This is a genomic window from Flavobacterium sp. (genome assembly GCF_044341265.1).
Taxonomy (GTDB): domain Bacteria; phylum Bacteroidota; class Bacteroidia; order Flavobacteriales; family Flavobacteriaceae; genus Flavobacterium.
Genome location: NZ_JBIISA010000013.1, coordinates 1 through 57,671, shown reverse-complemented (window position 1 = coordinate 57,671; position 57,671 = coordinate 1). Strand labels below are relative to the sequence as shown.

The 57,671-nt window shown below is 32.0% G+C and carries 56 protein-coding genes (1 of these 56 running past the window's edge); 23 read left to right on the top strand and 33 right to left on the bottom strand.

The genetic code is table 11. The features are described from left to right. From ACIQ06_RS08400 to ACIQ06_RS08380, 5 genes are all read right to left on the bottom strand, one after another. Positions 1-31, bottom strand: the 5' portion of a protein-coding gene (locus ACIQ06_RS08400) for a sensor histidine kinase (protein WP_396145419.1). The gene continues 1,385 nt to the left of window position 1, outside the view; only the first 31 of its 1,416 coding nucleotides appear in the window; its start codon is at positions 29-31; the stop codon falls past the left edge of the window. Positions 32-150: 119 nt separating this feature from the next. Next, positions 151-690: a CopD family protein gene (locus ACIQ06_RS08395; RefSeq protein ID WP_396145382.1), complete on the bottom strand. Its 540-nt coding sequence runs from the start codon at positions 688-690 to the stop codon at positions 151-153. Further along, positions 690-1,364 carry a hypothetical protein gene (locus ACIQ06_RS08390; protein WP_396145380.1) on the bottom strand — a complete coding sequence of 225 codons (675 nt, stop codon included), beginning with the start codon at positions 1,362-1,364 and terminating at the stop codon, positions 690-692. The genes ACIQ06_RS08395 and ACIQ06_RS08390 overlap by 1 nt, the downstream gene beginning before the upstream one ends. Before the next feature lie 7 nt (positions 1,365-1,371). Next, positions 1,372-2,388 carry a ferrochelatase gene (gene hemH / locus ACIQ06_RS08385; protein WP_396145378.1) on the bottom strand — a complete coding sequence of 339 codons (1,017 nt, stop codon included), beginning with the start codon at positions 2,386-2,388 and terminating at the stop codon, positions 1,372-1,374. A gap of 98 nt (positions 2,389-2,486) precedes the next feature. Further along, positions 2,487-3,359: a helix-turn-helix transcriptional regulator gene (locus tag ACIQ06_RS08380; protein WP_396145376.1), complete on the bottom strand. Its 873-nt coding sequence runs from the start codon at positions 3,357-3,359 to the stop codon at positions 2,487-2,489. A 228-nt stretch (positions 3,360-3,587) separates the two neighbouring features. Here ACIQ06_RS08380 and hemA point away from each other — a divergent pair, with 228 nt between their 5' ends. The 11 genes from hemA to ACIQ06_RS08325 all read left to right on the top strand — a co-directional run bounded on the left by hemA (position 3,588) and on the right by ACIQ06_RS08325 (position 12,525). Continuing rightward, positions 3,588-4,847, top strand: coding sequence for a glutamyl-tRNA reductase (gene hemA, locus ACIQ06_RS08375; protein WP_396145374.1), 1,260 nt, complete (start codon positions 3,588-3,590; stop codon positions 4,845-4,847). 65 nt (positions 4,848-4,912) lie between these two features. Further along, a complete protein-coding gene (hemC, locus tag ACIQ06_RS08370) occupies positions 4,913-5,839 on the top strand; it encodes a hydroxymethylbilane synthase (protein ID WP_396145372.1) in 927 nt (308 codons plus the stop codon). Positions 5,840-5,876: 37 nt separating this feature from the next. Then, positions 5,877-6,548 carry a uroporphyrinogen-III synthase gene (locus tag ACIQ06_RS08365; RefSeq protein ID WP_396145370.1) on the top strand — a complete coding sequence of 224 codons (672 nt, stop codon included), beginning with the start codon at positions 5,877-5,879 and terminating at the stop codon, positions 6,546-6,548. Positions 6,549-6,600: 52 nt separating this feature from the next. Beyond that, positions 6,601-7,626 carry a uroporphyrinogen decarboxylase gene (gene hemE, locus ACIQ06_RS08360; RefSeq protein WP_396145368.1) on the top strand — a complete coding sequence of 342 codons (1,026 nt, stop codon included), beginning with the start codon at positions 6,601-6,603 and terminating at the stop codon, positions 7,624-7,626. Positions 7,627-7,737: 111 nt separating this feature from the next. Continuing rightward, positions 7,738-8,190 carry a GNAT family N-acetyltransferase gene (locus ACIQ06_RS08355; RefSeq protein ID WP_396145366.1) on the top strand — a complete coding sequence of 151 codons (453 nt, stop codon included), beginning with the start codon at positions 7,738-7,740 and terminating at the stop codon, positions 8,188-8,190. A 33-nt stretch (positions 8,191-8,223) separates the two neighbouring features. After that, positions 8,224-9,126, top strand: a complete 903-nt coding sequence (hemF, locus tag ACIQ06_RS08350) for an oxygen-dependent coproporphyrinogen oxidase (protein WP_396145364.1) — start codon at positions 8,224-8,226, stop codon at positions 9,124-9,126. 57 nt (positions 9,127-9,183) lie between these two features. After that, entirely contained in the window at positions 9,184-10,179 is a 996-nt protein-coding gene (gene hemB, locus ACIQ06_RS08345; RefSeq protein ID WP_396145363.1) for a porphobilinogen synthase, read from the top strand. Positions 10,180-10,365: 186 nt separating this feature from the next. Next, on the top strand, positions 10,366-10,791 hold the full coding sequence (locus tag ACIQ06_RS08340; protein WP_396145361.1) for a c-type cytochrome: 426 nt from the start codon (positions 10,366-10,368) through the stop codon (positions 10,789-10,791). Between the two features lie 53 nt (positions 10,792-10,844). After that, complete coding sequence (locus ACIQ06_RS08335) at positions 10,845-11,216, top strand: hypothetical protein (protein WP_396145359.1); 372 nt, start codon at positions 10,845-10,847, stop codon at positions 11,214-11,216. Between the two features lies 1 nt (position 11,217). Continuing rightward, positions 11,218-11,688: a methylated-DNA--[protein]-cysteine S-methyltransferase gene (locus ACIQ06_RS08330; protein WP_396145357.1), complete on the top strand. Its 471-nt coding sequence runs from the start codon at positions 11,218-11,220 to the stop codon at positions 11,686-11,688. Positions 11,689-11,811: 123 nt separating this feature from the next. Continuing rightward, entirely contained in the window at positions 11,812-12,525 is a 714-nt protein-coding gene (locus ACIQ06_RS08325) for a 3'-5' exonuclease (protein ID WP_396145355.1), read from the top strand. A gap of 84 nt (positions 12,526-12,609) precedes the next feature. Here the strand turns inward: ACIQ06_RS08325 and ACIQ06_RS08320 are convergent, their stop codons facing one another. Then, positions 12,610-15,519: a S8 family serine peptidase gene (locus ACIQ06_RS08320; RefSeq protein ID WP_396145353.1), complete on the bottom strand. Its 2,910-nt coding sequence runs from the start codon at positions 15,517-15,519 to the stop codon at positions 12,610-12,612. Positions 15,520-15,695: 176 nt separating this feature from the next. Between ACIQ06_RS08320 and ACIQ06_RS08315 the strand changes: the two genes are divergently transcribed. From ACIQ06_RS08315 to ACIQ06_RS08305, 3 genes are all read left to right on the top strand, one after another. Next, on the top strand, positions 15,696-17,141 hold the full coding sequence (locus tag ACIQ06_RS08315; RefSeq protein WP_396145351.1) for a nucleoside recognition domain-containing protein: 1,446 nt from the start codon (positions 15,696-15,698) through the stop codon (positions 17,139-17,141). 222 nt (positions 17,142-17,363) lie between these two features. Continuing rightward, the gene (locus ACIQ06_RS08310) at positions 17,364-18,965 is read left to right on the top strand and encodes a fumarate hydratase (protein ID WP_396145349.1); all 1,602 of its coding nucleotides are present in this window, start codon (positions 17,364-17,366) and stop codon (positions 18,963-18,965) included. A 62-nt stretch (positions 18,966-19,027) separates the two neighbouring features. Beyond that, positions 19,028-19,423: a hypothetical protein gene (locus tag ACIQ06_RS08305; protein WP_396145347.1), complete on the top strand. Its 396-nt coding sequence runs from the start codon at positions 19,028-19,030 to the stop codon at positions 19,421-19,423. A gap of 77 nt (positions 19,424-19,500) precedes the next feature. On the opposite strand, the gene ACIQ06_RS08300 is transcribed toward ACIQ06_RS08305, so the two are convergent. The 13 genes from ACIQ06_RS08300 to ACIQ06_RS08240 form a co-directional block, all read right to left on the bottom strand. After that, on the bottom strand, positions 19,501-20,160 hold the full coding sequence (locus ACIQ06_RS08300) for a CoA transferase subunit B (RefSeq protein ID WP_396145345.1): 660 nt from the start codon (positions 20,158-20,160) through the stop codon (positions 19,501-19,503). Between the two features lie 2 nt (positions 20,161-20,162). After that, a complete protein-coding gene (locus ACIQ06_RS08295; RefSeq protein WP_345093230.1) occupies positions 20,163-20,864 on the bottom strand; it encodes a CoA transferase subunit A in 702 nt (233 codons plus the stop codon). A gap of 31 nt (positions 20,865-20,895) precedes the next feature. After that, positions 20,896-23,214, bottom strand: coding sequence for a penicillin-binding protein 1A (locus tag ACIQ06_RS08290; protein ID WP_396145343.1), 2,319 nt, complete (start codon positions 23,212-23,214; stop codon positions 20,896-20,898). A 5-nt stretch (positions 23,215-23,219) separates the two neighbouring features. Further along, the gene (locus ACIQ06_RS08285) at positions 23,220-23,705 is read right to left on the bottom strand and encodes a gliding motility lipoprotein GldH (RefSeq protein WP_396145341.1); all 486 of its coding nucleotides are present in this window, start codon (positions 23,703-23,705) and stop codon (positions 23,220-23,222) included. Beyond that, positions 23,689-24,987, bottom strand: a complete 1,299-nt coding sequence (locus tag ACIQ06_RS08280; RefSeq protein ID WP_396145339.1) for a stage 0 sporulation family protein — start codon at positions 24,985-24,987, stop codon at positions 23,689-23,691. Before ACIQ06_RS08280 ends, ACIQ06_RS08285 begins: the two co-directional genes overlap by 17 nt. 162 nt (positions 24,988-25,149) lie before the next feature. Continuing rightward, entirely contained in the window at positions 25,150-26,508 is a 1,359-nt protein-coding gene (locus ACIQ06_RS08275; RefSeq protein ID WP_396145337.1) for a rhodanese-related sulfurtransferase, read from the bottom strand. A 218-nt stretch (positions 26,509-26,726) separates the two neighbouring features. Beyond that, on the bottom strand, positions 26,727-27,137 hold the full coding sequence (locus ACIQ06_RS08270; protein ID WP_396145335.1) for a BrxA/BrxB family bacilliredoxin: 411 nt from the start codon (positions 27,135-27,137) through the stop codon (positions 26,727-26,729). 125 nt (positions 27,138-27,262) lie between these two features. Then, positions 27,263-28,060, bottom strand: a complete 798-nt coding sequence (locus ACIQ06_RS08265; RefSeq protein WP_396145333.1) for a tetratricopeptide repeat protein — start codon at positions 28,058-28,060, stop codon at positions 27,263-27,265. 70 nt (positions 28,061-28,130) lie between these two features. Next, positions 28,131-28,655: a type II CAAX prenyl endopeptidase Rce1 family protein gene (locus ACIQ06_RS08260; protein WP_396145417.1), complete on the bottom strand. Its 525-nt coding sequence runs from the start codon at positions 28,653-28,655 to the stop codon at positions 28,131-28,133. Positions 28,656-28,777: 122 nt separating this feature from the next. Next, a complete protein-coding gene (locus ACIQ06_RS08255; protein WP_396145332.1) occupies positions 28,778-29,944 on the bottom strand; it encodes a hypothetical protein in 1,167 nt (388 codons plus the stop codon). A gap of 45 nt (positions 29,945-29,989) precedes the next feature. Then, positions 29,990-30,802, bottom strand: coding sequence for an AraC family transcriptional regulator (locus ACIQ06_RS08250; protein ID WP_396145330.1), 813 nt, complete (start codon positions 30,800-30,802; stop codon positions 29,990-29,992). Positions 30,803-30,849: 47 nt separating this feature from the next. After that, entirely contained in the window at positions 30,850-32,013 is a 1,164-nt protein-coding gene (locus ACIQ06_RS08245; RefSeq protein WP_396145328.1) for a lycopene cyclase family protein, read from the bottom strand. Between the two features lie 46 nt (positions 32,014-32,059). Further along, positions 32,060-34,102, bottom strand: a complete 2,043-nt coding sequence (locus tag ACIQ06_RS08240; protein WP_396145326.1) for a TonB-dependent receptor plug domain-containing protein — start codon at positions 34,100-34,102, stop codon at positions 32,060-32,062. A gap of 90 nt (positions 34,103-34,192) precedes the next feature. Here ACIQ06_RS08240 and ACIQ06_RS08235 point away from each other — a divergent pair, with 90 nt between their 5' ends. From ACIQ06_RS08235 to ACIQ06_RS08225, 3 genes are read left to right on the top strand one after another with little or no spacing between them, the layout of a single operon-like run. Next, positions 34,193-34,840, top strand: coding sequence for a metal-dependent transcriptional regulator (locus tag ACIQ06_RS08235; RefSeq protein WP_396145324.1), 648 nt, complete (start codon positions 34,193-34,195; stop codon positions 34,838-34,840). Between the two features lies 1 nt (position 34,841). Then, positions 34,842-35,660 (top strand): ZIP family metal transporter, encoded by an 819-nt coding sequence (locus ACIQ06_RS08230; RefSeq protein WP_396145322.1) that lies wholly within the window; start codon positions 34,842-34,844, stop codon positions 35,658-35,660. An 11-nt stretch (positions 35,661-35,671) separates the two neighbouring features. Then, the gene (locus ACIQ06_RS08225; protein WP_396145319.1) at positions 35,672-36,061 is read left to right on the top strand and encodes a hypothetical protein; all 390 of its coding nucleotides are present in this window, start codon (positions 35,672-35,674) and stop codon (positions 36,059-36,061) included. Between the two features lie 127 nt (positions 36,062-36,188). Here ACIQ06_RS08225 and ACIQ06_RS08220 read toward each other — a convergent pair whose 3' ends face one another. The 4 genes from ACIQ06_RS08220 to ACIQ06_RS08205 form a co-directional block, all read right to left on the bottom strand. Next, positions 36,189-38,420: a TonB-dependent receptor family protein gene (locus ACIQ06_RS08220; protein WP_396145317.1), complete on the bottom strand. Its 2,232-nt coding sequence runs from the start codon at positions 38,418-38,420 to the stop codon at positions 36,189-36,191. A 138-nt stretch (positions 38,421-38,558) separates the two neighbouring features. Further along, complete coding sequence (gene feoB, locus ACIQ06_RS08215) at positions 38,559-40,664, bottom strand: ferrous iron transport protein B (RefSeq protein ID WP_396145315.1); 2,106 nt, start codon at positions 40,662-40,664, stop codon at positions 38,559-38,561. After that, the gene (locus ACIQ06_RS08210) at positions 40,664-40,900 is read right to left on the bottom strand and encodes a FeoA family protein (RefSeq protein WP_345091368.1); all 237 of its coding nucleotides are present in this window, start codon (positions 40,898-40,900) and stop codon (positions 40,664-40,666) included. Before ACIQ06_RS08210 ends, feoB begins: the two co-directional genes overlap by 1 nt. 128 nt (positions 40,901-41,028) lie before the next feature. Continuing rightward, a complete protein-coding gene (locus ACIQ06_RS08205; RefSeq protein WP_396145313.1) occupies positions 41,029-41,724 on the bottom strand; it encodes an SCO family protein in 696 nt (231 codons plus the stop codon). Between the two features lie 133 nt (positions 41,725-41,857). On the opposite strand from ACIQ06_RS08205, the gene ACIQ06_RS08200 reads away from it, so the two are divergent. Continuing rightward, positions 41,858-43,906, top strand: coding sequence for a M13 family metallopeptidase (locus ACIQ06_RS08200; protein WP_396145311.1), 2,049 nt, complete (start codon positions 41,858-41,860; stop codon positions 43,904-43,906). 64 nt (positions 43,907-43,970) lie between these two features. After that, positions 43,971-44,696, top strand: a complete 726-nt coding sequence (locus tag ACIQ06_RS08195; RefSeq protein WP_396145309.1) for a GLPGLI family protein — start codon at positions 43,971-43,973, stop codon at positions 44,694-44,696. Here ACIQ06_RS08195 and ACIQ06_RS08190 read toward each other — a convergent pair. From ACIQ06_RS08190 to ACIQ06_RS08170, 5 genes are all read right to left on the bottom strand, one after another. Beyond that, positions 44,686-44,928 carry a hypothetical protein gene (locus ACIQ06_RS08190; protein ID WP_396145307.1) on the bottom strand — a complete coding sequence of 81 codons (243 nt, stop codon included), beginning with the start codon at positions 44,926-44,928 and terminating at the stop codon, positions 44,686-44,688. The two genes, ACIQ06_RS08195 and ACIQ06_RS08190, sit on opposite strands and share 11 nt — an antisense overlap. Positions 44,929-44,932: 4 nt before the next feature. Next, on the bottom strand, positions 44,933-46,876 hold the full coding sequence (locus ACIQ06_RS08185; RefSeq protein ID WP_396145305.1) for a S9 family peptidase: 1,944 nt from the start codon (positions 46,874-46,876) through the stop codon (positions 44,933-44,935). Between the two features lie 67 nt (positions 46,877-46,943). Next, positions 46,944-47,789, bottom strand: a complete 846-nt coding sequence (locus ACIQ06_RS08180) for an SDR family oxidoreductase (protein WP_396145302.1) — start codon at positions 47,787-47,789, stop codon at positions 46,944-46,946. A gap of 70 nt (positions 47,790-47,859) precedes the next feature. Further along, positions 47,860-50,241 carry a M20/M25/M40 family metallo-hydrolase gene (locus ACIQ06_RS08175; RefSeq protein ID WP_396145300.1) on the bottom strand — a complete coding sequence of 794 codons (2,382 nt, stop codon included), beginning with the start codon at positions 50,239-50,241 and terminating at the stop codon, positions 47,860-47,862. 74 nt (positions 50,242-50,315) lie between these two features. After that, positions 50,316-50,666 (bottom strand): hypothetical protein, encoded by a 351-nt coding sequence (locus ACIQ06_RS08170; protein WP_298308789.1) that lies wholly within the window; start codon positions 50,664-50,666, stop codon positions 50,316-50,318. Positions 50,667-51,029: 363 nt separating this feature from the next. Here ACIQ06_RS08170 and ACIQ06_RS08165 point away from each other — a divergent pair, with 363 nt between their 5' ends. The 4 genes from ACIQ06_RS08165 (at position 51,030) to ACIQ06_RS08150 (ending at position 52,877) form a co-directional block, all read left to right on the top strand. After that, positions 51,030-51,353 (top strand): single-stranded DNA-binding protein, encoded by a 324-nt coding sequence (locus tag ACIQ06_RS08165; RefSeq protein ID WP_344815910.1) that lies wholly within the window; start codon positions 51,030-51,032, stop codon positions 51,351-51,353. Between the two features lie 104 nt (positions 51,354-51,457). After that, the gene (locus ACIQ06_RS08160) at positions 51,458-51,790 is read left to right on the top strand and encodes a single-stranded DNA-binding protein (protein WP_298308794.1); all 333 of its coding nucleotides are present in this window, start codon (positions 51,458-51,460) and stop codon (positions 51,788-51,790) included. Positions 51,791-51,813: 23 nt separating this feature from the next. Then, entirely contained in the window at positions 51,814-52,242 is a 429-nt protein-coding gene (locus tag ACIQ06_RS08155) for an HRDC domain-containing protein (protein ID WP_396145298.1), read from the top strand. 191 nt (positions 52,243-52,433) lie between these two features. Then, positions 52,434-52,877 (top strand): hypothetical protein, encoded by a 444-nt coding sequence (locus tag ACIQ06_RS08150; RefSeq protein WP_396145296.1) that lies wholly within the window; start codon positions 52,434-52,436, stop codon positions 52,875-52,877. 243 nt (positions 52,878-53,120) lie between these two features. On the opposite strand, the gene ACIQ06_RS08145 is transcribed toward ACIQ06_RS08150, so the two are convergent. The 5 genes from ACIQ06_RS08145 to metG form a co-directional block, all read right to left on the bottom strand. Next, positions 53,121-53,639, bottom strand: a complete 519-nt coding sequence (locus tag ACIQ06_RS08145; protein WP_396145294.1) for a ferritin — start codon at positions 53,637-53,639, stop codon at positions 53,121-53,123. A gap of 124 nt (positions 53,640-53,763) precedes the next feature. Further along, positions 53,764-54,666, bottom strand: a complete 903-nt coding sequence (locus ACIQ06_RS08140; RefSeq protein ID WP_396145292.1) for a histone deacetylase — start codon at positions 54,664-54,666, stop codon at positions 53,764-53,766. Next, positions 54,666-55,292 carry a CatA-like O-acetyltransferase gene (locus tag ACIQ06_RS08135; protein ID WP_396145290.1) on the bottom strand — a complete coding sequence of 209 codons (627 nt, stop codon included), beginning with the start codon at positions 55,290-55,292 and terminating at the stop codon, positions 54,666-54,668. The genes ACIQ06_RS08140 and ACIQ06_RS08135 overlap by 1 nt, the downstream gene beginning before the upstream one ends. Positions 55,293-55,366: 74 nt before the next feature. Beyond that, the gene (locus ACIQ06_RS08130) at positions 55,367-56,056 is read right to left on the bottom strand and encodes an HAD family hydrolase (RefSeq protein WP_396145288.1); all 690 of its coding nucleotides are present in this window, start codon (positions 56,054-56,056) and stop codon (positions 55,367-55,369) included. A gap of 10 nt (positions 56,057-56,066) precedes the next feature. Continuing rightward, on the bottom strand, positions 56,067-57,671 hold a 1,605-nt coding region (gene metG / locus ACIQ06_RS08125; protein ID WP_396145286.1), incomplete at its 5' end, for a methionine--tRNA ligase.

The window sequence follows — 57,671 nt, the reverse complement described above, 5'->3', positions numbered from 1 at the left end:
GAATGGAAGCAATCAAAATCAATACAATCATCGATAGGAAAATCCTAATTCGAAGTGACAGCATTGAAAATTTGAAGTTTTTAAACATAGTATTCAGTCTCAGTCTCGGTTTTCAGCCTCAGTTGCAAACTGAATACTGAACACTGCCAACTATTTTCTTTCTCTTATTCTCTTATAAAATTTGAATCCAAGCATAATTAAAATCGAAAATAAAAAGATTCCGATTACGCCATAAATCCAATTGAAAGCATTTTTTAAAATTACTAAAAAAACTACAGCAAATAAAATAATTGTGGCACCTTCATTCCAAAGACGCATAAAATTAGAAGAATAGTTGAATTTGTCGTTTTGCAATTGCTTATAAATTTGATGACATTTTAGATGGTACAAAAACAACGCCAAAACAAATCCGAGTTTCACGTGCATCCACGGCATTTGCAACCAAGCAGGCATCAAAAACAATAACCAAACAGCAAAAACTGTTGCCAAAACCGCACTTGGCCAAGTAATAATATACCAAAGGCGATACGTCATTATTTTGTATTGATTTAATAAAATTTCTCTTTCTGGCGAAGGTTTTTCGTTGGCTTCAATTTGATAAACAAACAAACGAACAATATAAAATAATCCTGCAAACCAAGTTATTACAAATATTAAATGAAGTGATTTTATGTAGTTGTAGAGTTCCATTATTGGTCAATTTTGTTAACATCAGGAAAACAATCTGAAGTAAATTTTGCAATTCTGTTTTGCAGTTTTGTAGAGCTGTTTTTTATCATTTCAGCCTCCATTTTTGTTCTAATTAGTTTAGGTTTATTATAATCATCATTTTCATAGAATCCACTATAAGAAATAATATCGGTCCAGTTTGAATATCTAGTTTTACTGGTGTCGGAATCTAAAAAATTAAATAATTCTTCGGGAAATTTTTCTGCATATTTTCTTGCAGGAATTCCTGGATATTCGGCTAAAGCACCATCAGATATCTCAATTGTTTTATCTAATATCCATCGATAAAAAGGTCTCAGATTTTTATCATTTGTAGATGATAAAGCCAAAAGATTTTCGGTTAAATTGTCGTCCGTTGGTCGGTATTTTCCATAATAAAATGCAATTGCCAAGGAGTCACAATTTTTGTTTTCAATATAAAATTTCACCGGTTTTCCATAAACAGAATCGACTTCAATATTATGTGTTAAATGAAATCCTGCTTGATAACTATCACTAGCTGATGTTTTCTGTTCAGCACTCTTTTTTGTTGTTGAATCCAAAGTTTTACTTTCTAATGTCTTACTATCAGAATCTGTTTTCTTAGAACAAGAAAAAAGAATAAAACTTAAAAAAATTAAAAAGTAAAATTTCATAAGATTTCTATCTTTTCTTAAAATCCTCAATCCAATTCGCCACAACACCACACCATTCATCTTCATCATTCATACATGGAATTGCCATAAATTCTTCGCCACCATGGTGTAAAAATTGTTCGTTAGCTTCCATTGCAATCTCTTCCAAAGTTTCTAAACAATCGGCTACGAAAGCTGGAGTTACAACTGCTAATTTCTTAATTCCTTGTTCTGGCATTTTGTTGATTTCAACATCCGTGTAAGGCGTTAACCATTTGTCACCTGCCAATCTTGATTGGAATGTTTGGCTGTATTTTCCTTCTGGAATTCCTAACAATTTTACCACTTGTCTTGTTGTTTCATAACATTGATGACGATAACAAAATTCGTGTGCTGGCGAAGGTGTGCTACAACATGAACCATCAATAGCACAATGTGATTTGGTTACGTCGGTTTTACGAATATGACGTTTCGGAATTCCGTGATAAGAGAACAACAAATGATCGTAATCAAATCCTTCTAAATGTTTTTTGATTGAATTAGATAATGCCTGAATATAATCGGGTTTGTTATAAAATGCCGGAACTTTTGTCAACTTCATTTCAGGAAATTTTGATGACACTAATTCATCTGCCAAAGCCCAAATCGTCGTGGTTGAAGCCATCGCATATTGAGGATAAAGCGCCAAAAGCATAACTTCGGTCACACCTTTATCTTTTAATTCTTGCAAGCCTTTTTCAATAGTTATAGTTCCATAACGCATTGCTAAAGCCACAGGTACATCAACTAATTTCTGAACTTTTTGATGCATTTTTTTTGAAAGGACAATTAAAGGAGAACCTTCCTCAGTCCAAATGCGAGCATAGGCTTCTGCCGATTTTTTTGGTCTTGTTTGTAAAATGATACCTCTAACTAACAAGGCACGTAATAAAAACGGAACGTCAATTACGTATTTATCCATTAAAAATTCATCTAAATACGGCTTAACATCTTTGGCAGTTGGACTTTCTGGAGAACCTAAGTTTACAAGTAATACACCTTTCATAATAAAATTTAATTTTTTGTAAAAGTAAATTATTCTTACTTTTTACATTTATGTTTATGTTTTTTTTATCGATTGTTTGATATACGAAATTTATGTTGTTATGTATTTGGATTTATCGACATCAAATACTTTTTCGGAGTTGTCGCAAATTTTTTCTTGAACGCCGCAATAAAATGACTTCCGGTGCTGTAACCAATTTTCAATCCAACTTCGTTTACATTATAAGAACCGCTGTCTAATAATTGTCGAGCGTAATCCATTTTGTAATCAAATAGAAATCCGTAAACCGTATCTCCATAAATTTGTTTGAAACCCATTTTTAGTCTTTTCAAACTCAATCCAACTTGTTCTGCTAATTCCTCCAAACCTGGTGGTTCTGCCATATTTTGGATGATGATTTCTTTGGCTTTTTTAATTTTTAAAACATTTTCTTCATCTATCAAAAACGGACATTGTTCAGCATTTGGATCTTCCGAACGATTGAAATACAAACTCAATAATTCATATCCTTTTCCTTTATAGTAAAGATTTTTAATTGATGGATTTAAATTATAATGGAACAACTGACTTAAAACAATAGCCATCGACGGACTAATATCAGTTTCTTTATAATATTTTTTATCCTTGTTTTCTTCACTCAAAAAAGGAATATGGTCGGCTTCTGTAGAAAACAAACCGTGAAATTTCTGAATTGAAATAATCATTGTGATTACCCACGAATTTGGTGCGATTTCTAAATTCAAAGGCAATTCTTTTTGTGGATTGTAAAACAAAAGTGCTTTTTCTTCTCTCAAATCTAAAGCATAATTTCCATCATTAAAGACAAATTTTGCTTTTCCTTTGATGCCAAAATGAAATTGAATAAGGCCTTGATTAACATGTCTTTTCACGTGAAAATTCTCATTTCCATCATTTTGAAAACGAATTAAGGTAAAATCATTTTCAATTTTTATTTCTTCTTGTGAACCCATAGCGATATTTTTTCGTATATGATTTTGGAATCATGTCATCCGCTTATTTAGAATTAATCTACATAAGTAGTTCTGAAAGACTTGATTTCATTGCAAATTTATAATAAATAACGCTAAAAAGTCAAATAAGGTTTAAAAAATCGCATAGCGACACAAAAAGTACTTTGAGCGTTACTTTTATAAATAGTATAGTAATATTTTTGTTGAACTTTTAGGTAAAGTACAAATATGGAAAATTTTAACATGTCGAAACACGCCACTTTTTATGCATTAGGCTTAAGCTACAAAAAAGCAGATGCAGCAATAAGAGGAAAATTCAGTTTAGATGCTCAAGCCAAAGCAACTTTACTTATACAAGCCGAAGCCGAAGGAATTGATTCTTTAATCGTTACTTCTACATGCAATCGAACTGAAATTTATGGTTTTGCGCAACATCCATATCAATTAATCAAACTTTTATGTGCTAATAGTCAAGGTTCTGTAGAAGAATTTCAAGAAGTTGCTTATATCTATAAAAATCAAGAGGCAATTAATCATATGTTTCGCGTTGGAACAGGTTTAGACAGTCAAATTCTTGGTGATTTTGAAATTATTAGTCAAATAAAAACCGCTTTTAATGAAAGTAAATCTAACGGAATGGTTAATTCATTTCTAGAGAGATTGGTTAATTCGGTTATTCAAGCGAGTAAAAAAATTAAAACACAAACCGAAATTTCTTCGGGTGCAACTTCTGTTTCTTTTGCATCGGTACAATACATTTTCAAAAATGTAGAAGATATTGCCAATAAAAATATTTTACTTTTTGGAACTGGGAAAATCGGAAGAAATACTTGCGAAAACCTTGTAAAACATACCAAACACGAGCAAATTACTTTGATCAATCGTACTAAAGATAAAGCAGAAAAATTAGCTCAAAAATTAGATGTTGTTGTAAAAGATTACGCCGATTTACAATTGGAACTACAAAAAGCAGATGTAGTTGTAGTGGCAACAGGTGCTCAAAATCCTACAGTTGATAAAGCCATCTTAAATCTTAAAAAACCTTTGTTGATTTTAGATTTATCTATTCCGAAGAATGTAAATGAGAATGTAAAAGATATTGAAGGCGTTACTTTAATTCACATGGATCATTTGTCTCAAATGACAGATGAAACTTTGGAAAACAGAAAACTACATATTCCTCAAGCAGAAGCAATTATAGAGGAAATCAAAGAAGAATTTATAGCTTGGACCAAAAACAGAAAGTTTGCGCCGACTATTCATGCTCTAAAAGAAAAATTAAATTCTATCAAAGACGGCGAGCTAAATTTTCAACGTAAAAAATTAGCTAATTTTGACGAAGAACAAGCTGAATTAATCAGCAATAGAATCATTCAAAAAATTACTAATCACTTTGTAAACCATTTAAAAGATGGCGACTCAATGGAAGAAGGAATTGAATGGATTGAAAAAGTCTTTCAACTAGAACAAGAGAAATCATTTTTATAAAATAAAATTTCACAATAATAAACCTTAATGAACCTTAATTCCTTAATGGTTCAAAAAAGAATAAAATGTCTGAAAAAACAATACGTATAGGAACTCGTGATAGTGAATTAGCACTTTGGCAAGCACACACCGTTCAAAAACAGCTCAACGATTTAGGTTACAAAACCGAAATTATAGCCGTAAAATCGCAAGGTGATATCATTCTCGATAAACCGCTTTACGAACTCGGAATCACAGGAATTTTCACAAAAACATTAGACATTGCAATGATTAACGGTCAAGTTGATATTGCAGTGCATTCAATGAAAGATGTTCCAACTGCACTTCCAATTGGAATTGTGCAAGCAGCCGTTTTAGAAAGAGCTAATATTTTAGACATTTTAGTTCATAAAGGAAACTTAGATTTTTTAGAATCTAATGGAACTATTGCTACAGGTAGTTTACGTCGTCAAGCTATGTGGTGGAATAAATATCCAAACCATAATGTAGTCGATTTACGTGGAAATGTGAATACCAGAATGCAAAAACTACAAGAAAACGATTGGAACGGAGCCGTTTTTGCAGCCGCAGGTTTAGAAAGAATCAACTTAAAACCACAGAATTACATCAATCTAGATTGGATGATCCCAGCGCCAGCACAAGGAGCGATGGTTGTAGTTGCAATGGCTGAAGATGAATTTACTTTAGACGCACTTTCGCAATTAAATCACATCGAAACTGAGATTTGCACGTATATAGAAAGACAATTTCTAAAAACATTAGAAGGCGGATGTACTGCACCAATTGGAGCGATTGCAACTTATAATGAAAAGGAAGATATTATAAATTTCAAAGGAGTTTTACTATCCATCGACGGCAAACAAAAACTAGAAGTCGAAAAAGTAGTAGATATTTCAGAATGGAAAAAATTAGGTTTCAATGCAGCTCAAGAAATTTTAAATAATGGCGGAACAGAATTAATGGCAGAAATTAAAAAGACGTTAAAAAAATAAATTCCTCTAATTTATTAAATCTGTGTTCCAAAAAAAAATGACAAAACAAATCAACATATTATCTACCAAAAAGCTTTTACCCAATCAAAAGCAAGTTTTACTCGACGCCAATATTTCATTAATAGAAGAAGATTTCATTGAAACTAAAATCAAGAATTTTGAACTTTCAAAAGTAAATGAAAATCTAATTTTTACCAGTCAAAATGCAGTTCAAAGTATTTTACAACATCCAAAATGCAATGAACTGAAAAGCAAAAATGTTTTTTCTGTTGGAATGAAAACCAAGGATTTATTAACACAAAACGGATTTAATGTTATTGCTTACACAGGTTATGCAGCAGATTTGGCAGAAATCATTTCGTTAATTTACGGAAAAGAAAGTTACACCTTTTTCAGCGGAAATTTACGTCGAGATGTGTTACCAAACACCTTAAAAGAAAACGGAATAACATTCAACGAAATCGAAGTTTATGAAACCAACATCACTTCAAAAAAAATTAAAGAAAAGTTAGACGGAATACTATTCTTCAGTCCATCAGGAGTTGAAAGTTATTTCAAATTGAATACCATAAAAGACGAAATCTGCTTTTGCATAGGAGAAACCACCGCAGAAGCATTAGAAAACAAAAAAGTAAAGAACATCATAATTGCAGAAAAACCATCGGTTGAAAATGTGATTACAGAAGTAGTAGAATATTATAAAAATTAGTTTGATGTTGAGGCTAAACAACCTTAAACTTTAAACTTTAAACTTTTAAACAATGTTAAAAAACGACCTATTTTTAAGAGCATTAAATAACGAAACCGTAGAACGTCCACCAGTTTGGATGATGCGTCAAGCAGGAAGATATTTACCAGAATTCAGAGCATTACGTGACAAATACGATTTTTTCACACGTTGCGAAACTCCAGAATTAGCAGCAGAAATTACAGTTCAACCAATTAGAATTGTAAAACCAGATGCAGCGATTTTATTTTCTGATATTTTGGTAGTACCAAGAGCGATGGGAATTCACGTTGAATTGAAAGACAATTTGGGACCAATTATTCCAAATCCAATTCGCACAATGGAGCAAGTAAATCAAGTGATTGTTCCAGATGTGAATGAAACTTTAGGTTACGTTTTTGATGCAATCAAATTAACCAAAGAAATGTTGAACGATGAGGTTCCGCTTATTGGTTTTGCAGGTTCGCCTTGGACCATTTTTTGCTATTGCGTAGAAGGAAAAGGTTCTAAAAGTTTTGATACGGCAAAAGGTTTTTGCTTTTCAAATCCAGTTGCAGCTCATACATTATTGCAAAAAATCACCGATACAACGATTTTATATTTAAAAGAAAAAGTAAAATCAGGAGTAAACGCAGTTCAGATTTTTGATTCTTGGGGTGGAATGCTATCGCCAGTAGATTATCAAGAATTTTCTTGGAAATACATCAACCAAATCGTTGAAGCTTTGGCTGAAGACACTAAAGTTATTGTTTTCGGAAAAGGATGTTGGTTTGCATTGAATGAAATGGCACAATCTAAAGCATCAGCACTTGGTGTAGATTGGACTTGTTCGGCAAGAAACGCACGTTATTTAACAGGCGGAAAAATCACATTACAAGGAAATTTTGATCCTTCAAGATTATTATCTCCAATTCCAACCATCAAGAAAATGGTACACGAAATGATAGACGAATTCGGAAAAGACAATTATATAGTAAACCTTGGTCACGGAATTTTACCAAATATTCCTGTAGATCACGCGAAGGCTTTTATTGAAGCGGTTAAGGAGTATAAAAAATAGCTGCCAGCAGATAGTTTTGAGTAATTCTATCGTATTTGTAGAAAATTATAACTTTAATTTGAATTAAAATTATAACTCAATAAAATTGTATTTTAAAAAAATTAAAAAGAAATGAAAGCTGCTATTTTAAATAAAAATGATTTAAACATAGACATTAAAGAGCAAGTTTCTGAATTATTTCGTCAATTAAGTCCAAACAAAATTCAGTTGGATCTTGAAGAAATATTGAATGAAAAAAACCAAATTACAGTTGCATATTGCGAGGATAATAATAAAATAATTGGAATTGCATTAATGTGTACTTACAAAGTTATATCTGGAAATAAAGGTTGGATTGAAGATGTAGTTGTTGACTCAGCTTCACGTGGAAAAGGTATAGGAAGAAAATTGATAAACTTATTAGTTGAAGTAGGTGAAGAAAAAGAACTTTCCGAAATACTTCTTTTTACTGAAGACCATAGATTGCCTGCAATAAATTTATATTCAAGCGTTGGGTTTAAACTTAAAGACAGTAAGATATATTGTAAGAAAAAACAACAAGAACTACGCACAACTATTGTGTAGCGGCAGAACGCTATTTGCTTTAAGCTTAAAAAAATGAAAAATAAATTCCTAACATACATCCAAAGCCTACAAGACCAAATCACTTCCAAACTAGAAGAAGTTGATGGTGTTGCTAAATTTCGTGAAGATATTTGGGAACGTCCAGAAGGTGGCGGCGGAAGAACGCGTGTTATAGAAAACGGAAACGTAATCGAAAAAGGTGGCGTAAACATTTCAGCTGTTCACGGAAAATTACCCGATTCTATGCAGAAATTATTCAACGTTGGTGAAGCCGATTTCTTCGCTTGCGGATTGAGTTTAGTGATTCATCCTAAAAGTCCAATTGCACCAACAGTTCACGCAAATTGGCGTTATTTTGAAATGTACGACGATAACGGAAATGTAATCAATTCTTGGTTTGGTGGCGGACAAGATTTAACACCATATTATTTATTTGAAGAAGATGCGATTCATTTTCATCAAACTTGCAAAATAGCTTGCGACAAACACAATCCAGAGTTTTATCCAAAATATAAAAAACAATGCGATGCTTATTTTTGGAACGCACACCGAAATGAAGCTCGTGGACTTGGCGGATTATTCTTCGATTACTGTAAAGAAACCGAGGAAATGAAAATGGAAGATTGGTACAATTTTGTAACCGAAGTCGGAAACAGTTTTCTAGAAGCTTATGTTCCCATTGTAGAAAAAAGAAAAGAATTACCTTTTACAGAAGCGCAACGAACATGGCAAGAAATCCGTCGCGGTCGTTATGTAGAATTCAATTTAGTTCACGACAAAGGCACGCTTTTCGGACTAAAAACCAACGGAAGAATTGAATCCATTTTAATGTCATTACCACCAAATGTTCAATGGGTTTACGACCATCATCCACTTTCTGGAAGTGAAGAAGAAAAATTAATTAAAGTATTAGAAAAACCAAAAGATTGGGTTTAAGCTCAAAGTGAAACAACTTTAAACCTTAAACTTTTAAACAATTTTAAACAACATATCATGTTCCCATTACAAAGAGGCAGAAGATTACGCGTTAACGAATCCATAAGAAGTTTAGTTCGCGAAACCACATTAAGTCCAAGTGATTTCATGTTCCCAATGTTCATTGCAGAAGGCGAAAACGTAAAAGTTGAAATTCCTTCAATGGTTGGTATTTACCGTCGTTCAATCGATTTGACTGTTGAAGAAGTAAAAGAACTTTTCGCACTAGGAATTCGCGCTGTAAACATCTACGTAAAAGTCGACGAATCTCTAAAAGATAACACCGGAAAAGAAGCTTGGAATCCAAACGGATTAATGCAAAGAGCCATCAAAGCAATAAAATTGACTTGTCCAGAAATGATTGTGATGCCAGATGTTGCCTTAGATCCATATTCCATTTACGGTCACGACGGAATCATAGAAAAAGGTGATGTTGCAAATGATGCAACTAACGATGCACTTGTAAAAATGGCCGTTTCTCACGCACAAGCCGGAGCCGATTTCGTTGCACCAAGCGACATGATGGACGGACGCGTTTTGCGTTTACGCCAAGGTTTAGATGCTGCAGGATTTTCAAATGTAGGCATTATGAGCTATTCTGCTAAATATGCTTCAGCTTTTTATGGGCCATTTCGTGATGCTTTAGACAGTGCGCCAAAAGAAGCCGATGTCGAAGTACCGAAAGACAAAAAAACCTACCAAATGGATTATGCCAACCGCATCGAAGCTATAAAAGAAGCGTTAATGGATGTTGAAGAAGGCGCCGATATGGTTATGGTAAAACCAGGAATTGCTTATCTTGACATCGTTCGCGAAGTTAAAAATGCGGTGAATGTTCCGGTAACTGTTTTTCATGTTTCAGGCGAATATGCAATGATTAAAGCCGCTTCCGAAAGAGGTTGGCTCGATCACGACAAAATCATGATGGAACAATTAATGTGCATCAAACGTGCAGGAGCAAGTTTAATTTCAACTTATTTTGCTAAAGAAGCTGCGATTATTTTGAATAAATAGGAGCGAAAGGCTCGGGATTTATCAGCAAACCATATTCCTGCTGCCTTTCCAAAGCTCGCAAAAAGGCGAGGCTTTTCCCTTTCATCAGGGCTAAATAGCATTTGTATTGAATTTTTATTCTCTGATAAAAATCATATTTAACTTAAACAATCAGATGTACCTTTGATTATATTAAATAAAAGGAAAATGAAAACAATTTTAAAATCACTAACTTTAGCAATAGCACTAATTTTGATAAGTTGTGGTGGAGACAAAAAAACAGATAAATTTGGCAACCCAATTTCAGAAGAAAAAGAAAATGTAGAAGCAACCAAACCTGAAGTGTCAGCATTTCCATTAGCCGAAAAAGGAAAAGAAATCTTTGAAGGAAAAGGAACTTGTGCAACTTGCCATAAACTCGATATTAAATTAGTTGGACCAAGCATAATCGATATTGCAAAAATCTACAAAGAGAAAAATGCAAATATGGTCACATTTCTAAAAGGCGAAGGTGAACCAATTGTCGATCCATCGCAATTCGAAGTCATGAAAGCCAATTTTGCTTTAACAAAAACGTTTTCCGAAGAAGAATTACAATCTTTAGAACAATACATGTACAGTCAAGCAAAATAAAAATTTGGATTTATTTTGAAAAATTGGTAGCTTTACTAAATATCAATTAATCTATGAAACCCTATTTTGCTTTCATTTTATTCATGTTTTCTTTCTATGGTTTTAGCCAATATAAACCTATATCTTTTAGTGCTAGGTTTAATATTATACCTTCAACATTATTTGACAATCATAGTAATGAGAAAATAAAAGTAATTAGTATTGAAATGTTAGGTAAGATGGCTCAAAAAGACATCTTAGACATCAATAATATTAATATTTCTCCAAAACAATACAGTTGGTATTCAGATATTCGTAGGATAGAGAGCCACAAAATTATGGCTTTAAACATCAGGCAACAAGATTTTTGTGGTCGTGATTTCCTTATAGATAGTCACTCAGAGGCGATTCAAAATCTTAATTTAAAAAGCATTTCATATCCTTAAAATGAAAACTGCCTTTATAAATTCACCACTTGGAATTATTAAAATTCAAGGTGACGAAAATGGAATTTCTATAATTTCCGTTTTATCAGAAGGTGAACTTTCCACAAAAATTCCAAACGAACTCCAAGAAGCAGTTTCACAACTTCAAGAATATTTTGAAGGAAAACGTAAAGATTTTGATTTCAAGTTAAATCCAAAAGGAACCAATTTCCAACAAAAAGTGTGGCAAGAGTTAATCAATATTCCATACGGAAAAACAATGTCCTACATGGATTTATCCAAAAAACTCGGTGATGTAAGAGCTATTCGAGCAGTAGCATCAGCTAACGGTAAAAACCCACTTTGGATTGTAGTTCCATGCCACAGAGTTATTGGAACAGATGGTTCATTGACAGGATATGCCGGCGGATTGTGGCGCAAAAAATGGCTTCTTGAACACGAAACACCAAGCCATCAACAAAGTTTGTTTTAACTTAGTCAAGGAGTTTTTTTTATTTTAATTTGGAAATTTAAAGTCATTTTAATTATATTCGCAACCTAATTACGTGTTAATCAGGGTAATTTAATAAATATAAACGCCATATAAATTCTTATTATGATTGAAAAAATCCGCTTAGACAACATTTTGTTTCTTGACATAGAAACGGTTCCATTAGAAGAAAATTTCAACTCGCTTGACGATGAAATGAAACAACTTTGGGAACAAAAAACTCAATACCAACGCAAAGACGAATTCACAGCCGAAGAATTTTATGACAGAGCAGGAATTTGGGCCGAATTCGGAAAAATAGTCTGTATTTCTGTTGGTTATTTTACAACCAAAGGTGACATTCGAAACTTTAGAGTAACCTCTTTTTTTGGTGAAGAAAAGAAAATTTTATTAGACTTCAATAATCTACTAAATAATCATTTCGATGGTTCTCAAAACATTCTTTGCGGTCATAATGCCAAAGAATTTGATTTTCCATTTATTGCACGTCGAATGATTATCAACAATGTTTCCATTCCAAACAAACTTAATCTATTTGGGAAAAAACCATGGGAAATTCAACATTTGGATACTTTAGAGTTGTGGAAATTTGGTGATTATAAACATTTTACTTCCTTAAAATTACTAACCAAAATCCTCGGAATTCCTTCTCCAAAAGGAGACATTGACGGAAGTCAAGTAGGGCATGTTTTTTATGTAGAAAAAGACATAGATAGAATTGTGACTTATTGTGAAAAGGACGTCATTGCTGTAGCACAAGTTTTCCTTCGTTTCAGAAAAGAAGATTTATTGGTGGAAGATGAGATAATTCATATATAATAAAGGATATCTAAAAAATGAAAATACCCCAAAAAGTTAGACACTAATTGGGGTATTTTTTTATTGAAAAAAAGTTAAGTATGTTTACTTTTTAATTGTAATCTTCTTAGTTGTAATACCATTTTCGTTTTCAATAGTAACTAGATACAATCCATCTTGTAACGAAGAAGTAGTTATTGTTGTTGAAATTGAATTTGATTGTACTGATTGAATCTGTCTTCCTTGTAAATCTATAACTGAAATTTTTGTTTCAAGATTATTTTCAGGAATATAAACAATAAAATCTTCTTTTGCTGGATTTGGATAAATAGCTACATTTTGTAGAGTATTTTCATTAATACTTAATGATGGAGTTAATCTACAAAATTGGATACTAAATAAATTTATACTTCCACCATCACCATTGTAAGGATCATCTACTCTAAGTGTCCATACTCCATCTGCTGGTAATGAATTTAAATCACTTAAACTATCAACAGGTGCAATTAATCCTGAAATAGATGGTGCTCCAGAGCATTGAGGTGCTGTTCCATCATCATTAAATTGACAATCTATATTGTCATGATCGCCACACGCCTCTTCAGTTAGTCTAATTACTGGACTTCCAATTGAACTCGGACCTTCAAGAGTAATAGTCATATCTTGTACATATGTATGGGTAATATTTAAATTAACTTTTAAATTACCAATTGAGTGCCCTCCAGTAATTGTAACTGGTACACTTGCAGAAGAATTTGCAACAGAAGCTATTGCTGCATCAGAGAAATCTGTAGCTACAAATGTTTGGTCACAAATTAATGCACCTGTAGTAAATGAAAAAATTGTAGAACTAGATACTAAAGCGGCACCACATCTGTTAGAAGGTGTAACTCTCCAGTAATATGTTGTTTCTTGAGCTAAATTACTAACAAAAAATTGAGTACTTGTTGTTAAAAAAGATGTAGTTATCGTTGAAAAACTTGAGGAAGTTGAAACTTGAACCGAGTAGTTTTCAGCATTTGGCATAGCTGCCCATCTTAAATTTACAGAGGTTGAAGTTCCATTTGTAGAGTTTGCAGGAGTATTTAAAGTTACATTTTGAAATGAAGAACTGTAAATTTTTAAAATTTTTGTTCTTGTTTCAGTTTCAGTTCCACGAGTTCCTGTTATTCCTATTGAATATTCACCAGGAATAACATTTTGCAAACCGTTTATTGACATTGTTACAGTTCCATTTGCGCTTAATGAACTTGGAGAAAAACTTGCATTTGCTCCAGCAGGTAATCCTGCTGCTGAGAAAGTAGTAGTTCCTGAACCACTTTGAGTATAATTAAATGTATAAGTTGCATTTTGATTAGCGCATAGTTCTAAATCTGAACTTGTTGAATTTAAAGCAAAAGTTGAATTTATTCCTGTAATTACTAACGAATAATTTTGTAAATTATTAACTAATGTGCCTTTGTGAGTAACTGCAATTGTGTAATTTCCTGCAGGAGGCGAATCTATTTTTACTTGTTCTACATTATCTACATTATTATCACCAGTTCGTTCTGCAATAAATGATGATTGAGATAATCTCCATGGGAAATATGTTGTTCCGTCTCTGGTAATTCTAATATCTAAATCATTTATTAGAGCTTTTATATTTTCATTAGCAATTCCATTCAAATTCATATTTCCTGGTAAATCAGTCCAAGTTATAGAAGCTATCAATGGTGTTGATCCATTTGAATTAACCTGCATTGTAAACACTTCTTCATTTCTTAATGATTGCTCAGAAACCCATGAGCTTAAACCATTGTTAGAAACTGTCTCTGCAGCTTTTTTCATGTTTAGTAAACCCCAACCATAGATAGGGTCTGGACCTTCATCTCCTGCATCATCAGCAGTATGACAAGCAATTCCTTTTAGAGTTGCTGAACGCATGTAGCTGTTGTATAAATTATTATGATGTTGTTGTAATAATATAAGTGAACCAGCAACATTTGGAGAAGACATTGATGTGCCAGAAAAAGTTGCAGTAGCTGAATTACCGGAGCTATTAGCAGAAGTTACATTGGTGCCATTACCAGCAATATCTGGTTTTATTCTAAAATCATCTGTAGGGCCCTGACTACTATCTGGGTTTATATTAATTGTTCCATTTACAGTTCCATCAGTATTTATTGTCACATCTTGACAATTTGCTACTACTAAATTATTTTTGCAAGTTTTATTTGTTGTTAATTTATCATAGCCAAAGAATAATGGATCAGGATTATCTGTAGTACCATTGTTACCAGCTGAAACAACTGCTAAATAATAAGGAGATAAATATGCAATTTCATCCCAAATATATGAATCAGAAACATAAGCACCAATAATCCAAGATGGTAATGTCGAAGATATAGGAACACCATACGAATGGTTAGAAATTAGCATTCCTTGTTGTACTTCAGATAAAGCTTCACTTTCGTCATCTGTCCAATTAAAAGTTCTACCTAATGCTTGAGGCGCCATACCTTTAATCGATGCTAAACTTGAAATCATTGTTCCTGTTACGTGAGTAGCATGTGAACTTAATGTACCAGAAGGTTCATCTACAACAGTAACTCTACCTCCAAAAGCATTGTGAGAAGCCCTAACAGTTCCGCCGTCCCATACTCTTAGAGTCATTCCTTGACCATTTAAGTTTAGACCCATTGCACCACCTGTATGTAAAAAGTTTGTTCTTGTGGTTCTTGCGGCATTAATGTTGTCAGTTTGATAATACATAGGATAACCATCTGGCGTAAGTTTCATTAATTCAGATTTACTTCCATCTGGATTTTCGATAACTATTGGCCAGTTATTAATACGAGCAACTGCTTCAGCTCTACTTTTATCACTACGCTGTTTATTTCTATAGTATTCTTCTTTTTCTTTAATTTTTTGCAAATCATAATTAGATACAATTTCTCTAACTTCAGCTGGTGTTTGTGCAAAAGTACATATTGAAGAAAAAAGGACAATAACAAGGAGTAATACTCTTTTCATTTTTTATTTTTTTTGGTGTAATTAATATATGAAAGCAAATATAATAATCTATTGTAATATTTACCAAATATTTACAAAAAATAGATGAAATTTAAGTTTTGTTTAATTATTTACTATTTTTAAATCAAAAAAAAGAATTTTTTTGTATATAATATATACATTTACGAAAAAAAAATATGGTATTAAGTAGATTTTGGCTCGTTATCTTTATTTCATCAATTATCTTTGTGATTTTTAGCTTATTTTCTGGAAATAACTACACAATTGACTTTGTATTAAACGGAAAAAAAGACGATCCAATTTTAGTTTCTGAAAAATATCTTCAAGATTTACCAGCTTTCATAAAAGACAGTATCGAAAAGGCTCCAGAAAAAACAATGGTCATCAATCGTGATACATTGAACATTGATTCTACGTATGTTTTTTCTAATAAAGTTGTAAAAATATATAGTGGAAAACAAAAATCAGATGGATTATTGCCAACCTGCAAAAGCACTTTGTTAGATTTGATTTTACCACTTATGGCCTATTTGGCATTTTTCTGTGGACTGATGGAACTTTTAATTATATCTGGCGCATCGCAAAAATTGGCGAAAATATTAAGCCCAGTTTTTGTAAAAGTATTTCCAAGTATTCCAAAAAATCATCCTTCAATTTCTTACATGACGCTAAATTTTGCTGCTAATTTTCTAGGATTAGATTCGGCAGCAACACCATTCGGATTAAAAGCCATGGAGAGTTTACAAGAAATAAATCCAGAAAAGGATAAAGCTAGTGATGCACAAATCATGTTCATGTGCTTACATGCTTCTGGACTTACATTAATTGCAACTTCAATTATTGGATATCGCGCTGCTGCTGGCGCTGCAAATCCTGCTGATGTGATGTTACCTTGTATAATTACCTCTTTTATTGGAACAATTGCAGCGTTTTTAATTGTAGGAATAAAGCAAAAAATCAACTTCAAAAGTGCTTCTTTGGTTGCAGGATTAATGGGAATGATAGGAGCAATTATTGGTTTATTGATGTATGTAAATCATTTGGATTTAATTGGTAAAAATTATTTTACTTCTAATCTTTCTGCTTTGATTTTGGTTGTAATTATTGTTTTTACATTGATATTATCGTTTGTAAAAGAGAAAAAATTTACAGAAGCAAATACCACCGTTTATGAAGCATTTGTGGTTGGAGCAAATAATGGAGTTAAAACTGGAGTCACTATTTTCCCTTATGTTTTGGGAATGTTAGTTGCTATTTCGTTGTTTAGAAATAGTGGTCTATTTGAAATTATTAGCAATTGGATTGCTTTTATTTTTTCTAATTTGGGTGTGGCAAAAGAAATTACTGACGCTTTACCTGTTGCATTGCTACGTCCTTTTAGCTCTGCAGGTTCACGTGGTTTTTTAATTGATTCTATGAATACATTTGGCGCTGATTCAATGACAGGAAGATTGAGTAGTATTTTTCAATGTAGTGCCGAAAGTACGTTCTATGTAATTGCAGTTTATTTTGGTTCGGTTAATATAAAAAACACTCGATATGCTTTAGGTACAATGCTTTTAGTAGATGTAATTTGTGTGATTACTGCAATTTTTGTGGCTAGTTGGTTTTTTGTAAAATAGTAATATGTACGATTTCTTTCATCTAGTTTGTCATTTTACAGGAAACATATTTATGTGGATATTTAATTTGGGTGCAAAATCTATAGACGAAGTTTCAAAAAAGGATAACTCGTGGATAGGTTTTATGTTTCTTGTCTTTATTTTTTTTGTGCTTTATTCTAAAATTTAATTTTCTTCAATCCACCAACTTTCCGTAACTTTACACTTCAAAAATATTTCATAATGGACTTTATATATCAAGATCCGTATCCGATATTAAAAGACGATACCCAATACAAAAAACTTACTTCTGACTACGTAAAAGTTGAGCAGTTTGGCGACAGAGAAATTCTAACTGTTGACCCGAAAGCATTAGAATTAATGGCGCAAGAAGCCATGAACGACGTTTCATTTATGTTGAGAACGGCACATTTGCAAAAGCTAAACAATATTTTGAATGATCCCGAAGCGACTGATAATGATCGATTTGTAGCCTATAATTTATTGCAAAATGCATCAGTTGCTGTTGAAGGTCAACTACCATCTTGCCAAGATACAGGAACTGCAATTGTCATGGCAAAAAAAGGCGAAAATGTTTACACTGGAGTTGATGATGCCGAATGGTTGTCAAAAGGAATTTTCAATACGTTTCAAAACAAGAATCTTCGTTACTCACAAATTGTTCCGATTTCGATGTTTGAAGAGAAAAATTCAGGTTCGAATTTACCAGCACAAATTGATATTTATGCTAAAAAAGGAGCTTCGTATGAGTTTTTGTTTTTAACAAAAGGTGGTGGTTCTGCGAACAAAACATTCTTATATCAAAAAACGAAATCTTTGTTGAACGAAAAATCAATGGAAGAATTTGTGCGTGAGAAAATTAAAGATTTAGGAACTTCTGCTTGTCCGCCATATCATTTAGCTTTAGTAATTGGAGGAACTTCTGCTGAGGCAAATTTGGCTGCTGTTAAAAAAGCATCTGCAGGATATTTTGACCATCTTCCAACTACTGGAAACATGGCTGGTCAAGCTTTTCGCGATTTAGAATGGGAACAAAAAGTATTACAATATTGTCAAGAAAGTGCTATTGGAGCACAATTTGGTGGAAAATATTTTGCACATGATGTTCGTGTAATTCGTTTGCCTCGACATGCGGCTTCTTGTCCGGTTGGATTAGGAGTTTCGTGTTCTGCTGATAGAAATATCAAAGGAAAGATTACGAAAGACGGAGTTTTCTTAGAACAATTGGAAGTAAATCCACAGCAATTTTTACCAGCAGTTCCGCCACATTTGGAAGCTGCAGTTGAGGTTGATTTGAATCGTCCGATGGCAGAAATTTTAGCTGAATTATCTAAATATCCAATTAAAACACGATTAAAATTAAACGGAACTTTAATCGTTGCTCGTGATATTGCACATGCAAAAATCAAAGAATTATTGGATGCTGGAAAACCAATGCCAGACTATTTCAAAAACCATCCTGTTTATTATGCCGGACCAGCAAAAACTCCAGATGGAATGCCATCAGGAAGTTTCGGACCAACGACAGCAGGAAGAATGGATGTTTATGTAGAAGAATTTCAAAAAGCTGGCGGAAGTATGATTATGCTCGCCAAAGGAAATAGAACCAAAGAAGTTATGGATGCTTGTAAAACTTATGGAGGTTTCTATTTAGGTTCTATTGGTGGACCAGCTGCGATTTTAGCGCAAGATAATATCTTAAAAGTTGAGGTTGTAGACTTCGAAGAATTAGGAATGGAAGCCGTAAGAAAAATTACAGTTAAAGATTTCCCTGCTTTTATTATTACTGATGATAAAGGGAACGATTTCTTCGCTAACTTATAAAAACAACTAGCCACAGATTCACAGATTACTATAATTAATCTGTGGCTATCAAAATCAATCAAATGCCTTTTAAAGAATCATTTTCGGAATTTTATACCAAAGTTAAATCGAGTTTAGAAGATGGAACTTTTGCCAAATTGACTTTAGCAAAAACTATCGGAAATGCCGAATTGATGAATATTTATGTGCGTCCGATAATGGATGAAGATGTTTTGAAGTTGGAATTAAAATTTAAGTTTCAGCAGGAAGAAATTATTGAAATTCATACAATAGAAAATGCTTTTCCAAGATTATTAGAATTTATTAATAATCCTTTCTTAAGTGCAATTTTGTTCACTACAGAATTTGATTTGACTTACAAATTGAATAAAAAACGAGCTGTGAGTGTTGTAGAACAATTTCCAACCTTTGGGAATGCCAACGAAGTTTTATTTGGGTATTTGGAAAGTAGAAAATAAACATTATTAGAATAAAAAGAAAACCACAAAACTCAATCGAATTTTGTGGTTTTTTATTTAAAGGATTATGTTTTTTATTAATCAATCATCATTTCAGGAATATCACCTTCAATAATTAAATCGGCTTCGGTTGATGCTATAATGTGTTCAACAGAAACCCCTGGTGCACGTTCTAATAATTTAAACCCTTTTGGAGTGATTTCTAAAACGGCTAATTCAGTAACTACTTTTTTAACGCAACCAACACCAGTTAAAGGCAAAGTACAACGTTTTAAAATTTTACTTTCACCAGCTTTATTAACGTGCATCATAGCAACGATAATATTATCTGCAGAGGCGACTAAATCCATTGCTCCACCCATTCCTTTTACCATTTTTCCTGGGATTTTCCAATTGGCTATGTCGCCGTTTTCTGAAACTTCCATGGCACCAAGTATTGTTAAATCTACGTGTTGACCACGAATCATTCCGAAGCTAAAAGCCGAATCGAAGAAACTCGCTCCAGGTAATGTTGTGATGGTTTGTTTTCCGGCGTTGATTAAATCGGCATCTTCTTCACCTTCAAAAGGAAATGGTCCCATTCCGAGAACACCGTTTTCACTTTGAAATTCTACAGAAATATCGGTGCGAACATAATTGGCAACCAATGTTGGAATACCAATTCCTAAGTTTACATAATAGCCATCTTTCACTTCTTTAGCTATTCGTTTTGCTATATCGTTTTTATCTAATGCCATGATTATGCTCTTTTACGAGTGGTACGTTGCTCAATTCTTTTTTCAAATTTTTCGCCTTGGAAGATTCTTTGAATTAATATTCCTGGAATGTGAATTTCATTAGGATTTAAGCTTCCTGCTGGGAGTAATTCTTCTACTTCGGCAATAGTTATTTTTCCTGCGCCACACATTGATGGATTGAAGTTTCTGGCTGTTCCTTTGAAAATTAGGTTTCCTGCTTCGTCGCCTTTCCATGCTTTTACAATAGAAAAATCGGCTTTGAAAGCGTGTTCCATTACATGCATTTTTCCGTTAAATTCACGAACTTCTTTTCCAATAGCAACTTCGGTTCCATAACCTGCAGGAGTGAAGAAAGCAGGAATTCCTGCTTGTGCTGCACGACAACGTTCCGCAAGAGTTCCTTGTGGAATTAATTCAACTTCTAACTCACCAGAAAGCATTTGACGTTCAAATTCAGCATTCTCACCAACATAAGACGAAATCATTTTTTTGATTTGCTTTTGTTGTAATAATAATCCCAAACCAAAATCGTCAACACCAGCATTATTGGAAATACAGGTTAGATTTTTTGTCCCTTTTTTAACCAATTCTGCAATGGAGTTTTCAGGTATACCACATAATCCAAAACCGCCTAACATAATAGTCATGTTATCTTCAATGCCTTGAAGTGCGTCTTGAACTGAATTTACTTTTTTATTAATCATAATTTTAACTATGAATTTTATTTTCTAAATTTTAAAGACCAAATTCGTCAGTATTTTGTTCTTCTGTATCTGTTGAATCTGTTGCTACAGAAGGCTTTGGAGCTGTCCAACAATCTACTTTTATAGCAAAATTATCTGGTCGCTCAAATTCATCTGTCGATATTTGGAGGTCTTTATCTTCATAACATTTTTCCATAAAATATCCCCAAACAGGCAAAGCTGCTGTAGCTCCTTGACCATAAGTGATGCTTTTGAAACGAGCCGAACGATCTTCACAACCAACCCAAACACCAGTAACTAGGTTTGGAACCATTCCAATAAACCAACCATCAGATTGGTTTTGTGTAGTTCCAGTTTTTCCTGCAATAGGATTTTTAAACATATATGGATAGCCAGTCCAACGATTATCACCACTTCCGCCACCTTCAGTTCTAAGTCTTTCGCCAGAGCCGCCTTCTGTAACACCTTCAAGAAGTTTAATTACTGCAAAAGCTACATCTTTATTTAAAACATCATGAGACTCCGGAACTGGTTCGTAAATGATAGCTCCATTTTTATCTTCAATTCTTGATATAAATTGGGGTTTTATATAAACTCCTTGATTTGCGAATGTACTATAAGCAGCAACCATATCTTGAACCGTAATATCTACAGCACCCAATGCAATGGCTGGTTGAACAGGAATTTCTGTTGTAACACCAAGTTTTTTGGTTAATTCTACAACAGCTTCTGGTCCGGTTTTATCAATTAATTTAGCCGAAATTGTGTTGATAGAATTTGCCAATGCTTTCTTCAAAGTAACCATTCCTCGGTATTTTTGATCAGAATTTCTTGGTTCCCAATCTTCGGTTACATGATGGCGTCCTTTTCTTATCATAAAAGGTCCGTCAATTATAGTGTCGCAAGGAGACATTCTTAGTTGCTCAATAGCTGTAGCATAAACAAAAGGTTTAAATGTTGAACCTACTTGACGCGCACCTTGACCAACGTGATCATATTGAAAATATTTATAATTTATTCCTCCAACCCAAGCTTTTACCTGGCCAGTTTGAGGCTCCATTGACATTAATCCAGCTTGCAAGAAGTGTTTGTAATATCTAATAGAATCCAGTGGAGTCATGATGGTATCTCTTTCACCTTTCCAGGTAAATACAGTCATTTTGGTTTTTTTACTGAATGAGGCAATGATTTCTTCATCTGTTTTTTCATCAGCTTTTAAAATTCTCCATCTTTCAGAATTTTTCATTGCTTGTTTGATGATTTTATCTGTTTCAGCATCAGTAATATTTATAAAAGGAGCATTTTTATTTCCTTTCTGTTGCGTCCAAAATTCTTCTTGAAGGTTTTTCATATGAGCCAAAACAGCTTCTTCTGCATGTTCTTGAATCTTTGAATCAATAGTAGTGTAAATCTTCAATCCATCACCATAGATATCGTATTCTTCTCCGTCTGGTTTCTTATTTTCTTTAACCCAATTCTTCATATAATCACGAAGATATTCTCTAAAATATGTTGCTGTTCCGTCCAGATGACTTTCTGGATGAAAATCTAATTTTATTGGTTTTTTCTCTAAAATTTTCTTTGCAGATTCTTCTAGATGCTTATTTCGAACCAATTGACCAAGTACAATATTTCTTCTTTTAAGAGCTCTTTCTGGAAAACGATTTGGATTGAATCTTGATGGATTTGTTAACATTCCAACCAATAAAGCACTTTCTTCGACAGTTAAATCACGAGGTTCTTTACTAAAATATACTTTAGATGCCGAGCGAATTCCAACAGCTCCATTAACAAAATCGACCTGATTTAAGTATAAAGCAATAATTTCTTGTTTGGTATATTGTCTCTCTAACCGAATTGCAATAATCCATTCTTTAGCTTTTTGAACGATTCTAAAAGGAAGAAATTTAGAACCTTCACCATGGAATAAATTTTTTGCTAATTGTTGGGTTATAGTACTCGCACCTCCATCTTTTCCTAGTTTTAAAGCGGCACCAAAAGTCCTTCTTGCATCAATTCCAGAGTGTTCATAGAAACGTTCGTCTTCAGTTGAAACTAGTGCATCTACTAGTGATTTTGGTAAATCTTTATACTTGATAGCGGTTCTATTTTCGTTGTAAAATTTACCTAAAGTAACTCCGTCAGAAGAAATGATTTCGGTAGCTAAATTAGAATCTGGATTTTCTAAATCTTCAAATGACGGCATCTTTCCAAAAAGGCCCCATGAAGCAAATAGAAAGAAAAGAAAAAGTCCGCCAAGAGTGTAAAAAAATAATTTCCAAAACTTTTTTGAATAATATTTTATGTCTTTTACTTGACCTTTATTTTGAGTATTAGTTTTTTGTGCCATAATTTCTAGTCTAAAGATTCTACTCTAAAACCTATTTCTGTAATTCCTTTTAAGTTTTCAACTCCAGCTACTTTTCCGGTTTGTCTTACCGCTTGCTTGATATGAACTTTATATTCTCCTTTTAACTTAAATTCTTCTTTGTCTTTATAAAAAAGTTTACTTTCTTTTACATCAGAAAATCCTTCGCCCATAAGCGTTCCATCTGGATTCGCCATCTGATATTCTAATGTATCAACTAATGTTTTCTTATTAGGCTGTTCTAATGCGACAATTAAAAACAAATTATTAAACGGATAATCATTATTATCTCTAACATTTACAAACAAGTTGTATTTTTTTGAACTATCAAATTGAGGTAACTTGAATGTCACAACGCTGTCTTTATGCCAAGAATTTCCAACTGATTTATACTCGTCGAAAACACGTTTTTTATCGCACGAAATAACTAAAAGCGCTACTAAAATAAACAGTATGCTATTTTTTATCTTCATTCTTTTTAATGATTATAGGTCTTTTATTTTGAGGTTTTTGATTTCCTTCGTCATTTCTTTTTCGCTCGTTTGGATTTTGACCTTGATTTGGTTTTGAATTAGGGTTTGAAGCAGTTTTTTCTCCTTGATTTGTGTTTGGATTTTGAGCTTTATTTTTATTTCTGTTTTTATTTTTATTCTTGCTCTTTTTTGGTTGGTCAAATCGAGTTAAACTTTCTTGCCCCATTGCATTATTGAAGTTAGCTTCTTGTTCAACAACAATTTCAATTGCAAAATCTTCTAATGAAGAAACACGTTTTTTCTCTTTATTTTGAGCTACTATTTCTTTAACCTGATCTATTTTCAAAACATGCCAATTAGCAAAATTATCAGTGTAAGCAAACCACATCAATCCTTTAAAAATATCCTGTTTTTGGCAAATTGCATCACCTTTTTCAGTGTATAATTTGGTTTCAAAATCTGGAAAATCTTTTAATGCATCAAGATAAGTATCCAATTCATAATTCAAACAACATTTTAATTTACCACATTGTCCTGCTAATTTTTGAGGATTTAATGATAATTGTTGGTATCGAGCTGCCGATGTATTTACACTTCTAAAATCGGTTAACCAAGTTGAACAACACAACTCTCTACCACAAGAACCAATTCCACCAAGACGCGATGCTTCTTGACGAAAACCAACTTGTTTCATTTCAATACGCGTTTTGAATACTTGTGCAAACTCCTTAATCAACTGACGAAAATCTACTCGATCATTTGCCGTGTAATAGAAAATAGCTTTGGAACCATCACCTTGAAATTCGATATCAGAAATCTTCATTTCAAGTTTTAAAGCAATAGCAATTTCTCTTGCCTTCACTTTCATAGGTTCTTCTTTATCACGAGCTTCACTCCAAATATCAATATCTTTTTGAGAAGCTTTTCTGTATACTTTAGTGATGTCAGCACTTTTATGGTCAACACCTTTTTTCTTCATTTGTACTTTAACCAATTCACCAGTAAGAGTAACAATTCCTATATCATGACCAGGCGAAGCTTCAGTTGCAACGATATCACCGATACTTAAGGTAAGTTTTTCAGTATTTCTATAAAATTCTTTACGTCCATTTTTAAAGCGTACTTCAACACAATCAAATGGAGCTTCTCCTGTTGGCAAATTCATATTTCCTAACCAATCAAAAACGGTCAATTTATTGCAGCTATCGGTGCCGCAAGTCCCATTATTTTTACAACCCTTAGGCGCACCGCCATCAGAAGTTGAACAACTTGTACATGCCATAATTATATATGTAGTATTGCCAAAAAGCAATTTAAGTTCATAAAACGATTAATTGGTAAAGATAGTATTTTTAAAAAATAAATTCCAATAAAAAAATCCCAAATTCCAAGTTTGAAAAAACAGTTGAAATTTGGGATTTTAAATGGTTGATTTTTAAAATAGTTACTCTAAAATCTTGAATAATTTATCAGATAATCTTACTCTAAATGGTAAAATAAAAGTGACTTTATCACCTATTTTAGCAACCGAATTTTCATTTCCGTTTACCATCATTTTATCTAAAATTACTTCTTCATTTCCTGTTGTTGGACCTGAGATTAAGATCTTATCACCTATATTTAATTCGTTATTCTCTATGATAAATAATCCAACTTGTGGTTTTGGATAGTAATGTTCGGCTTTACCAACAAGCACTTTTTTTACTTTTATTTTCTGACGAATGTCTTTTGATTTTTGAGCAATCGCTAAGGATTTATCAGATAGTTCACCTGAATGTTTAAACAATAGATTTTCTGATTTTCCTTTGCGGAAGACTTTATTTCCAACTTGTTTTCCTCTTCTTAATTTTACTTGTTCTACTAAAGGCAAATGAATGGTATCTAAACATTCTTTTGAACAACAGTTTTCCATTGCAGCTTTACAATCATCACATTGAATGAACAATAAATGACAGCCATCGTTTTCACAATTAGTGTGATTATCGCATGGTTTTCCGCATTGATGGCATTGAGAAACTATATCATCGGTAATTCTTTCACCTAATCTGTGGTCAAAAACAAAGTTCTTTCCTATGAATTTACTTTCTATGTTTTCTTCCTTTATTTGTTTGGCATAATTGATAATTCCGCCTTCTAATTGGAATACATTTTTAAAACCTTGATGTTTAAAATAGGCTGATGCTTTTTCGCAACGAATTCCTCCGGTGCAATACATAACCAAATTTTTATTTTCTTTAAAGTCTTTTAATTGCTCGTTGATAATCGGTAAACTTTCTCTAAAGGTTTCAACATCAGGAGTAATAGCGCCTTTAAAATGTCCGATTTCACTTTCGTAATGATTTCTAAAATCAACTACAATAGTATTTGGATCTTCTAATATTTGGTTGAATTCTTTGGCTTTTAAATGCACACCAATATTGGTTACATCAAAAGTTTCGTCATTCAAACCGTCGGCTACAATTTTGTCACGAACTTTTACAGTTAATTTCAAAAAGGAATGGTCGTCGTGCTCTACGGCAACATTCAAACGAATACCACGCATGAATTCATAAACTTCTAAAGTTTCTCTAAAAGCTTCAAAATTTTCTGCTGGAACACTCATTTGAGCATTAATTCCTTCTTTGGCTACATAGGTCCGACCAAGAGCATCGAGTTGGTTCCATTGGATAAATAAATCGTCGCGAAATTTTTTGGGATCTTCAATTTTGGCATACGCATAGAAAGATAATGTAAGACGTTGTTTTCCGGCTTCATCAATTAATTGAGCTCTTTCTTCTGCGCTTAAGGTGTTATACAGTTGCATGCTATAAACGTTTAAGTGAGAAATATGTTTTGAATTCTAAATGGAAGAATTCGGTTACAAAGTTAGCTTTTTACCGCAAAGCCGCAAAGTTTTTTCGCAAAGTTCACTAAGAATTATAAAAAAATTACCGCAAATTCGCAATTTTTTATCTTTTTTGAAGAAAGTAATTTGTGAATTTGCGGTAAAAATCTTAGTGACTTAGCGTCTTTGTGGCAAGCTTAACAGAATTCTGCGTAAGCGTCTTTCAAGTTTTCTGCAATCATTTCTGCAGGACGACCTTCGATGTGGTGACGTTCTAACATGTGAACTAGTTCACCATTTTTGAACAAAGCCATACTTGGTGACGATGGAGGAAAAGGAAACATTTCTTCTCTTGCAGCATCAACTGCTTCTCTATCTACACCTGCGAAAACCGTTACTAAATGATCTGGTTTTTTTGCTCCGTCCAAACTCATTTTTGCTCCTGGACGAGCGTTTCTTGCAGCACAACCACAAACTGAGTTAACAACTACTAATGTTGTGCCTTCCGTTTTAATTGCATTTTTTACTTCTTCTGCACTGTATAAATCTTGAAAACCTGCTTCAGAAAGTTCTGCTCGCATTGGTTTTACCATTTCTTCTGGATACATAATTATTTATGATTTAAGATTAACGATTTTTGAATTATGATTTTTAAAATCATATGCAAAGATAAATAGAATTCTCGTTTTTAGAATGATTCTAATCATAAAGATTTGTTATCGTTTGATAGATGTTATTGGTTGTCCCATTTTTTCTGATAAGGATAAGTTTCATATATGGTATTATCTTCATTCAATTTATAACCAATTTTATAATCTTCTTCCGATTCTTTTAATAGTGTTTTTACTTCTTCTATTTTGTCTTTTCGAACTAAACATATTGCTTTATAAAATTTTACATCAGAAAAATTAGGATAAACTTTCAGAGCTTTGTCAAAAACAGCAATGGCTTCATCAAACTTTTTTAATTCAAATTTTGAAATTCCTAAATAAAAGTATGCTGTTGGATGTTCAAGTTTATCGCGATTTTTATAAATTTCATCAACATAATTTTGAAGAATTTTCTCTGCTTTTTCAAATTCGTTCAATTGTAAATAGGAAATAGCAATATAAAAATCATATGTATGATCCATAACATAACCATTACCAAATTTTTTCTTACAATCTTCTAAATCTTCAATGGCATTTTTATAAGATTTCGAGAAAATACATTTCATAAAACCACGATAAGGTTGCCATCGTTCTGCGTTATATTTTACAGCTTTGTCAAGAAATGGCATTCCAATTTCATATTTTCTTGCTTTAAAATAGGGCATCGCTTTTTGTTGCCATAAGTAGGCAATTGTGCTGTCTTTTGCTAATCCATTATCTAAACAATTTTGCCAATCTGACATTCTTGCATTGAAATTGTATCGTTGCGCACAATTGGTTAGAAATTCTTCAATAATTTTTTCCTGCGCTGCATTTTTACCTTCTTGAGCAAATGAAATTGAAAATGAAAAGAGAGTAACTAGTAAAATGATTTTCTTCATCTTTATTTAAATTTTGATGGTTATACCAGGTTTTGTTAAAGTCTTATAGAAAAATTAAGGTTTTAAATTTTTAACACAATACTGATATTGTGTTCCAAATTATGTGAGCTATGCAACACCAAACAAAACCAAATCTAATTCTTATTAATCCGTATAATATTCCTGCAATAAAATATGTTAATAGGATAATTGGACTAAATAAAATAGTTGTCAAATCTTTATAATTACTATAAAGAGTTAGATGACTATAAGCAAATAGCATCACAGATAAAGCAAATATGTAGTTAAATTTTCTTTGATATAGAGATGAAAAAAAATTGGAATTTTTGCCAACAAAAAAACGGAATATAAAAAAAAGAGATACAAAAAAAATAATAAATAAAAGTAAATGTTTAGGGTTATTAATGTCGATTTCTTTTGGTTTTATAAATATATACAAAGTATAAAACCAACCCAATAGCAATAGACTGGTTTTGTTTTTTGAAAATACTAATCCATATCTATATAAAAATTCTTCAACAATAGAAGTAAAAAAGATTAAAATAATTTTATAAGAAGTTGCACTTTCATCAGTTACAACATTCCCAATTTTCACAGAATTAATTCCAATTGTACTTAAATTATTTATGATATATTTGTGTGAAATTTCTGCTACAATTAGACCAATTGCACAAATAAACACAAACTTTAAAGTTTTTATTAAGTGCTTTTTCAATTTTATTTTTCAGCGTTAATTAATTCCCAAACTTTTTCATTAAAGTTAGTTTTGGTAATTCCTGTAAGTTTTTCTAACGATTGAAAATAGTTATCATTTTCCTTATTGTATTTACCACAACTAACAAATTCTAAAACACCTGCAAACCCTTTTTCTTTCTCAATTTTTTGAACAATTAATGCGTTTATTACATATTCTGCCATTAAATGCGTTTCTTTTGTTTCTCCAAAATTATCAAACTTGCCATAATTTTCTAACCAATTTTTTTGTTTGTCATTGGCAACTTTTTCTTTAAATGTTTTAAAAATAGTTTTCCAACTTATTCCCCAACTTCCACCATATAAATAAGCACAACCTTCATCAACTGGTTTATTAATAATTTTTGATGAAACTACATTTTTCAATCTTTCGTGCCATAAATCGTGAAGGTCAAAATTATCAAATTTAGTATCATTATCGCCTTTTACAATAAGCAAACGATTATCCGATTTTGAACTAAAAGTACTTGTCAATCTGCTATTATAATCTAGTTTATATTCAGTGCCAATAATTTTTAATAATTCAGGTAAATCTGAGCATAAATAAATATCTGTTTGCTGGTTTTTGGCATTTAGTTTTTTATCAAAAGCAGCTACGGCTTTTCCGTAATTTTTTGCTGTCGCAGTATTTATTGTGCTTTTATAATGAAAAATGCAATTATTAACTTTCATTGTTTCCCAACTTGAAGTATTTCTTAATAAGCTTGAAGAAAACTTAAAATCATCATTTTCTTTATGAGCGATTAATTCAAAACTTGCTCGCAGCATTTGTACATTTTCGTTCATTCCTATGTAAGAAAGTTGAATGTAATATTCTAAATCATTTAATTTCACAATATTTGTCAAATAAGGTTTGAAGAAAAAGTCATCTTTGTTTTTTCCGCTTTTTTCAACACCTTTCATTTCATCAAGTAAAATATAGGTTTCTACATTTTCATTTTTCCAAACAAAGTTATTTTCTTCGTTTGACTTTTCTTTTGCAGTTAATAAATTGTTTAGTGATAAAATTAATTTTTTACTTTCAAGACTATCTTTTGGCATTGCAATCACTTTAGAAATAATAAGAGGATTATTTTGCGAAAAACTCGAGAAAGATAAAAAAGCGAATAGAATTGTGAAAAGATTTTTCATTTTTTATGTTTTTTAGTTGCAACAAATTTAAAACAGGTTTTTTTCTTATGCTTGTATAATATTGCAATTGCGTTTATATTCTGATGGTGAAATATTGGTGTAATATTTAAAGAATTTACAAAATTGAGCATGGTCATAAAAACCAACATCAAGAGCAATTTCGCCAATTGGGAAACCTTTTTCTAATAAAGTTTTTGCACTATTAATACGATTTAATAAAATATAGGAAGCAGGTGTTAGTCCGGTTTTTTTCTTAAAGTAACGAATGAATTGAAATTTACTCAACTTACTTTCAAAAGCCATTTTTTGTATATCAATTTTATCTGCAAAATTCAGTCGAGCTTTATTAATGCTATCATCTATTGCATGTTTATTCTCTTTGTGAATGATGCAAGTTTCTTTTGAAAAACCACGAATTATTAAAGTTTCTATTAAATTTTTCAATTTGTTTTCAAGGAGATTTTCATTATTCATGTCATTAAAAAACTCCAAAATTGATGTAATTACTGTTTTATCTGTAATTAATTCATTTGTAAATTGAAGGTTTTCAGAATTTTTTCCAATGATTTTTTTTGTGAAATATTTCAAAACATCTTGATTTTGATAAATCATTTTATATAAACAATCCTCGTTGTCAATGTTTTTGTCTGAGTGAATTTGATATGGATTTATAATGCTAACACTATTAGAATGAATTAATTGAGGCGTTTCTTCGATTACACTTTTCTTAATTCCATTGCTTAGTAAACCAATACAATATGTTTCATGAAAATGGTTGGGTAAGTCAAATTTTTTAAATAATGATTCTTTGATTTCAATAGAATCAAATTGTTGGTATCGATTGGTTTTTATATACATAAAATAGTTGCTGATAAGTCAATATTTTACGAATGTATATAAAATTATTATTTAAAAATCCGCATTAACAACGCGTTAACAAACAAACCTTTTGGGCATTTCCAAATGACTTGAAAGTCTTCCCAAAACGTAGTTTCTTCGTCTAGAAATTTGAAAATTAATGTTGGATTTCCTTTTTTGAATAAGGCAGAAAACACTTTGGAACCTAAATCATTTCGTCTGAATAAAACATCTAAAAACAACAAATCATAGAACCAAAATTTATCCATTTTATGAAATTTTCTGAAGTTTGTGCTGAGCGAAGCCGAAGTATCAGTTTCTTTCGATAAGAGTTCAACTAATTCTTTTGATTTTTTGGTTGTGTTTTTAAAAGTATAACCTGTACTTGCTTTTGTCCATCCGCCAACAGAACCAATATTTATGATATTTTTGGTGTTGTGTTTCCAAAATTTATAAGAAGTCATCGGAATGTTTCCTTGTTCTTTTTCGACGATTTCGTATTCTGAAATTCCTAATTTTTTGATGTAATCTTGAATCTCGTTTTCGTATTCTTCCTTTGATAATAAATCTTTTGAAAACAAAGTATATTCTAATAAAGCTTCTGTTGAAGACGTTGGAAGAACGTACATAAATCTTGTATTTCCTCTTTGTTCTACAGAAAAATCCATGAAAGTTGTCACATTAGGATTGAAAACTTCTTCTTTTGATTTTATAAACCAACCAATAAAATGTTGTTGTAGTAAAGGATATTTCGATTGACTTTTTACAAGATTTGGGTTGTAAATAGAATTAAAAATCTTGTTGCAAGTGTAATTCTGAGTATCTGCTTTTACAATACAATGATTTCCTAATTCTTCAAAATCAATAACTTTTTGGTTTGCAAAATGAACGTTCTCTTGTTTAGAAATTAAATCGAAAACCAGATTGTAAAAATCCAGTCCGCGAACCATTTTATATTGATACGGATTCAAATCTAAATTTCTTCGGAAGTTTTCATCTGCAAAAAGAGCAACATTCCATTTTTTGGATACAATTTCATCAAATTGAGTAGAATTATCCCAAAAACACCAGGTTCTATCATTAGACTTTTTTGGATTTTCATCTAATAACAAAATGGTTTTATCATTAAATTTTCCAGATAAAATCATTTCATAAACCGTCATTAAAGCCGATAATCCTGACCCAGTGAAAATGTAGTGATAGTGTTGCATGCCTCAAAAGTAAAAAATATTAAATTACTTTTATCCAAAACAAATGTTAATCAATATGATATCGCAAGCCCAGAAAAAATCGAATTCCTTGATTTGGTCCATAAGCATAGGTTGGGTCAAATGTTAAACCATAAGGATTATCAGCCGTTGGAATTGCGTTTCCATTACTGTTAAATTGTACATTTTGGTCAAATGGGTCATTGGCTCTCGCAATTAAAAAAGGATTTCCGCGATTGGGTGTCCAATTAAAAAGATTTTTTATGCCTGAATAGATTTCTAAATTATGGAACTTTTTATAGGTAAATTGTATGTTTTGAATACTAAATGGTTGCGAATATTCACGTCTTGGGTCAAGTTCGCTTAGCAATGGTAATCGCATCGAACCAGTAAGATTTCCTGTGTAATCAAAGGAAAGATGCCATTTTGGAATCTCATAATTAATTGCCCAATTCAACGAATATTTTTCGGTAAACAAAGGAACAAAACTAACACCATCTTGTTGCGTAATAGGATCAAAATAGCTTGCTCCAACAGTTGCTTTTAGACCAAATGGCGTTATCCAATCAGCATTGGCACTCAATCCAAATATCTTGGAATATCCATTCAAATTATCATAAACAATTTGATTAGGGTTTAGGTCATAATTAGCAAATATCCGATTTGTAAAATAGGTATACCATGATGACATTTCTAAATTTAAAACTCCTAAATTCTCCAATTTATATTTTTTTAAATAATTTAAATTGACATTATAAGATGTTTCTGGTTCTAAATTGTCAACCAAAACCACTTCTCTTGCACCTGAAAGCGCTTGATGGTCTTCTGTAAATAAATTAACAACTCTGAAACCCGTTCCAAAATTTAATCGTAAAATATCATCTTGGGTAGGTTTCCATTTAAGAGCGACTCTTGGAGTAAAAATAGAACCATGAGCCGAGTTATAATCGTAACGTGAACCTAAGAGAAGACCTGTTTTTTCAGAAAATTTTATATCGTCTTGCACAAAAAGACTGTAGATTTTTGAATGGTCAGAAGTTGCTGTTGCTGGCGTATTGTCATTATAAAACTGATAACGAAAAGCACTTCCGAAAAGAAGTGAATGATTTTTTAGGTTCTTGTCCCAAAGGAATTGTCCGAAACCAATTTTCTGATTGGCTATGAAAGAAGAATTACCGTAAACCGAATTTTGATCATGACTAATTAATGAAAACTGTAGATACATTTTTTCAGCTGTCGGCAATTGATATTTTCCTAAAAGTTCCCAACGTGAAGTATATATACTTTCACCATAAATTTCGCTTCCACCACGAAAATTCTTATTCCATTGCATTTCGCCACCCCAACGATCTTCATATAAATAGCGTGAAACGATGTTAAATTCTTTTCTAGATTTTCGATTGATAGTCCATTTACTAAAAAAGGAAACACGGTCTTGTAGCGCAATGTCTGTAAAATTATCGTTGTTATTGTCTATAGGGTTATTATAAGAGAAATAATTGACCCCAAAAAGTGCATCTACTTTTTTTCCAATAGTTGCCTTGTAACCCATGTCAACATTATTTTCGAGCCATGAAGTTGAAAATACATCAGCAGTAAAAAGAGGAACGGTTCTCGCTTTTTTTGTAATAATGTTGATTAAGCCTCCAACAGCTTCACTGCCATATAGTGTTGATGCTGCGCCTTTAACTACTTCAATTCTTTCAATCATGGAATTGGGAATTCCAGATAAACCATAGACCGTTCCAAGTGCACTTACTATAGGCATTCCGTCTATAGTTACCATTGTGTATGGACCATCTAGGCCATTGATTCGGATGTCGCCAGTACCGCATACATTGCAATTGTTTTGTGGGCGTAGACCGTTTACGTTTTGTAAAGCTTCTAAAACATTACTCGTTGGATTTTGTTTTAAAAAAGTTGTCGTGATGACTTCAACCGGAACTGGATTTTCCAATCGTTTTACCGCTTTTAAAGTACCAGAAATAACTATTTCGTCAAGTTGATTTGGAATCTCTTTTGTTATTGTGTCATTTTGCTGTGAAAGGACTAGAAATGGTAAAAGCAATAAAGTTGTTAAAAGTTTTTTCATTTGTAAAAATAAAAATTTAGACAAAACTAAAAATAATATTTAGTAAAACAAAAAATAAAATTCTATATTTGTCTTAAATAAATTTTCACAATGACAATTTCTGAAGAAAACTATATTAAAGTAATTTACCATTTATCATTAGTTTCTCCAAAAGGAGTGAACACTAATGCTATTGCAGGAATGCTAGATACCAAAGCATCATCTGTAACTGATATGTTGAAGAAATTATCTGAAAAAGAATTGGTTGCTTATCAAAAATACCAAGGTGTTACTTTGACTGATAAAGGCTTTTATTCTGCCAAAATGATTGTAAGAAAGCATCGTTTGTGGGAAGTTTTTTTGGTAGATAAACTTAATTTTTCTTGGGATGAGGTTCACGAAATCGCAGAAGAATTAGAACATATAAAATCGGAAAATTTGATAAATAAATTAGACGAGTTTTTAGATTTTCCATCTTTTGACCCACATGGCGATCCAATTCCGAATGCTGATGGTGAGATTAAAAAAATCAACAAATTATTATTATCCGAAACTGAGTTAAATAAAGAATATCAATGTGTTGGAGTTAAAGATTCTTCATCAGAATTTTTACAGTATTTAGATAAGCAAAAAATTGCATTAGGTTCAAAAATCACTGTTAAAGAGAAAGAAAGTTTTGATGATACTTTACTAGTTCAGATTGATTCAAGAGAATTAACGATATCAAATAAAATTGCTAATAATTTATACGTAAAATAATATGTTTCAAACAATTTTAGATTATTTCGAAAGTATTGACCCAATTTTAGCGGCTTTGTATGCCACATTTTTTACTTGGTTTTTAACAGCATTTGGAGCCTCATTCGTATTCTTTTTTAAGAATATGAATCGAGTAGTTCTTGACGGTATGTTAGGTTTTACAGGAGGTGTTATGATAGCGGCAAGTTTTTGGAGTTTGCTTGCACCAGCCATTGAAATGAGTAAAGGCGAAGGTTTTATCAAAGTAATTCCTGCTGCGGTAGGATTTGCTTTAGGAGCACTTTTTATTTTTGGATTAGATAAACTACTTCCACATTTACACATTAATTTTCAAGAAACTGAAGGTGTAAAATCACCTTGGCAACGAACTACTTTGTTGGTTTTAGCTATAACATTACACAACATTCCTGAAGGTTTAGCCGTTGGAGTTTTATTTGGCGGAGTTGCAGCTGGAATTCCAGAAGCATCAATTGCTGGAGCTGTAACACTTGCCATTGGAATTGGTATTCAGAATTTTCCAGAAGGAATTGCTGTTTCAATGCCGTTACGCAGAATGGGAATGAGCCGTTGGAAAAGTTTCATGTACGGACAATCATCTGCTTTAGTAGAACCAGTTGCAGGGGTTTTAGGAGCCGTTGCAGTTACTTTTTTTACACCGCTTTTGCCTTATGCATTAGCATTTGCAGCTGGAGCGATGATATTTGTAGTTGTTGAAGAAGTAATTCCAGAAACGCAACAGGATAAGAATACAGATATTGCTACTTTAGGATTAATTGGCGGATTTATTGTGATGATGACTTTGGATGTTGCACTTGGATAAAATGAATCTATATGATGAAAAAAATTGTATTCTTTCTCTTATTGTCTTTTAGTATTGCTAGTTTTTCGCAGCAATCTAATAAAATAACAACTAAAAAATGTATTCCGAAAAAAGGTTATCATTTAAAGTTGATTAAAGTTTTGAATGATTCTCGTTGTCCAGAAGGCGTGACTTGTGTTTGGGCAGGAGAAGTTTCGGTTGTTTTAGCACTTTATAATGACAAACAATTACTAGAAGAAAAAACCATTGTTTTGAATTCAAAAAACCTTGAAGAAAATATTAAATGGTTTGAAAATTATTATTCTAAGAAAATAAAACATGTTCGAGTTGTACCTTATCCAAAAGAAGGAATTGTTGTTAAGGAAAAAAACAAATTTATTGAGGTTGTTTTCCAGGATTAGTTGCAACCACAATTATCATCACCACAGTTGTTTTTTTTCTTTTTAGAAAATAACGGTTTTAGTAAAAAAAATACCGCTATTGCAAGTGCTATATATACTAAAACCGTTTGTATCATTTTATTTATTATTAAAGCTTAGCGCCAATTGATAGGTAAAAGGTTCTGCCTTCACCAGGTAATATTCCAGGTCCAGGATAACCACCAGCTCTTCTAGTAGCGTAGTTTTCATTAAATAGATTATTAATTCCGCCACGAATATTGTAATTTTCTAAAAATTTATATTCTGCGGATAAATCTAAAACATTATATTTATCTAACAATCCAGTCAATCCATTAGCTGATGCTGTTGTTGTATTGTTTGCATCAGTAAAAATTCTTCCAGACATTTTATATTGTGCTGTTGCAGATATATTATTGTTACTCCAAGAAACCCCAAAGTTATGAATATATCTTGGTGCATTTTCAACTCTGTTTCCATTTAAATTGGTTTCATTGATGGTAACATTTGGAGCGGTCCCTGATGCAGTAGATACAACAAAATCAGTATAGCGACTGTCGATAAAACTAACTGTTGCAAAAATATCAAGATTACCGTATGGTTTATCTATTTCAAATAGTTTAGTAACATTAAGGTTTGCAAATCCTTCAATTCCTTTATTAACGGTTTCACCTAAATTTGTTCTAAATATAAAAGTTCCTTGAGTTGGATCATTATTGATGAATTGTCTAACGCCACCAATTCTGTTGTTGTAACTTAAATAAAACAAACTCACATCAAAGTTTAAGAATTTTCTATAAGTACCTCTAAAACCTAAATCAGCATTGAATCCGCTTGCATCTCTTAAATTTGTATCTATTACATCTGTTACTGCAGGCGGAGTTAAATCTGAGAACAAAACAGGTCTGTAGGCTTGTGTAATATTTGCATACAAATTGGTTGATACAAACTTATGCTCAATTCCCAATCCGAATAATGGCTTGCTTCGTGAGATGGTTTTATTTGGAAATGCAATATTATTTCCGCCGTTAACTCCAAATCTACCTTCACCAGTATTTTTAATGTATTCATAGCGAATTCCTGGTGTAACACTAAGTTTTTCGGTTACTTTGAATTGATTTTCTGCAAATACAGCTACATTTTCTGTAGTAAAATCGATGTCTCGTGCATATCGTCCTTCAACAGACAAATCAAAATTTGAACCTGTAGTTCCTTTTCCTTCTTGTAATCGTTGTGTATTTGCTTTGTAAATTCGTGCTCCGAATGCAAGATTATTACTGATTTTACCTAGTTTGTATTTATAAATATTTCTGTTTTCAACACCAAAATTTTTGTAATAATCTCTATCAACTCTTCTGTTCGAATAATTATTTGTAGTTGTACTTATAGCGTCAATAGTATTTGGCGTTGCTGTAAATCCAACACTATTTCGCTCTCCAATTAATCCGAATAATTTAGTATTAGATGAAAATTTATCATTGACTTTAGTGTCAAAATTGATTGAAAACAAATTCCATGGAGTTCCAAACCAGTTGCGTTCTCTTAATGATTGTTGAGAATTTGAATTAAACTGTTCGTCAGTTAAACCTCCGGCTTGTTGCATTTTATAATCCATATTGGTATATTCTGCTGACAGTTTTGTTTTTTCATTAAATCGGTATTCAATAAAAGCGTGTGTGTTTCTAACAGTATATTCCGAGTTTTCTCTCCATCCGTCACCACTTCTTGAATGATTGTAAATGTAGTATGAAAATTTCTTGTATTTTCCACCAATTGCATTGTAACTACTCATTAATCCATAGCTTCCAACAGTGTTTTGGGTTTCAAATGAAAATTTCTTTTTATTTTCTCTTTTAAGAACGTAGTTTAACATTCCACCAAATTGAGGTCCGAATTGTAAAGAAGAACCTCCACGAATTAATTCTAGCGTTTCAACAGCTTCTAATGGTGGATTGTAATAAGCTTCTGGATATCCAAAGACATCAGATGAAATATCATATCCGTTTTGTCTAGTGTTTAATTCCCAACTTCTGTTTGGACTTAATCCTCTAACGCCAACATTTATTTGTATTCCTGAACCTTCGTTTTCCCAAACGGTTACTCCAGGAACTCTTGAAAAAATTTCTCTTGCATTGTTTGTAGCAAAGTTACCATTGATATTAGAAAGTTTTAGGACTTCATTTTTTTTACCAGAAAAAAGAACATTTTCCTTAGTTTCTGGCATTCTTTCTGGGCTTTGTTGTTTAATAGTAATTATAACTGGTTGCAGTCTTTTTATTGTGTCATTTGAGGCTAAATCATTTTCTTGAGCTTGAATAGCAATAGCGAATAATGAGATAATGACGGAAAAATAGGTTTTCATTTTATTTAGATTAATTCTATACAGCAAAATTATCAATTAATTCTTATTTAGACAAATTAAAAATAATAAAAATAAAATGAGAATTTCTTTATGTTTTGTTTTCAGTCATTTACGTAAAAACTTTAACATTTGTTTTTTTTACTTCAAAAATTGATAAGCAATTAAAGCAGTTACATAAGCAAATCCACTCATGAAAACCAATTGAATTATTGGCCATTTCCACGAATTAGTTTCTTTTTTAACGATGGCTAACGTACTTACGCATTGCATTGCAAAAGCATAAAAAAGAAGTAATGAAATTCCTGTGGCAAAGTTGAAAATTTTTGTTCCATTAGGATTAATTTCGGCTTCCATTCTGTTTTTTATGGTTGCTTCTTCATCGCTATGACTTCCTACACTGTATATTGTAGCAAGTGTTCCAACGAAGACCTCACGTGCAGCAAAAGAACTTACTACAGCAATCCCAATTTTCCAATCGTATCCTAATGGTTTTATTACAGGCTCAATAGATTTACCAATGTATCCAATATAGGAATGTTCCAATTTATATTCGGAAACTCTATCAGGAATTACAGATGGATTTATTGGTGTCGGACTCGAATAAACTTCTTGTTCTACTATTTTTTGAGCATTTTTAAAATCTTTATCTGGTCCATGCGAACCCAAAAACCACAAAATAATTGATAAGGCTAAAATGATTTTTCCAGCTCCAAAAACGAACGCTTTAGTTTTTTCTAAAACATTTATGGCTACGTTCTTAAATAAAGGAATTTTATAACTCGGCATTTCAACCACAAAGTAAGATTTGGAACTTATTTTCAGAATTTTGTTCAAAATATAGGCTGAAAAAATAGCAACAACAAATCCCAAAAGATACAAAACCATTAAAGTTAAACCTTGTAAACTTATGAATCCTAAAACGCGTTCTTCAGGAATTATTAAAGCTATAAGAATAGCATAAACAGGCAATCTTGCTGAACAAGTTATGAAAGGTGTAACTAAAATTGTGATTAATCTTTCTTTCCAATTTTCAATATTTCTTGCACCCATGATTGCTGGAATTGCACAAGCGGTTCCTGAAATTAATGGTACAACACTTTTTCCAGAAAGTCCATATCGACGCATTAATTTATCCATTAAAAAAACTACACGACTCATGTAACCACTTTCTTCTAAAACAGAAATAAACAGAAATAGAAAGGCAATTTGTGGAATGAAGATCAGTATTCCTCCAATTCCGGGAATAATTCCTTCGCTTATTAAATCTGTAAATTCACCTGTAGGAAGATGGGTTTTTGCATAAGAAGCCAAATTGGCAAATGTACTATCAATAAAATCCATTGGAATGCTTGACCAATCAAAGATGGATTGAAAGATGCCAAATAAGATAAAAAAGAAGATGAGGTAACCAAAAATTTTGTGAGTTAAAACTCTATCTAATTTAGTTCTAATATCAGATGCTTTTGAATTGTCAATGGTTTGACCAATTTTTAAAGTATCATTGATGAATTGATAGCGTTTTATGGTTTCTTTTTGTTGTAGTCGTCTCAAATCGGCATGCGATTTTGTAAACGAACTTTTCATTTCGTTTCGCTCTAAATTTAGGAAATTTACATCTTGAGTAATGACCAACCAAAGTTTGTAAACTAATTGATTTGGGAAAGCTTTTCTTAATTTGTCAAAATATTCAGCATCAATACTTGAAGCATTCAAGCAAGGCTCGGTTGAAAGTGATTTGTAATTAAGAATTAAGTTTTTGATTTTATCAATGCCTAAGTTTTTTCTAGAACTTACAAGAGCAATTTTAGTTTTTAATTCTTGTTCTAAATGAGGAATATCTAATTCAATTCCTTTTAATTTCATTCGATCACTCATGTTGATGACCAAAATCGTTGGAATTTCTAAATCTTTTATTTGAGTAAAAAGAAGTAAATTTCTTTTAAGATTTTCAACCTCTGTAACTACGACAACGACATCAGGAAAATTTTCATCTTTTTTGTTCATTAGCAATTCAATTACGACATTTTCATCGATTGAGCTTGCATTTAAACTATAAGTTCCAGGTAAATCTAAAATAGTAGCTTTTAAATCTTCAGAAAGTTTACACGTTCCTATTTTCTTTTCAACAGTTATTCCAGGATAATTCCCAACTTGTTGGTGCAAGCCAGTTAGCTGATTAAAAACAGATGTTTTACCAGTGTTTGGATTACCAATTAATGCTACTTTAATATTTTCTTGTGCCATTAATTTTTAGATTCAATGACCACATTAATTTCTTTTGCAGTTTCCAATCTAATAGCCACATGAGAATCATTGACATTAAAATAAAGCGGACAACCAAAAGGTGCAATTTGAATTAACTCAACAGTATTGCCAGGAAGACAGCCCATTTCTAGGAGTTTCAATGGAATTTCATCGATATTAAAATCGGATATAATTCCTTTTTGACCAATTTTAAGATGAGCAATAGTGGTTTCCAAAGCTTTATTTAGATTGAATTAAAATACAAAAGTAAGAATTTGAAATGTAAAAAACATGATTATTGTCAAGTTTAAGATTTTATTTAACCTTGTTTACGATAAAGGCAGAAGTAAAGTTAGAGACTAAACTACTTTTCTTCTTCACAAAGGATTGTGATGTCTTCCAAAAGTTGTTTTACATTTTTAATTCCTGGCTCAGTTGGTCCGTCAAGATTGGTTCCGTCATAAAATCCGCGCACTCTTCTTTTTGAATCGACCAACACAAAATTTTCTGTATGAACCATATCATACATTTCCTCTGGCTTACCAGTTTTTACTGCTAAATACGATTTTCTTGCAATATAATAGATGTCTTTTTTATTTCCTGTAACTAAGTTCCATTTGCTATCAATCACACCTTTTTCTAAAGCATATTTTTTCAAAACAGGAACACTATCAATATCTGGTGTAACCGAATGTGACAAAAGCATCACTTTAGGATTATTTTTAATTTGATTTTGTAACCAAACCATATTACTAGTCATTTTAGGACAAATAGTTGGGCAAGTGGTAAAGAAAAAATCAGCAACATAAATCTTTCCTTCATAATCTTTTTGGGTAACAATTTTACCGTTTTGATTGGTAAATTTAAAATCAGCAATTTCGTGATCTAGGGCAACATATTGTATCGTAGAATCAACTAATTCTGGATTTACATCACTCGGATTAAAAATAGGAAGTTTTGGTTTTGGTTTTAATACCGTGTAAAAAGCACTGATAGTAATAATCGAAAAAATAATAAAAAAACCAATTAAGATTTTGTATTGCTTTAACTTTGATAGCATCTTTTTTTTGCAAATTTACAAAACAACTTTTACTTAGTTTGATTAAGGAGCTTTAAAGTGAGATAGATTAAGTCATTTTTAACACTTGATTAATTATAAATTGAATAGATTTGTGGAAACAATCAAATTTATAATGGAAACTAAAACTAAGATTAAATTTTGTTTTGTTGCCGCAAGTTTACTTTCATTAAGCCAAATTAATGCGCAACAAAAAAATTCGGGAATCAACCTTGATTTAATGGATAAATCAGTAAAACCAGGTGATGACTTTTTCAGATATGTAAATGGTTCATGGTTTGACAAAACTGAAATTCCGGCAGATAGAACGCGTTGGGGAAGCTTTGACGAATTGCGTCAGAATACTGATAAAGATGCTTTGGCAATTCTAAAAGATGCTGCTTCAAAAAAGTTAGATCCAAAATCAGACCAAGCTAAAGCCGTTAATGTCTATAAAACTTATATGGATACTATTTCAAGAAATAAACTTGGAATAAAACCAATAAAACCATTATTGTCTAAAATTGATGCTGTAAAATCTATTGCCGATTTAAATAAGTTAATTATTGAAATGCAACCTCAAGGCGGTTTAGGATTTTATGGAATTGGAGTTGGTCCAGATGCTAAAAATAGTAACAGAAATGTTGTAAATATTGGACTTGGAAGTTTAGGTTTACCTGATAGAGATTATTACGTTTCTGAAGATGCTGATTCTAAGGAAAAAAGAGAAAAATATGTTGCTCACGTAGCAAGAATGTTGCAAATGGTTGGAGAAAAACCAGAAGTTGCCTTAGCTAATGCAAAAAAGGTATTATCTATAGAAATCGCTATGGCAACACCACGTTTAGACAGAGTTGAAAGAAGAGACAGAAGAAAAACTTATAATCCTATGTCGGTTGCTGATTTGCAAAAATTAACGCCATCTGTAAATTGGGATAGTTACATTAAAGGTGTTGGAATTTCAAAATTGGATTCGGTTATTGTATCGCAACCAAAATACATGACGGCTCTTGAAACTATTTTTAAAGAAAATAAAATTGACGAATGGAAAGCTTACTTACGTTGGTCATTAATAAATAAATCATCAGATGTTTTAACTACTGATTTAGAAAAAGCAAATTGGGATTTTTACAGCAAAACATTACAAGGAGCAAAAGCACAACGTCCAAGAGAAGAAAGAGCTTTGCAAGTTGTAAATGGAACAGTTGGTGAAGCATTAGGGAAACTATATGTGGAGCAAAAATTTCCAGCAGAAGCTAAAGAGAAAGCTAAAAAAATGATAGAAAATGTTTTCTTAGCGTTTGAAAATAGAATTAATAATTTGCCATGGATGACACCAGCAACAAGAAAAGGCGCTATTGAAAAGCTAAGAAAATCAGTTGTAAAAATTGGTTATCCAGATAAATGGAAGGATTATTCTAAGTTAGAAATTAAAAGTATTGAAGAAGGAGGAAACTACTATGACAACATGAAAAATGTTACAAAATGGGGTTTTGCAGAAAATATTGCCGATTTACAAAAACCTGTTGACAAAACTCGTTGGGGAATGTCACCACAAACGGTAAATGCTTATTATAATGCATCTTATAATGAGATTGTATTTCCAGCAGCGATTTTACAACCTCCATTTTATGACTATAAAGCCGATGAAGCAGTAAATTATGGTGGAATTGGTGCAGTTATTGGACACGAAATTTCACATGGATTTGATGATTCAGGTTCAAGATACAATGCCGATGGAAACCTTGTAAATTGGTGGACAGAAGACGATTTAAAACAATTTACAGGTTTAGGTGGAGCATTGGCTGCTCAATACAGCGCATTAGAACCATTACCAGGAACTTTTGTTGATGGTAAATTCACTCTTGGAGAAAACATAGGTGATTTGGGTGGAATAAATGCAGCTTATGACGGATTACAAATACATTTAAAACAAAATGGAAATCCGGGCTTAATCGATGGCTATACGCCAGAACAACGTTTATTTATTTCATGGGCAACCATTTGGAGAAGTAAAATGCGTGATGAAGCAATCAAAAATCAAGTAAAAACAGATCCACATTCACCAGGACAATATCGTGCTTATGTTCCTTTAGCAAATGTTGATGAATTTTATAAAGCATTTGATATTAAGGAAACAGATAAATTGTATGTTAAGCCAGAGAATCGAGTTAAGATTTGGTAAAATAAAATCATTAAAAGGCACAAGAAATTGTGCCTTTTATCGTTTAACCACAAAGGTTTTTAAAATGAAAAAAATAGTAGTATTGGTTTTATTGTTCGGTTTTTTTGGATTTTCTCAAGAAAAAATGGAGTTTGTTTACAAAGTTACAAGTTCAGAATCTATGTATGATCCGACAGATGAAAATTCGAAATTAATTAAAGAATATCTTCTTAAAATGGAACAACAATTAGAAGATTTAACTTATTCATTAAGAATTAAGGGAAAGGAATCTTTATGGTTTTTACATGATAAGATGTCCTTTTCTGAAGCTCACATGGGAAAAGCTTTGGGTGGCGACAGTAATTATTTTTTTGATGGTTTAACTAATAACTATATTGAGCAAAAGATATTTTTGGATAATTATTTTATTGTCAATAAAAAACAAAAAGACTTTAAATGGGAATTATCAAACGAAACCAAAGAAATATTAGGTTACACTTGTTATAAAGCAGTTTCAACAGAGGTTAAAACAATTAAAGGTAAGGACAAAACATTTTATACCATTGCTTGGTATGCACCAGCATTAAAATATCAAATCGGACCAAAAGATTTTGGCGGATTAGATGGATTAATTTTAGAGCTAACCGATAAAAAAAGAAAATACTATTGTACTGAAATTCTTTCTCCAGAAAAAATGCCAATGTTTATTCTAGAGAAGCCAACAAAAGGAAAAGTGGTTACAGAAGAAGAGTTTTTAATAGAAATGAATAGATTGGCAGAAGAAAGAGGGTTTCCTACAACTAAGTATTAGATTTACAACTTTTAATCAAGCCAATGACACTTATAATTGCCCAACTTCCTTCTAAAATTACAAACGGAATATAATTTATTAAGTATGATGTGTAACAAGCTATACTTGCACCTATTATATTTAGGAAGAAATATAAATTCCCATTTTGTTTTATAATCGAGAAATTATTTAAGAAATAAGCAATCAAGATAATTAAAACTCCAATTGAACCGATTATATCATTGTATGTCATACAATTAATTAATTAAATAGGTTTCCATAAACTTTATCACCGCCAATCGCTGAAAATCAACGTTGGGTTTTTTTCTAAAACCATGACCCTCATCTTTTGCTTCAAGATACCAAACTATGTTTCCTTGTGCTTTTAGTTTATCGCGCATTTGTGTTGCTTCGGTAACAGGAACTCTTGGATCGTTTGTGCCTTGTATAATAAACATTGGTTTCTTTATTTTTTCTGTATTATTTAAAGGTGATATTTTTTCTAAAAAAGCAGCCATTTCCGGAATTCTTTCATCGCCATATTCAACTCTTCGTAAATCTCTTCGGTATTCTTCGGTATTTTTTAGAAATGTATTAAAATTAGATATTCCTACAACATCTACCGAACATTTTATTCTGTCAGCATAATGAAATGCAGTAGCTAAAGTCATATAACCTCCATAACTTCCGCCCATTATCATTATTCTGTCTTTATCTAAATCAGGTTGTAATGCAATCCAATCGAGTAACGCGCCAATATCTTTTACAGAATCTTCTCTTAAAAAACCATTGTCTTTGGCAATATATGTTTTACCAAAACCAGAAGAGCCACGTACATTTGGGTAAATAATTGCAATTCCCATTTCGTTGGTGTAATAATTATTTGACCCCAAAAATGAAGCAGTTGATTGTCCTTCTGGTCCACCATGAATACTAATTAAAACTGGACGTTTACCAGTAAATTTTGCAGCAGCAGGATAATAAAAACCCGAAATTGTCATTTTATCAAAACTTTTCCATTCAATGAATTTTGGTTTCGACATGTCTTCTTTTTGCATTTCTCCCAATTCACTTTCTGTCCAACGTATAATTTTTTTATCATTCAAATTTAATTGATACACATCAGATGACGAATCGGCTGTAGATTGTGTAAAAAATAAAGACTTGCCATTTTTTGTGAAACTAGTTCCACTAATTAATCCAATTGGAACATTTACTTCGTTATATTTTTTGGTTGCCCCATCCATTATATACATTTTATTTAAACCACCTTCGTTTGTAATAAATGCTAATTTTGTTTTGTCTTCTGATAAAGTATAATCATCAACATCCCATGGAATTGAAGAAGTATGATATGTAATTTTTTTGGTTTCTAAATTCATTGTTGCCAATCGTTGAAATTCATTTTCTCTATCGGTAACAAACCAAATTTCATTTTTATTTACCGAGAAACTAGCACCACTTTGAACAATATTTTTGTCTTTTCTATTGGTTACTTCCGTCAATTTGCCAGTTTGTGTATCTAACATCCAAATGAAAGACTCGTTAGCTGAAATATATTCGCTAATTAGTAACGATTTTCCATCCTCTGAAATATCATTAATTCCCCAACCACCACCTTTTACTTCTAAAATTAGCTTAGTGTTTTTAGCATCATTGGGATTCATAAAATAAATATCTCTATCTCCACCATTTCGTTTTGTTGAAGAAAAATAAAAACCAGAACCATCTTTTTTCCAGATTGCACCACCATTTTGTGATCTTCCGCCATCTGTAAGCATCGTAGATTGAAGTGTTTTTAAATCCAATTTAAAAAGTTGACCAAATTCGTTTCCTCCAACATCTTTAGAGTAAATTAAATACTCTCCTTTTGTTGGCTCATATTGCCCATTTCCCATAGGTTCATCAAAAAAGGTAAACTGTTTTCTGCTTCCCATTGGTTGCGAAACTTTGTGTAATTGGTTGGTTGCACCAAAACGTGTAGTGATAATAATTTCTTCTAGTGTAGGATGAATTGCAACTAAAGAAGCACCACGAGATTCTGAATATTTTTTAACTTGTGTTGCTAAATCTTTTGAAATTTCCGGAATATTTTCTGTAATTAAATTCTCGTTTGGAATAACAAGATTTTTCTTTTCTTGAGCAAATGAAAATAGCGTGAAAACAACCGTAATGAGTAATAATAATTGTTTGGTTTTCATGATGTTTAGTTTATTGATGATATTATTTAGTTTGTACTTTTTATAAAAATGTTATACAAATATATACTTAAAGTTCTGGAAATGAGTAATTATAGTTTAAATTTTTGGTAATTTTTATACTCAAAATGGTTTTACCAATAGACGGTTTTGAATAGTCAAATTCAGGTAACGGCAAATTTAGTTCAATTGCTTTTTGAGAATAATATTCTTTTCTTGTGGGATGAAATGGCGCAACTGCATTGAATACTTCATTCCAATTCTCAGACTGAGCTTGTTGAAGTTCTATAATTGCGGCAATAATTCTAATGCAATCTACTTGATAAATAAGGTTTATTGGACTTTCCGGATTTTCGATATTTTTTCTTCCAGCTAAAAATTTAATTGGATGCCTATCCTCACCAATCAATCCACCAAAACGTACAATTGTAGTTTGAAAATTTTTATTGCTTTGCAAAAGTTGTTCCGCTTCGAGCAATTGCTTTCCGCTTTCGGTATCAGGATTTGGAATTGTTTCTTCTGAAACATTATGCAAATCTGAAGTATCTTCATAAACCGAAGTCGAACTAACAAAAATCACTTTGTCAACTGAGGATTTTTCTATAAATGGGATTATATTTTGAATTTTAGCAACGAATGTCATGCTGAGCGCAGTCGAAGTATCGGAAGAATTTCCTCTCAATTTTGGTGGAATATCAATTATTAAAACTTCTGAATTTGATAAAAATAAATCTAGATTTCCTTCAATTCTATCTTCAAATAAATTAATCTGAAAAGGTGAAATTCCTGCTTTTTCTAAAACAGCAATTTTCTCCTCAGAAGTTGTAGAACCGTTCACTGAAAACCCTTTTTCAATCAACGATTTTGCTAATGGTAATCCCAACCAACCACAACCTAAAATACTAATTTTTTTCATAATGAAGAATCAAAGTTTTTTTTGCCACAAAGGCGCTAAGGCACAAAGTTTTTTATTCGTATTAATCTGTTTAATCTGTGGTAGATTGTTTTAAAGTATCAATCGTAATATTTCGATAAACTCGTTTGGGGAAAGGTTTAGGATTGTCTTCTAAAATCGGACTCGCTTTTACTTTTCCTTTTACAACAACGGCATCGGTTAAAACAAATGGCGTTGGTATCATCCAATCACGTCTTTTTGCCATGCTAAATGATGGATTGGTCATCAAATCGAAAGAACTTTCCACAAAATTCATATCCAATTTATCACTTGTAGAAATCGAAAATTCTAATTCCAAAGGTAAATTATCTACCACATAATAACTCAAAATCTTATTGCTTATTTTGCCCGAAATTTTACTTTCTAAGTCAATCGATTGTACTCCATTGGCTCTCAGATTATTGATTTTTGTATTGGAGAAAACATCATATCGGTTTACTTTTCTATTTGGCGAAAGCTTGATTTTCAAATAACGTTTTGTTCCAATAACAGAATCTTTTAGGAATTCAATCGTTGGTTTTGCAATATTTTTCAATGGTGCATCACTCATAAAAGTAAATTCTGAACCATATTTGCTATACAATTTATTTGTATTTAAAGGCTTAGCGTTTTTCGGATTTTCGCCCAAATAGCCTTTGGTCCATTCGTCTAAATTGGTGTCGTAAGTTGCCCAATTCGCTTTGTTGGAATCAGCATTTAAAACATAAACCAAACTATTAGGTTTCGCTTTTCCATAAACATAACCACTCGATTGATGTGCCTTTATAAAGAAACCTAGTGCTAGTAAAACGAATAAAGTTGCCCAGAGTTTCTTTTGTGTAAACGAACCAAAAATTGGCAACAATAAAACAAAACTCAAAACCGTTAAAACCGAACTTCCTACCAGTATTTTCAATCCCAAACCAATTGGAAACATTTGAATAAATGGTGCAAGAATGACTAAAGTTGGAAGTGCCAAAATTAGATTTAAAACCGAATTTGTTTTTTGAGTAATCACATAATAACCCAACATAAATGTGCTAGAAATTACAGGAATTATTAAAAATCCTGCGCCTTGAAGTTTTAAGAAAATACCAATATTTAATAATAACCAAATAAATAATGGAGCAATCATCTGATTCATTTCCAAATATTTTTTAGCCGTTTTTCCGTAAAATAAAAAGCAAATTGCTAACGTCAAACACACAAATCCATAAATGTAATCGTGACCATTATAAGTAAATCCGTGGAGAATGTCATTGTATTGTGGATAAATGGCAAGTAAAGCTTTCCATCCTAAAAAAGTAAATCCACTTCCAATTACTAACGACTTCAATAGCGGAACAAATCCTTTTATAATCTCGTCTAAACGTAAAAGTTGTTTTCCTAAACCTATAAAAATGAAGATTAAAAACAGTCCAAAAGCAATAATCAGCATCGGCAAAATCCATTCAAAAGGATAACTCACAAATGAAAATGGGATAGAAAAATAAACTTTATCGTTTTTGGAATTTAAGTTGGTTAAATCAGTATTAGAAAAATGTTTCAGCAACGGAAACAAATACGTTCCTTGATGTGCTAAGGTTTTTGGATCTAAATTTTCGTATTTATCTTGCGAAGTATGATAATCAAAATGGTCGTCGATAAAGGCAAAATTGAATCCTTGAATTTTACCACTTTCTCTAAAAACCGTTAAATCAGTATCATTGGGCAACATTTTATAAATGCTATACATCAACGAATTCGAAACCGGATAGCGCAATTTTCCATCAGAGAAGCCATCTACCATTTTGGCATTTCCTTCGTTAGTTTCCATTAACATATAACTTGGTCCGCCACTTCCACGAGCTTCAAAATTTAAAACTAAACCTACTTCTTTTGCCCATTGGTGTTGCGTTACAAAAAGCGCCGCGCCGTTCAGTCCCAATTCCTCAGCGTCAGAAAATAAAATGATGATGTCGTTTTTGTGTTTTGTTTTTGTATGTAAAAAAGCACGAACACTCTCAAGAATGGTTGCCACTCCAGAAGCATCATCACTTGCACCGTGAGAATAAGAATGCGGCGCCGAATCATAATGGGAAAGTAGCAACAATGCTTTTGTGTTGGAAGTGCCTTTAATTCTTGCCAAAACATTTTTAGACTTTACCAAAGTACCTTTTTCGGTCATCGTAAAACCTTCTTGAAGCGATGTTTGCAAACCTAAATTTTGCAATTCTTTGACTAAATATTGAGCAACAACTTCATGATTTTGAGAACCTACATAATGAGGTTTGGTAGTCATTTCTTTCACTTTAACCAAAGCACGTTTGGTCGAAAATTCCGAAAGTGGTGCTTCAGTTGTGTCATAACTTTGAGGCATCATAAAATAAAAAATGCCAAACAATAGCGCCACAAGCACCAACATTATATATAGAGAAGAGTAATTTTTTTTCATTTATACTGAACTTATTTTTAATATCTTTTTTTAACTCGCAACTGTCACACTGAGCTTGTCGAAGTGCGAAACTTTTAATATTCCTTCTTCACCAACATATAAAAATCATTTTCCAAGAATCGATAACCTTGATCATACACAAAGTAATACGTATTTCCGGTGTTGGTATTTAAAATATTCGTAAAATAATCAAAGTCAAATCCTTTACTTAACAACTTTGTCTTCGTAATTTTTGATTTTCCTTCGGTATTAGCTTCACTTAAGATGCGGTAATTTTTACGCAATTTGTTATTTACATTACGCATGTAATTATTGCTGTCTTTGTTGATTTTGTTGTTGTACGCATTTCGACAACCATCGCTACAGAACTTTTTGTCCTCACGACCAACAATTTTTTCGTTACATTCTAAACAGTTTTTACTCATAGTTTTAAATGTTTTTAGGAGTGAACGGCTTGGGCATTCTTGGTTTCCTTATTCCTGCTTTTCGTTCTACTTCGTGCCACTGCAATCAGGGCTAGATTTGTTTTGTCTTTTGTATTTCTTCTAATTTTTTAAAAATATACATATAACAATTTGCTATCCTCAATTCTTTAAAAATCAGTCAAATATAATAAAAATTTTCCGTTTACAAACGTTTACAAATATTTACAACCGATTTTAAATGGTAATCAACCGAATAAAGTCTGCAAGCCGCCACAACTTTGCATCGTCGAAATGAGAAACTGATAACTCACAACCGACAACAGATAACTTAATAAATAATAACAATTTAAATTTTTACACGCCATGAGAAACAAAGTACAATTAATCGGACATGTAGGTCAAGAACCAGAAATCAAAACATTTGAAGGAGGAAAAAAAGTAGCCAACCTTACCATCGCTACTAATGAAGTTTATTACAAAGAAAACGGTGATAAAGTAGAAAATACCGAATGGCACAGAGTAAGCGCTTGGGGAAAAACAGCCGACATTATCGAAAAGTATGTAACTAAAGGAAAAGAAATCGCCATTGAAGGAAAACTTACTCACAGAAGTTATGATGACAAAGACGGAAACAAGCGCTACATCACAGAAGTAATGGTAAACGAGCTTGTTTTAATGAGCAAATAGTTTCAATATCAAAATTCAATTGCAATATCAATTTCAAAAAGCAATTGCAATTTCAAATCCAGAATAATTTTCAAATAACAAAAACAATTAAAAATTTACACGCCATGAATGCAATTAAAAACAAAGTACAATTAATCGGACACGTAGGACAAGAACCAGAAATCAAAACGTTTGATGGAGGAAAGAAAGTAGCTAATATTACTATTGCTACCAATGAGAGTTATACGAATAACAAAGGTGAGAAAGTTGAGAACACCGAATGGCACAGAATTACCGCTTGGGGAAAAGTAGCTGACATTATTGAAAAATATGTTATCAAAGGTAAAGAAATCGCTATCGAGGGAAAACTAACGCACAGAAGTTATGACGACAAAGAGGGAAACAAGCGTTACATCACTGAAATTGTTGCCAACGAGTTATTGCTTTTAGGTAAATAGTCTAACGTAAAAAAAGTGTCACGATGAACATCAAAGTATTTAATATTCGCTTAGATAAAGAAAATTGCCAGCAAGATCAATCTCGTATGAATGCGTTTTTAGATTCGGTAGAGGTGAAGCTTACTTCAACCAATTTTGTAACCACAGGAACAATTGATTTTTGGTCGGCAGTGGTTTTCTATGAATTGAAAAAAAATGATTCAAAACCTACCGAAGTGATAGAACTTAATGAACAAGAGAACGAAATCTTCACAGCCTTGAAACAATGGCGCAATGATTTAGCTCAAAAATTAGGTTGGTCGTCTTTTAGAATTTGTCATAATTCTCATTTGATTTCTATTATAAAATCGAAACCACAAAATTTAGACGAACTTAAAACAGTAAAAGGTTTTGGAGAATCGAGAACCTTAAATTATGGAGATGATATCTTATCGGTATTGAATGCTTTTTAAGAAAAATTAATTGAACTTTAAACAAAGCGATGGAAGTAAAAATTCTGTCGCTTTTTTTATTTATGTAGAAGCAATGCTACGAAATCTGAGAAGTTTTTAACACGAAAACGTTTTCGGTAAAGATTAAATTAACAACTGTTGATTTTTTTAATATCTTTATTTAGAATACAATAAACAATTAACTTTAAAAGATGTTCCACTTTAAACAAATCCTTTTTTTAATGGTGTTTGGCTGCTTTTTTCAAAGCGGATTTTCTCAAGTTGGAATTAATACATCAACTCCAATGAGTACATTGGATATTAATGGAAATTTATCCGTTAAAGTTGTAAATCTTACAGGAAATGGTTCAGGAACAAGTGGCAGTGCAATTCTAATTAATGATGGTGTTTACATCTCTATAAATCCATCAGCTACAGATGATAAATTTCAGTTACCAAGTCCTGTATTGTTTCCTGGTAGAATGTATATTATTAGAAATATTAATAATTCCATTACAGCTCAATTAACAACAACGGTAGGATTACTTTTTCCTAAAAATTCAACTACGGGAAGTTCAAATATTTTTATGTTTGAAGGAAATTTACGAACCATAACCGTTATTAGCGACGGCGTAAATTGGACTTATATTAACTAAGCAACTTTGTTGATTTTTTTAATCAAATCAAACATTGGACATTTTTTACAACGTTTTTTTTCACTCTTCATGTATTTCTCACAACAAGAAGATTTGCAGTTATCAGAAATTTTTAATTTTTTAATTAAATCTTTCTTTTTTTTCTTTTTCTCTATATGTTTTTCTTCTTTGCTCAAGGCTATAAAATAAAAATAACACTACAAAAGTAATGTTATTTTTATAAATTCTAAATAAAAATAAGAATTATTTAGGACTTGTTGCAGCAGCACTAGTTACTGATAGAATTTGAATGTCTCTATCAAATAAATATAATCCGCCTCTATCTTCACCAATTAAATTAATTTTATCTAAAATGGTTTTTGCTTGCGCTTCTTCTTCAATTTGTTCAGCAACATACCATTGTAGGAAATTATGTGTTGCATAATCTTTCTCTTCAAAAGTTATGTGTACTAATTTGTTTATAGAATCAGAAACAAAAAGTTCATGTTTGTATAATTCTTCAAACATTTCTTTGAAATTTCCAAAGCTAGTTTTTGGCGCTTTTAAGTCGGTTACAATAGAATGACCTCCGCGTTCGTTTACATATTTTATCAATTTCAACATATGTTGACGCTCTTCATCAGATTGGGCATACATAAATTGTGCAACACCTTCAAGTCCTTGAATTTCAGCCCAACATGCCATTGATAAATAGGTTTGCGAAGATTCTGCTTCGATTCGTATTTGCTTATTTAAAGCGGCTTCTATATTTTTTGATAACATAATCTGTGAGTTTTTTTGTAAAGTTACAAATTTATTGATTCATCAAATCTTGAAAAAAAGTTAAAATCGTTTTTTAAAATAAGTCTAAGTAAAGATTTCAAATCGTTTTATCGCTAATGTAAAATCAAGTAAAAATATTTTTGGCTACTCTAAATGTGTTGGCATGTGCATCTATAATTGTTTTGATATTTGGAGAATAACCGCCGCCCATGCTCACTTGCAATGGAATAGAATACTTCTTACAATTTTCGAAAACAATTTCATCACGCTTTTTGCAACCTTCAATTGTACATGATAACTTACCTAACTTATCTGATTCTAGTATATCAACTCCAGCCAAGTAAAATATAAAATCTGGTTTTTGTAGCTCTATTAATTGAGGAATCATTTCATTTATTATAGAAAGAAAAGTACTATCATTTGTTCCATCATCTAAGGCAATATCCAAATCAGAAATTTCTTTTTTAAACGGATAATTGGTTTTTCCATGAACTGAAAAAGTAAAAACGTTAGCATTATTTCTAAATATTTCTGCCGTTCCATTTCCTTGATGTACATCTAAATCAAGAATTAATATTTTAGAAGCTTTTTTGTTATCTAACAGATATTGTGCTGCAATGGCTTGATCGTTTAATAAACAAAATGCTTCGCCGTGACCTGTAAATGCATGATGCGTTCCTCCGGCAATATTGAAAGACACATTATTTTCAAAGGCTTTTATACAACCTAAAAGTGTTCCGTTTGCAATTCGTAATTCGCGTTCTACAAGTTCAGCAGACAAAGGAAATCCAATTTTACGAGCCGCTTTTGGATCTAGCGTTAAGTTTAATAAATCGTTTAAATAATTTTCGGTATGAACTCTATTAACAAATGATAATTCTATAATATCTGGTTCAAAAAAATCTGATGTTTCTGCAGTTCCTTCATATAGTAGTTGTTGTGGTAGCAGCTCATATTTTTGCATCGGAAAACGATGGCCGTCAGGCAAAGGATGCTTGTATATTGGATGGTACGCGATTGGAATCATTAATCTTGATTCATTAAATCTTGAAAGGTATTTACAAAAAGTCCAACATGATAACCGTCCATTAATCCGTGATGAACGTGGACAGACATTGCCATTGTTTTTTTACCATTTTCATCCATCATTTTTCCAAAAGATATTTTCGGACAACTGTCGGGCCAAGTGAAACTTCTTGCGTGTGAGAAAGAAGTAAAATTAATCCAAGGCAAAGCCGAAAAATGAATTAGATTTTCAGAATATTCTCTAGTAAAAAGTCCTGTTGTAGTTTGTATTCTCGCTATTTCTTTTTTTGTATTTTCCGTAAATTGGTTTAAATCTTTTGAATATTCTATTTGTGAAAATCCAAACGTTTTGTCCTCTCTTAAGATGGTTGAAGAAACATCAATTCTATCAAAAACATAAACTTCATTGTCAATTATTCTGTAACGAAAAGGTTCACATTGATTAACTGCTGTCAATGTTTTAAACAAATAATAAGTAAAAAACGAAACACCAAGTTCTTTTGCTTTATCATAAGCTTTGGTGCAATCAATTGTAACTGTAACACCAAAAAAAGGTTCTTCCATTTGTTTGAAAAACAGAAAATGTTCTTTGCGATTCCAAGCTTCTAAGTTTAGTTTTTGTTTCATATTTAATCTGAACTTGTTTCAGATTCTATTAATTTATTTCAGTATTTTTCATACACGAATTACACGAATTTGAATTATTTTAACAAAATTGGTAAAACATCTGATATTTTTTCTAATGATTTGAAGTTATCATGTTCTATTTCAAAATCTATTTTTTCGTATTCCCAAGTGGTGTGATAAGCAATATGATAACCATGTCCACCGATATTTAAAACAGGCAAAACATCCGATTTTAAGGAGTTTCCAATCATAATAAAATCTTCTGGTTTTGTGTCTAAACGACCTAACATTTTTTCATAATCCAATTCTTTTTTGTCGCTCATTACTTCAATATGGTGAAAATAATGACCAATTCCAGAATCGTGTAATTTTCTATGTTGGTCTTTCAAATCGCCTTTGGTCGCTACAACAAGTTTGTATTTTCCTTTTAATTGTTGTAAAACATCTTCCACTTCAGGTAAAAGTTTTACAGGTTTCTGAAGTAAATCTCTACCAATGGCAATAATTTTTTTGATGCCTTGTCCCGATATTTGATCATTGGTCAATTCTAAAGCAGAATCAATCATAGAAAGTGTAAACGCCTTAATTCCAAATCCATACAAAGGAAGATTTTTTACTTGATGACTTAATATCAGTTGTAAAATTTCTTGCTTGGAAGCATAATCTGCAAATAGTTCACAGAATTTTGCTTGAGCTTCATCAAAGTAAGGTTCGTTATGCCAAAGAGTGTCATCAGCATCAAAAGCGATTATTTTTGGATTCATGAATAGTTATTTACGAAATTAACGCTCCATTTTCAACTCCATCAGCGTCTGGATTCACGAAAACCAGTTTTCCGTCTGCGTTGTTGGTCATCAAAATCATTCCTTGACTTTCTACTCCACGCAATGCTCTTGGCGCTAAGTTTACTAAAACTGTAACGCGTTTTCCAACCACTTCTTCAGGTGAAAAATGTTCTGCAATTCCCGAAACTATGGTTCTTACGTCAATTCCTGTGTCAACTTTTAAAACTAAAAGTTTGTTTGCTTTTGGCATTTTTTCAGCTTCTAAAATAGTTCCAACACGCAAATCTAATTTTGAAAAATCTTCAAAAGTTGATGTTTGTTTTTGTGGTTCAATCACTTTATTTTCGGCTTTATTGGCAACTTTCGTAGCTTCTAGTTTGTCTATTTGTTTTTGAATTTCAGCGTCTTCTATTTGAGCAAATAAAATTTCAGCTTCTCCAATTTGATTTCCAGCTGGGAGTAAATCGGTTCTTTCAGAAACATCTTTCCAACTCAAATTCAAATCAGTTTTTAAAATTCCCGATAATTTGCATGCTGTAAATGGCAAGAAAGGTTCAGATAAAACTCTCAAGGCAGCTGCAATTTGTAATGCCACATACATTTGAGTTTTTACTCGTTCTGGATTTTCTTTTACCATTTTCCACGGTTCTTCGTCGGCTAAATATTTGTTTCCTAAACGAGCTACATTCATCAATTCGCCTTGTGCTTCTCTAAATCGGAATCTTTCAATTGACGAAGAAATTACCGCAGGATAAGCTTTTAATTCAGCTAAAGTTTGTTCGTCAACTTCTGTAAAATCGTTTGGCGTTGGAACAATTCCGTCGTAATATTTGTTAGTTAAAACCACTACACGATTAATGAAATTTCCTAAAATAGAAGCCAATTCGTTATTGTTTCTTGCCTGAAAATCTTTCCAAGTAAAGTCGTTGTCTTTAGTTTCTGGCGCGTTTGATGTTAAGGCATAACGCAAAGAATCTTGTTTATCTGGAAAATCTAATAAATATTCGTGCAACCAAACGGCCCAATTTTTTGAAGTAGAAAGTTTGTTTCCTTCCAAATTCAAAAACTCATTGGCTGGAACGTTATCTGGCAAAATGAAACTTCCTTCGGCTTTCAACATCGCAGGAAAAATAATGCAATGGAAAACAATATTGTCTTTCCCAATAAAGTGAACCAATTTTGTATCGGCATCTTTCCAATAAGGTTCCCAATCTTTTCTTTCACGAGCTGCCCATTCTTTGGTAGACGAGATGTAACCAATTGGAGCATCAAACCAAACATATAATTTTTTCCCTTCCGCACCTTCAACTGGAACGTCAATTCCCCAATCCAAATCACGTGTAACCGCACGAGGTTTTAATCCGTCGTCCAACCATGATTTTACCTGACCAAGCACATTCGTTTTCCAATCTTTGGCGTGACCAACCAAAATCCATTCTTTCAAGAAATCGTCATATCTATCTAAAGGTAAAAACCAATGTTTAGTCGATTTTAAAATTGGAGTTTCACCTGTAATTGTCGATTTTGGATTGATTAAATCCGTTGCATTTAGTGTCGAACCACATTTTTCGCATTGATCGCCATAAGCTTCTTC

Excerpts from the sequence above, each read along its gene's own strand:
- ACIQ06_RS08330 (WP_396145357.1), top strand. The coding sequence starts at position 11,218 with ATGAAAACTGCCTTTATAAATTCACCACTTGGAATTATTAAAATTCAA.
- ACIQ06_RS08325 (WP_396145355.1), top strand. The coding sequence starts at position 11,812 with ATGATTGAAAAAATCCGCTTAGACAACATTTTGTTTCTTGACATAGAA.
- ACIQ06_RS08140 (WP_396145292.1), bottom strand. The coding sequence starts at position 54,666 with ATGATTCCAATCGCGTACCATCCAATATACAAGCATCCTTTGCCTGAC.
- ACIQ06_RS08335 (WP_396145359.1), top strand. The coding sequence starts at position 10,845 with ATGAAACCCTATTTTGCTTTCATTTTATTCATGTTTTCTTTCTATGGT.
- ACIQ06_RS08250 (WP_396145330.1), bottom strand. The coding sequence starts at position 30,802 with ATGTATATAAAAACCAATCGATACCAACAATTTGATTCTATTGAAATC.
- ACIQ06_RS08295 (WP_345093230.1), bottom strand. The coding sequence starts at position 20,864 with ATGATTAATAAAAAAGTAAATTCAGTTCAAGACGCACTTCAAGGCATT.
- ACIQ06_RS08180 (WP_396145302.1), bottom strand. The coding sequence starts at position 47,789 with ATGAAAAAAATTAGTATTTTAGGTTGTGGTTGGTTGGGATTACCATTA.
- ACIQ06_RS08225 (WP_396145319.1), top strand. The coding sequence starts at position 35,672 with ATGATGAAAAAAATTGTATTCTTTCTCTTATTGTCTTTTAGTATTGCT.
- ACIQ06_RS08240 (WP_396145326.1), bottom strand. The coding sequence starts at position 34,102 with ATGAAAAAACTTTTAACAACTTTATTGCTTTTACCATTTCTAGTCCTT.
- ACIQ06_RS08315 (WP_396145351.1), top strand. The coding sequence starts at position 15,696 with ATGGTATTAAGTAGATTTTGGCTCGTTATCTTTATTTCATCAATTATC.
- ACIQ06_RS08235 (WP_396145324.1), top strand. The coding sequence starts at position 34,193 with ATGACAATTTCTGAAGAAAACTATATTAAAGTAATTTACCATTTATCA.
- hemH (WP_396145378.1), bottom strand. The coding sequence starts at position 2,388 with ATGAAAGGTGTATTACTTGTAAACTTAGGTTCTCCAGAAAGTCCAACT.
- ACIQ06_RS08265 (WP_396145333.1), bottom strand. The coding sequence starts at position 28,060 with ATGAAGAAAATCATTTTACTAGTTACTCTCTTTTCATTTTCAATTTCA.
- ACIQ06_RS08275 (WP_396145337.1), bottom strand. The coding sequence starts at position 26,508 with ATGCAACTGTATAACACCTTAAGCGCAGAAGAAAGAGCTCAATTAATT.
- hemB (WP_396145363.1), top strand. The coding sequence starts at position 9,184 with ATGTTCCCATTACAAAGAGGCAGAAGATTACGCGTTAACGAATCCATA.
- ACIQ06_RS08305 (WP_396145347.1), top strand. The coding sequence starts at position 19,028 with ATGCCTTTTAAAGAATCATTTTCGGAATTTTATACCAAAGTTAAATCG.
- ACIQ06_RS08205 (WP_396145313.1), bottom strand. The coding sequence starts at position 41,724 with ATGCTATCAAAGTTAAAGCAATACAAAATCTTAATTGGTTTTTTTATT.
- ACIQ06_RS08175 (WP_396145300.1), bottom strand. The coding sequence starts at position 50,241 with ATGAAAAAAAATTACTCTTCTCTATATATAATGTTGGTGCTTGTGGCG.
- ACIQ06_RS08150 (WP_396145296.1), top strand. The coding sequence starts at position 52,434 with ATGTTCCACTTTAAACAAATCCTTTTTTTAATGGTGTTTGGCTGCTTT.
- hemA (WP_396145374.1), top strand. The coding sequence starts at position 3,588 with ATGGAAAATTTTAACATGTCGAAACACGCCACTTTTTATGCATTAGGC.
- ACIQ06_RS08195 (WP_396145309.1), top strand. The coding sequence starts at position 43,971 with ATGAAAAAAATAGTAGTATTGGTTTTATTGTTCGGTTTTTTTGGATTT.
- ACIQ06_RS08220 (WP_396145317.1), bottom strand. The coding sequence starts at position 38,420 with ATGAAAACCTATTTTTCCGTCATTATCTCATTATTCGCTATTGCTATT.
- ACIQ06_RS08300 (WP_396145345.1), bottom strand. The coding sequence starts at position 20,160 with ATGGCATTAGATAAAAACGATATAGCAAAACGAATAGCTAAAGAAGTG.
- ACIQ06_RS08185 (WP_396145305.1), bottom strand. The coding sequence starts at position 46,876 with ATGAAAACCAAACAATTATTATTACTCATTACGGTTGTTTTCACGCTA.
- hemF (WP_396145364.1), top strand. The coding sequence starts at position 8,224 with ATGAAAAATAAATTCCTAACATACATCCAAAGCCTACAAGACCAAATC.
- ACIQ06_RS08365 (WP_396145370.1), top strand. The coding sequence starts at position 5,877 with ATGACAAAACAAATCAACATATTATCTACCAAAAAGCTTTTACCCAAT.
- ACIQ06_RS08320 (WP_396145353.1), bottom strand. The coding sequence starts at position 15,519 with ATGAAAAGAGTATTACTCCTTGTTATTGTCCTTTTTTCTTCAATATGT.
- ACIQ06_RS08190 (WP_396145307.1), bottom strand. The coding sequence starts at position 44,928 with ATGACATACAATGATATAATCGGTTCAATTGGAGTTTTAATTATCTTG.
- feoB (WP_396145315.1), bottom strand. The coding sequence starts at position 40,664 with ATGGCACAAGAAAATATTAAAGTAGCATTAATTGGTAATCCAAACACT.
- ACIQ06_RS08380 (WP_396145376.1), bottom strand. The coding sequence starts at position 3,359 with ATGGGTTCACAAGAAGAAATAAAAATTGAAAATGATTTTACCTTAATT.
- ACIQ06_RS08355 (WP_396145366.1), top strand. The coding sequence starts at position 7,738 with ATGAAAGCTGCTATTTTAAATAAAAATGATTTAAACATAGACATTAAA.
- ACIQ06_RS08310 (WP_396145349.1), top strand. The coding sequence starts at position 17,364 with ATGGACTTTATATATCAAGATCCGTATCCGATATTAAAAGACGATACC.
- hemE (WP_396145368.1), top strand. The coding sequence starts at position 6,601 with ATGTTAAAAAACGACCTATTTTTAAGAGCATTAAATAACGAAACCGTA.
- ACIQ06_RS08270 (WP_396145335.1), bottom strand. The coding sequence starts at position 27,137 with ATGTATCCAGAAGAAATGGTAAAACCAATGCGAGCAGAACTTTCTGAA.
- ACIQ06_RS08170 (WP_298308789.1), bottom strand. The coding sequence starts at position 50,666 with ATGAGTAAAAACTGTTTAGAATGTAACGAAAAAATTGTTGGTCGTGAG.
- ACIQ06_RS08390 (WP_396145380.1), bottom strand. The coding sequence starts at position 1,364 with ATGAAATTTTACTTTTTAATTTTTTTAAGTTTTATTCTTTTTTCTTGT.
- ACIQ06_RS08230 (WP_396145322.1), top strand. The coding sequence starts at position 34,842 with ATGTTTCAAACAATTTTAGATTATTTCGAAAGTATTGACCCAATTTTA.
- ACIQ06_RS08155 (WP_396145298.1), top strand. The coding sequence starts at position 51,814 with ATGAACATCAAAGTATTTAATATTCGCTTAGATAAAGAAAATTGCCAG.
- ACIQ06_RS08145 (WP_396145294.1), bottom strand. The coding sequence starts at position 53,639 with ATGTTATCAAAAAATATAGAAGCCGCTTTAAATAAGCAAATACGAATC.
- ACIQ06_RS08340 (WP_396145361.1), top strand. The coding sequence starts at position 10,366 with ATGAAAACAATTTTAAAATCACTAACTTTAGCAATAGCACTAATTTTG.
- ACIQ06_RS08200 (WP_396145311.1), top strand. The coding sequence starts at position 41,858 with ATGGAAACTAAAACTAAGATTAAATTTTGTTTTGTTGCCGCAAGTTTA.
- ACIQ06_RS08395 (WP_396145382.1), bottom strand. The coding sequence starts at position 690 with ATGGAACTCTACAACTACATAAAATCACTTCATTTAATATTTGTAATA.
- ACIQ06_RS08245 (WP_396145328.1), bottom strand. The coding sequence starts at position 32,013 with ATGCAACACTATCACTACATTTTCACTGGGTCAGGATTATCGGCTTTA.
- ACIQ06_RS08255 (WP_396145332.1), bottom strand. The coding sequence starts at position 29,944 with ATGAAAAATCTTTTCACAATTCTATTCGCTTTTTTATCTTTCTCGAGT.
- ACIQ06_RS08280 (WP_396145339.1), bottom strand. The coding sequence starts at position 24,987 with ATGGCATGTACAAGTTGTTCAACTTCTGATGGCGGTGCGCCTAAGGGT.
- ACIQ06_RS08130 (WP_396145288.1), bottom strand. The coding sequence starts at position 56,056 with ATGAATCCAAAAATAATCGCTTTTGATGCTGATGACACTCTTTGGCAT.
- ACIQ06_RS08160 (WP_298308794.1), top strand. The coding sequence starts at position 51,458 with ATGAATGCAATTAAAAACAAAGTACAATTAATCGGACACGTAGGACAA.
- hemC (WP_396145372.1), top strand. The coding sequence starts at position 4,913 with ATGTCTGAAAAAACAATACGTATAGGAACTCGTGATAGTGAATTAGCA.
- ACIQ06_RS08285 (WP_396145341.1), bottom strand. The coding sequence starts at position 23,705 with ATGAAGATAAAAAATAGCATACTGTTTATTTTAGTAGCGCTTTTAGTT.
- ACIQ06_RS08135 (WP_396145290.1), bottom strand. The coding sequence starts at position 55,292 with ATGAAACAAAAACTAAACTTAGAAGCTTGGAATCGCAAAGAACATTTT.
- ACIQ06_RS08165 (WP_344815910.1), top strand. The coding sequence starts at position 51,030 with ATGAGAAACAAAGTACAATTAATCGGACATGTAGGTCAAGAACCAGAA.
- ACIQ06_RS08290 (WP_396145343.1), bottom strand. The coding sequence starts at position 23,214 with ATGGCACAAAAAACTAATACTCAAAATAAAGGTCAAGTAAAAGACATA.